This is a genomic window from Nannocystis pusilla, from assembly GCF_020073745.1.
In the GTDB taxonomy this organism is placed as follows: domain Bacteria; phylum Myxococcota_A; class Polyangia; order Nannocystales; family Nannocystaceae; genus Nannocystis; species Nannocystis radixulma.
Map to the genome: position 1 here is coordinate 1 of NZ_JAIRAU010000033.1, position 57,671 is coordinate 57,671.

The following is a 57,671-nucleotide window of genomic DNA, read 5'->3' on the forward strand; positions in this document are numbered from 1 at the left end:
CGACCAGGCGACGAGCTGCGGGCAGCCGCTCGCGTACGCGGCCGTGGGCTTCTTCGAGTACCCGAACGCGCCGACCACGGCGGTGCGCGACCAGGTGCTGGAACTGCGCGGGATCGCCAAGGGCAGCGCGACGTGGGAGGACGAGGGCACGCGCGGCAAGACGTACACCGGCGCTTACTCGGCGCCGGCCGACGATGCCACCGGGGCGCCCGCGGTGCGCGGGTGGTTCGTGCTGCGCGACGCGAACGACAAGTACGGCTACTTCGCGCTGTACGAGACCGACCCGGCCCACTGGGACGCGCTGAAGAGCGTGCTGGTGGCCAGCGGGAAGTCGCTGCTGGTCAAGCCGCGCGCGAGCGCGTCGCCGGTCGAGGGCCAGGTGAGCGCTGCGCCGCCCGCGGGCGGGGCGACCGGAGCGGGCGCGTCCGGCGGGCTCGCGGCCGAGCCGGCGGGGGCGAAGCCGGCGAAGCCCGCGAAGGGCGCGAAGGCCGTGCAGGCCAAGTGAACGCGGCGGGGCTAACGCACGCGCGTCGCTGGCAACGAGGCGCTTGCGGGCTGCGCCGCAGTCGAGTAAAAGCCGCAGGTCCCAGCCGCGCGTGGCGCTCGTGACCCTGTCGTCCAGAGGCCTAGGACGGTGGCCTTTCACGCCACTAACACGGGTTCGAATCCCGTCAGGGTCGTCTCTCTCGCGCGCGGCTGGGTCTTGGGCCCGTAGCTCAGTTGGTAGAGCAACGGACTTTTAATCCGTGGGTCGTCGGTTCGATCCCGACCGGGCTCATTCGCCTCGAGGCCCCTCACCGGGCCCGAGGGCCCTCCGGGCCGAGACCTGCGCGGTGCTCGGGCCGGTGGGTTCTTGCGCGGCGCAGCGAGCCCGGCGCGGCGTGCCCGCCGGGAAACTGGCCGGGTCGGGATCTTCTGTTATCGTGGCGCTGAACTCGCCCGGAGGTCTTCGCCCATGTGGTTCGCCCGAGGCCCGACTCTCGCTGTCAGCTTCGCCGTGGCCATGGGCCTGGGAGCGTCGCTGGCCGCGGCCGCCCCCGCCGACGCGCTGTCGGCCTGCCTCGACCGGTGCGACCGGGCGCGGCTGTCCGAGACCAATCGGGCGACCTGCCGCCTCGACTGCGAGCAGGACGCGGCGACCGATCCCGAGCTGATCCGCTCGCAGATCGCGGCGCAGGCGAAGACGGCCGCGCCGCCGGGCCCTGCGGGGCGACCGGGCGCGGCGACAGCGACGCCGAGCCCGGCGCCGACCGGCCGCGCGGGGTGCAAGGCGGCGTGCGAGGCCGACCGCACGCTCTCGCTGGACGACCGGGCGACCTGCGCGCTCGAGTGCGATCTGGTGGAGGAGCCGGCCGCGGGCGTGGGCGCGCGAGCCGTGGTGAGCGGATCGCCCGCGCCGGTGAGCGGGCCGGTCGCGGTGGCGACCGGGAGCAGGCCGGTGGCCCCGTCGAGCCTCGGCGTGGCGCCGTCTAGCTTTTTAGCCATGTGCCTCGAGACATGTCGTAAAGGACCGACGAAGACGAGCGCGACCGATCAGGCGACCTGCCGCCTGACGTGCGAGAACACGGCCAGCGTGGTCGACGTGGCGCTCGACGCGGTGCCGAGCGGGTGGTTCGCGGCCGCGCCGGCGCCGACGGTGATCGTGGCGCCGCGGCCGACGAGCGTCGCGGCGACGCCGACGAGCGCGCCGCGACCGTCGCCGTCGCCGGCCTCGACGAGCGCGCCGCGACCGTCGCCGCCGCCGGCCCCGACGAGCGCGCCGGTGGGGGGTTCGTGTCAGGCGGCCAGGGCGACCTGCGAGGGCGCGTGCGCGAAGGTGCAGGCGGCGTGCGAGCGCGGCTGCGGCAAGCAGAAGGTCGAGACCGACCGCGAGACGTGCAAGCTCGAGTGCGGCGAGAACCAGGGGCTGTGCGCGGCCGACTGCACCGGGGCGCACGCGAGCTGCGTCAACCGCGGGGGTCGCTGAGGGGGCGCGCGGCGAGGTCGAGGAAGGCGAGGCGGAGGGTCTCGCCGACGGCGCCGAGGCTGCGCGCGTCGAGCTGGTCGCGCGTGTCGGCGTGGGTGTGCCAGGCCGGGTAGTCGTAGTCGATGAGCAGGACCGAGGGCACGCCGGCCTCGCTGAGCGGGACGTGATCGTCGAGCAGCGGGACGGGCAGCGGTTCGCGGTCGAAGGCGACGAAGCCGTGCGCCTGTCCGATCGACCAGATCCGTTCGACGAGCGCGGGCTGCTGGGCGAGGCTGGCGCGGTCGGGCCGGATCCGCAGATCGCGGTCGCCGACCATGTCGAGGACGACGCCGAACTCGGCGCGGGCCGCCAGCGGGAAGCGGCCCTGGGCGATGGCCGCCGCGAGCGCGCGCGAGCCGGCGAGGTAGGGGCCGAGGTCGGGACGGCCGAGCTCCTCGCCGTCGAACAGGATGACGGTGAGGCCGACGTCCGGCGGGAGCTGGCGGACGAGCAAGGGGGCGAGCTCGAGCGCGACGGCGACGCCGCTGGTGCCGTCGTTGGCGCCGACGATCGGCTGCTCGCGGCGCGCCGGATCGGGGTCGGACTCGGCCCACGGCCGGGTGTCGAAGTGGGTGGCGAGGATGAACCGACGCGCGGCCTCGGGCCGCACGTGGCCGAGGAGGGTGGTCATGGCGAAGGCGCGACCGGTGAGCGGATCGGCGCCGTCGTGGTCGAGGCGCTCGACGCTGGTGGCACCCGCGGCGCGCAGGTCGGCGGCGAGGGCCTCGATCGCGCCGCCTCGCGCGGGGTCGCCGAGAGCGCGCGGGTAGCGGTCCAGCAGGACGTCGAGCCTTTGCATCGCAGCGTCGCCGGAGAAGCGCTCGTCGGGCGCGCCGTCGCCGAGGCCCTGGGCCTGGCGGGCCGGCGGGCGGCCGCAGGCGAGGGCGAGGGCGACGAGCGCGAGGGTGCGGCGGACGAGCATGCGCGGTCTCCTGGATGCCTCGCGGCCGCGGGGGGCGCAAGCGGAATCAACCTCGCTGGCGCGGCGATCCTCGACTGCGGTGCCACATGCTGTCGGCGGCGGGGCGGACCGGGGACTGTAGGGGGCGCTGCGGGGCCGTGGAAACTTCGTGGCTCCCAGGACATGTCGTCAAGAACATGCTTTGATGAGCATGGCTTGGAGGGCATGTCCTTGGGGGTATGTCGGGGCGAATGGTTACGGCAGCTTCTCGAGCAGGCCGAGGGTGCGGGTGGCCTCGGCGGCGACCGCGATCCGCGGGTCGACGGTGAAGGCGACGACCGCGGGGATGTCGGGGCGACGGCCGAACTCCGACAGCGTGGCGAGGGCGCCGACGAGGGCGGCCCGGGTGGCCGCGGGCTCGGCGAGGGTGGCGAGCGCGAGGCCGCGGTAGTCAACCGAGTTGAACCGGGCGGCGAGGAGGATCCGGGCGTGGTGGCGGACGAGGCCGTGCGGGTCGAAGGTGGCGCGCAGCAGGGCCTCGCGGTCGCCGGCGGCGGCGTGGCCGCGGACACTGGCGACGCGGATCGCAGGGTTGCGGTCGGCGGCGAGCCGCGGCGCGAGCTCGTGCAGGACCGCGGCCGGGGTGATCGCGGGCTCGACGGCGAGGCGGGCGGCCCAGATCCGCAGCTGCTGATCGCGGCGGCCGAGCGCGGCGGCCAGGACGTCGCGGATCTCGGGCTGGCCGCGGTGGAGCTCGACGAGCACGCGGCCGGCGGACCACACCAGCGCGATGTCGCGGTCGCGGAGGCTGTCCCAGAGGGCAGGTCGCGCGGCGGGCGTGCGGGCCAGGTCCTGCAGGGCGCGGCGCCGCGAGAGGCCGGCGCGGACCCACTCGGACATGCGGTCGACGAGCGGGAGGCAGCGGACGATCAGGTGGGCGTGCCCGGGGGTCAGGCGCGGCTGCAGGCCGGCCCAGGCGAGGTCGCCGATCGGGCCGACGTAGTCGTTGAGGCGGTTGATGAGGAAGGCGGTGGCGAGGCGATCGACGCGGGGGCCGAGGTGACGCACCGCGGCTTCGCGGGCGTGGCCGTCGCGGACGAGGCTGGCGACCCCGAGCGCGCCGCTGGTCGCCCCGCACCGCTCCATGCGCTCGACGTCGGCGGCGCGCAGATCGACGAACTCGAGGCCGAGGTCGGCGTGCAGGCCGGCGTCGCGGAAGGCCCGGTCGAGGGCAGGCACGAGGGTGATCGGCAGGGCCGCGAGGATGGCGTCGATGTCGGCGGCCGCGGCCCGCACGGAGGCAGGGGCGCGCGCCAGCAGGTCGGCGGCGCGGAGCAGGATCCGCGCGACCGGGGTTCGCCGCCGTTGCTCGCGGGTGCTCGCGGCCATGCGAGCCATGCTGCACCGATCGCGGGAGGGCATCCAGCGGGTCGGCGGTGCGGGGGCTCGCCACGACGAGGATGGTGGCCGCCGCCGCGCATGCGTTGTATGCATCGGGCATGAACGAGCGATCGAGGGCGGACCTGAAGGCGAGTTCACCGGTGTACACCCGGCGCGAGGTGCTGGGCCGCGGCGCGGGGGTGGTGAGCCTGGCGGTGATCGGCTGCGCGGGCAAGCTGCCGCCGGCGCACGAGGTCCAGGCCGAGGGCGGCGAGGTCGCGATCGCGCTCGCCGACGCGCCGGAGATGGCTCAGCCCGACGGGGTGATGACGGTCGAGGTGGCAGGGGTGAAGAAGCCGGTGCTGGTCGTGCGCGAAGGCGAGTCGTACGAGGCGCTGCTGCTGAAGTGCACGCACATGGGCTGCACCCCCGGCTGGAACGCGGCCGAGCGCAGCCTCGACTGCCCGTGCCACGGCTCGCGCTTCGACGCCCACGGGGCGGTGCTGAAGGGCCCCGCCAAGGCGCCGCTCGCGAAGTACGCGGTGACGGCGGACGGCTCGACGCTGCGCTTCCGCGTGGGGTGAGGCGTCCGAACGGGCATGTCTCGAGGGGCCTGGCCGCTCGGGCATGTCCGTTCAGACAGGGCGGTCGTGGCCGCGTGCGGCCGGCGCAGGTAGCGAGGTGAGGTGCGGGCCGACGCCGCGGACCGAGCGCGCCCAGCCGGTCGGCTCGAGAGCTGTCTCCGGGGACATGTGAGGGGCGCACTCGAGGAGGCCCTGGCGCGCAGGCGTCCGCGATCGAGTCGTGGTGTCGGTGTGCGCGAGCGAGCAGTGGCCGCGCTCGGCGGTTGCGAGGGTGCTGTGCACGACGCGAGGTCGCCGCCGACTGGCGATTGCGGACCGATCGCCTCGATTTCAGCCGAGCGAAGAGCCGCGGTAGTATGACAGACCGCCGGAGCAGTCATGACGAGCACGTTCGAGGGCGAGGAGACGATCACGATCGACGGCATGGAGCTCGTCGCCAGGATGGTGAACAACTGCAGATCGGGGTGCGGCGATCTGGACGCACAGCTCGCCATCGTCGATCAGGTGCAGGCGATGGCCCACGAGCGAGGCACGTTCTTCCTCGAGGTGCCGCGATCCTGGTGCGACGCCCTCGAAGAGTACGAGCGCGCGCGCTGCCTGTACCCGCCCGCAGAGACCGAGGCGCATCGGGACCCGCATTCGCCCCTGCGGTGGACGTACTTCCCCGTCATTTCAGCCGGCATCCGCGAGCTGCGGCGTCTGTGGTCCGCCGGCGACCGCCCCGCTTTCTTCTCGCTCGCGTATGCGCTGCACTTGCTCCCTGACCTGGCGTGCCAGGGCAGGCCCCTGAATGCCGAGCTCTACCAGTTCGAGCTGCGGATCGCCGCGTTTCGCTGGCACGCGCTGTCGCCCGAGATCCGGGCGATGCTCTGCGACCTCGCGAATGTCGACATCGCGCAGGTCGAGGCGCTGCTCGACGAGCCGGAGTTCGTCATCGACATGTTCGGCTTCGCGAATGCCGAGGCGGCGGACGACGGGGGCGAGACGTAGCCGAACGAACGCGCGCCCGAGGGGGCGCGCGTCGCCGGTTCATCGCGTCGTCAGTCGACGCGGGCTCACCAGACCTCGCAGGCGTCCTTGGCCCGCATGGCCGCGCCGGGCTGGCACTGGAAGGCCTCCGAGAAGCCGGCGAAGTGCGACAGCGGGACGTTGACGCGCTGCTTGGGGGGGCTGTGCGGATCGACGGTGGCGCGCAGGCGCTGGCTCTCGGGCGTCTCGTGGGTGCACCAGCCCTGGGCGAAGCCGATGAAGAACAGCTGCTCGGAGGTGAGGCCCTGGATCAGCGGCTGCTCGGGCTTCTTGCTGGCGTGGAGCTTGTAGCCGGCGTAGGCGGCCTTGATCCCGCCGAAGTCGGCGATGTTCTCGCCGAGGGTGAGCTTGCCGTTGAGCTTGACGGCGGGCAGGACCTCGATGCCGCCGTAGGTGGTCTCGATGCACTTGGCGCGGGTCTCGAACTTGGCGGCGACGCCCGGGTCCCACCACTCGCGCAGGACGCCGTCCTTGTCGAACTTGCGGCCCTGGTCGTCGAAGCCGTGGCTGAGCTCGTGGCCCATGACCATGCCGATGCCGCCGAAGTTCATCGCCATCGGGAACTCGGCGCTGAAGTAGGGCGGCTGCAGGATGCCGGCCGGGAACACCATCTCGTTGGCGCTCGGGTTGTAGTAGGCGTTGACGAGCGCCGGCGGCATGTGCCACTCGCTCTTGTCGACCGGCTGGCTGACGCGGTCGAAGTCGCGGCGCAGCAAGAACTTGCGGATCGCCAGACCATTGCCGGCGTGGCCGGTGCGCTGCAGCTTGAGCTTGCCGTAGTCGCGCCAATTGTCGGGGTAGCCGATCTTGTTGTGCAGCGCCTTGGCCTTGTCGAGCGCGCGCTCGCGGGTGGCGTCGTCCATCCACGCGAGGGCGGGCAGACCGGCGGCGAAGGCCTCCTCGATGGCGGCGATCATCTCGAGGGCGATGTCCTTGCTGGCGCCGGCGAACCGCTCCTTGACGAAGGCCTGGCCGACGAGCTCGCCGAGGCCCATGTTGGCCCAGCCGACGCACCGCTCCCACCGCGGCGACAGCTCCTTGGCGCCGGTCAGCGCGGAGGTGAACTGGAAGTCGGCGTCGACGATCTCCTTGCTCAGGCTGCCCGCGGTGGCGCGGATGATGTGCCAGCGGAGGTAGGCCTGCAGGGTGGCCGGGTCGGTGCCGCGGACCAGCGCGCCGAGCTTCTCGAAGTAGCCGGGGACGGTGACGTTGACGTCGGCGCCGAGCTTGGTGTAGCCGAACGCCTTGAAGAAGCCGGCCCAGTTGAGCTCGGGGTCGAGCTTGGCGAGGCCCTCGACGCCGAGCAAGTTGTAGATCTTGTCGGGGTCGCGCATCTGATCGCGCGGGGTCTGCAGCTCGGCCAGCGCGGTCTCGAAGGCGACGATCTTGGCGGCGAGGTCGGTCGCGACCTCGGGGGCGTCGCCGATGAAGCCGAGCATGCGCGCGACGTGGGCCTGGTAGGCGGCCAGCAGCGCCTTGGTGCGCTCGTCGGTCTTGAGGTAGAAGTCGCGGTCGGGCAGGCCGGTGCCGCCCTGGTCGACGAAGGCGACGTAGACGTCGGGGCGCTTGGGATCGGGCTCGACGAACAGGTCGAACAGCGGGCCGTGACCGCCGAACAGCTCGGCGTCGAGGCCGCCGACGACGGCCATCATGGTGTTGGCGTCCTTGACGCCCTTGACCCTGGCGAGCAGCGGCTTGATCGGGGCGATGCCGGCCTTGTCGATCGCGGGCTCGTCCATGCACGCGGCGTAAAAGGCGCCCAGCTTGCTCTCGACCGGGTCGCTCTTGGCCTTGCTGCCGGCGGCGCGCTCGAGGATCGCGCGCAGGACCTCGTTGTTGCGATCGGTGACCTCGCCGAAGCCGCGGCCGTAGCGGGGCTTGTCGGCCGGGGGCGGGGTCTTGCGCAGCCAGCCGCCGCAGGCGTACTGGTAGAAGTCGGTGCAGGGATCGACGTTGGTGTCGAGCGCCGCGAGCACGCCGGCGCCGATCGGCTCGCGGGCGACGAGGTTGGCCCGCTGCACCGGCGAGGGCGCAGGCGCGGCCACGGGCTCCGGCTGGGCCGCGGGCGGCTGCGTGGGTGCCGGCTTTTCGCAGGCGAGGGCGAGCAGGGCCAGGGCGCAGTGCGCGGGCGTGAGGCGTGTCATCGAGCGGACGATGCCACAGCGCGCTGACGCGCCGCGGGTTTCGCCAAGTTAGACAACTCACCGCGGCGCGAACGCCCAGGCGCAGCCGGTCCCGGTGCAGCGCCCGGCTGCATCGAGCTGACCATCGGGACAGGTGAGGTCGCGGCGCCCCCGGGCCGGCGAGCCGGCGGCGGGGCGGCCACCTCCCGGCCGCCACCGCGTCCCGCACCGCCGCGTCGAAGTAGCCCTCGCCGGTCGCCAGCTCCTCGACGCTGTTGGCCAGCGCCCGCTCGCCGTCGGTCGCGTGCGCGGCCATGGCGGCTTGCGTCGCTGGGTTTGGACAGGGTGACGGTTTCCTGACCCGACGTCCCAGGCGGGACGTCGGGTGTCCCCCGGGACAGCCGCGGAATGGCGTGCGCGGGCGGTCGCCGGGCAAGGAGCTGTCTCTCTGGACATGTGAAAGGCGGCCGTCGCCGGATGGCGGGCCGCCTGCGTGAGAATCTGGCGGAAAGGACAGATCAGCCGGCCCAGCCGTCGGCGACCAGACCGGTGATGATGGCGCGCGCGCGGTGGCCCCAGATCGGGTGCGGCTCGGTGGCGAGGGCGTCGGCGAGGCGGTTGGCGGCGGCGGCGGAGGTGATGTTCTCGCGCTCGGCCAGCTCGAGGGCGCGGCGGGTGACGACGAACACGGCGTTGTCCCACTCGCGCCCGTAGTGGCGCTCGATCGCGGGGTCGTTCGGGACGATGCCGTACTGCTCGTTCGCGCAGTAGACGATGCCCATGCGGTTGCACAGGAAGTCGGGCACGTAGACGATGCCGCGCGCGCGCAGGGCCTCGCCGTCGCGCACGTCGTCGAGGAGCTGGTTGTTGGCGGCGCCGCAGACGATCCGGGCCTGGATGCCGGGGATCGTGTCGGGGTTGAGGACGCCGCCGAGAGCGTTGGGCGCGAGGATGTCACACGGCTCGGCGAGGATCCGGTTGTCGCCCGGCTCGGCGGGGACGACGGTGAGCGGGGCGCCGGCGAACTCGCGCGCCAGCTGCTCGCGGCGGGCCGGCGACAACTCGCTGGCGAGGATCGAGCCGACGCGGCGCTGCACGAGCTCGCCGATCATGGCGGAGCCGACGTTGCCGGTGCCCTGCATGACGATCTTCTTGCCGGCGAGGTCGCCGAGGCCGAGGTGGGCCAGGGCGCCCTCCATCGCGCAGACGACCCCCTTGGCGGTCGCGGGCGAGGGGTTGCCGGCGCCGCCGACGGCCGGCGGGGTGCAGGTGACGAAGCGAGTGCCGCGGTGGACGACGGCCATGTCGGCAGGGCCGGTGCCGGCGTCCTCGGCGGTGATGTAGCAGCCGCGCAGGCCGGCGACGAAGGCGGCGTAGTCGGTGTAGAGGCGCTCGCGGAAGCCGACGTCGTGGTAGGGGTGATCGACGTGGCGGGCGATGAGGCCCTTGCCGCCGCCCCACCACAGGCCGGCGAGGGCGCTCTTGCGGGTCATGCCGTGCGACAGGCGCAGGCCGTCGCTGAGGAAGCTGGCGAGGTCGACGTAGGGCCAGTAACGCAGGCCGCCCTGACCCTGGCCGCGGGTGGTGTTGTGGACGAAGGCGCCGAACAGGGCGCCGGTGGTGGCGCCGACCTCGAGGAACACGCCCTCGTGGCGGTGGTAGTCGCGGTCGTCGCCGAGGAGGTGGGTCGCGATCTCGGCGAGCTCGGGGTGCGAGCTGCGGACGACGCCGCCGTCGTGGACGAAGTAGGCGCGGCGACGGCCGAGCGAGGTGAGGTGCGCTGCGAATGCTTCAGGGCTGAGGTCGACCAGGCGCGTCATGGCTGCGACGACTTTAGCCGCGGCGCCGCGGGCGGCGCGGGCAGGGAGGCCGTGAGGGCTCGCACCGTCGCCGCGTGCGCAGGTGGGTCAGGTGAAGACGCGCCAGTGCACGTGCGCCTCGTACCTGCCGCCGTCGCCGCGGAACTTGAGGCTCTTGAGCGGCGAGGCCCACACGCCGGCGGGCGCGGGCAAGGACTGGCCCAGGCCCTGAATCGCCGACAGCTCGGGGCTGGGCAGCTGGATGTTCCAGTGCTTGGCCTCGATCAGGTCGTCCTCGTTGTTGAACAGGCCGACCAGCCACTCGATGAACTCGCCCAGGACCCACCCGAGCGCGGCGCCGATCGCAGCGCCAATGGCGGTCCCGAGCCCGGGGATGATGCTGCCGAGAGCGCCGCCGAGCGCGGATCCGGCGGCGACGCCGAGAGCGTCGAGCTCGGCCGCGATCTCGTCGCGCAGGGCGGCGTAGACGTCCTGCAAGAGATCGTTGAAGCCGCCCTCGTCCTGCTCGCCCATGATCAGGACGAGGCCGTGGGTCGACGGGAAGGGGATGACCTGCGGATCGAGGCTGGCGCTGACGAGCTTGCGCCCGCGATACGGGTCGTCGGGGCTGCCGTTCGGGCACATGGCCTGCAGGAACGACGGCAGCGAGGAGCGCGGGAGCTTGCCGCACAGCTCGTAGTCGAAGGCGACCTTCTCACCGGCGTCGAAGTCGTCGCTGACCTTGAAGCGGTCGAACTTCTTGACGGCTCCGTTCGGCTCGACGAGCTGGCCGCCGAGCAGGATCTCGTCGGAGTCGCTGGCCTCGCTGGTCTCCTCGATGCAGCGGACGCGGTTGAGGTGGAACTCGATCTTCGAGACGAGCGGGGCCTTCCACTGCGGGGCCTTCACCTTCGGATCGAACTTGAGCTTGCTGACGTCGACGACCTTGCTCAGCGAGGCGCGGAATCCGGCGGCGGACTGCAGCTTGACGCCGGGGCGAGCGAAGGCGCCGAAGGGGCTGACCTTGGCGACCTGCAGCTGCTCGGACCTGGCGCTGAGGCGAGCGGCGCGGGCGGGTGTGAGCTTGGCTGCGAACTTCAGGCCGGCGGCGGCGATCTTGTCGCCCTTGGCGCTGGCAGGCTTGGCGATCGCGGAAGTGACGGCGCCCTTGGCCCGCGCGAGCAGCTGCTCGGCGAGCGGTCGCAGGTGCTCGGGGAGCTGGACGACGTCGCCGGGGACCTGGTCGAGGGCCTTGCGCAGCTTGCTGTCGGGGACCGGCTTGAAGACGGGCTTCGGACCGGCGGCGCGGGCGGTCTGGGCGAGCAACAGCGCAGAGGCGCCTCCGGCGGTGAGCGAGAACAGACGGCGGCGGCTGAGGGACGGGCGAAGATCGGTCATGGATACTCCTCGGCGGTGGAGTCGAGGCGGACCGGTTGTGACAGGCCGAGCGAATTATTTTTTGCGCGCGCGATCGCGGGCAGAGACCGCGTCCAGCCCGGCCTCGGCGCGAGTCCTCAGCTCGGGATCGACCTCGCTGCGCTCGGCGATCTCGAGGGCGCGCGCGTAGGTAGCGGCGGCCTCGTCGCTGCGATCGACGCGGCGCAGGAGGTCGCCGAGGAGGACCAGCGCCTCGGCCTGCTGCGGGTGCTCGCCGTCGCTGCGCGCGTCCCAGCCGGCGAGCGCGCGCGCGAGCCACTGCTCGGCCTCGGGCTCGCGGCCGGCGCCGAGTAACGCCTCGGCGAGCAGGCGCTGCTGGATCAGGACCTCGTCGTGCCGGGCATCATATGTCTTTTCGAGCAGGCCGAGGCCGTCGCGGGCGGCGGTCACGGCCTCGTCGAAGCGGCCGAGGCGCACCAGCGCGCTGGCGCGGGCGGACAGGCACAGGGCGATGTCCGGGTTGTCGCCGCCGAGGCGCGCGGTGGCGAGGGCGAGGGCCTCGTCAATGGCGCCCAGGCCGGCCTCCGGGTGCCCGTCGGCCAGCTCGGCGATGCCGAGGTTGAGCAGGGTCTGCCAGCGATGATCGCGGTCCTGTCCCGGGGCCTGATCGAGGATGGCGAGGGCGGAGCGCTGGAGCTGGGCCGCCTCGGCGAAGCGGCCCTGGCGGACGCGCACGAGGCCGAGGTTGCCGAGCGTGACGGCGACCCAGGAGTGGAGCGGTCCGTAGATCCGCTGCTCCTCGACGAGCACCTGCTCGTACGCGGCGCTGGCCTCGGCGTAGCGGCCGAGGGCGTCGAGCGTCGCGGCGCGGTTGTTGAGCACGGACGTCCAGGCGCCTCCGCTCGGCTCGAGCAGCGCGAGCGCCTGATCCTGGAGGGCCAGCGCCGCGAGGTGATCGCCCTCCTGGGAGCGCAGGCTGGCGGCTGCGTTGAGCGCCTGGACGCGGTCGTGGACGGCGGCGCCCCTCCGCTCGGTCTCGGCGAGGGCATGCCGCGCCCACGCGCCGGCGGCCGCTGCGTCGCCGCGGACGTAGCCGGTGGACCACACCAGATGCGCGGCGGCGCGAGCGGCCACGACGTCGTGGTCGTGGGCCCGGGCGTTGAAGTAGGCGGACTCGAGGTGACGCACGCTGCTCTCGGGGTCGGATTGCCACTGCAGCTCGCCGAGGAGGACGTCGACCTCGGCGCGCAGCGGGGCATAGGCCTGCGTGGCGTCGTCGTCGAGCTGCCTCCGGGTGAGGTCGACGGCGGCGCTCTTGCGGCCGACGCGGCCGAGCGCGGTGGCCTCGGCGAGGCGAGCCCGCACGGCGTCGACGGCCGCGGCCAGGCGAGGGTCGGCGGGCGGGACGAGGCGCGCCATGAGGTGGGCCGGATCGGCGCAGGGCTCCACGGGCGGCAGGGCGGCCACGACCGTCGGCGCCTCCGCGGCGGTCGCGGGGTCGACGGTCATCCACACGTCGACGAGCGCGTCGAGGGCCTGCAGGCGCTCGCCGAGGCAGAGCATGCGGCGATCGAGCAGATCGGGGGACTGCTCGCCGCGGACGTGGGTGGCCTCGCACGCGTCGACGCGGGCCCGCGACCAGGCGGCGGCGTAGGCGTCGAGCTGGGTGGTGGTGCGAGTGACAAGTCCTTCGGGACAGGTTCCTTCGCCGGCACAGGCCGCGGTGAAGGCGGCGACGACGGCGTCTCGGCGCGGCGGGTCCCACACGCCGGCGAGCGCGGCGTCGGTGTCGGCGCAGGCCGGGGCGCGATCGAAGGCGCCGAGGCCGGCGGCCACGCCCGCGCCGAGGCACGCGGCGACGCCCGCGAGGATCATCGGCCTTCGGCGGGCGGCCCGGGCCTCGCTACGGATCGCGGTCAGCAGCGCGCGCATCGAGGCGAAGCGGCGCTCGGGCTGCTCGTCGCTGCCGCGGCGGAGGATCCGTTCGAGCCACGCAGGCGCGTTCGAGCCGAGCGACTCGCGCAGGGCGACGCAGAAGGCGAACTGATCGGCCCGCGCGTCGACGCCATGGCCCGCGCGCTGCTCGGGGGCCATGTACGCGGGGGTGCCGGCGATCGCCCCGTCGACGGTGACCGCGTGGGCGAGGGCGGCCGCGGTGTCGCCGGGGGTGCTCGCGGCGGTGTCTCCGTGCTCGACGCGGGCGAGGCCGAAGTCGCCGACGCAGACGCGGCCGTCGCGGCCGACGAGCACGTTGTCGGGCTTGAAGTCGCGGTGGACGATGCCGACGGCGTGGGCCGCGGCCAGGCCTTCACCTGCCTGAAGGAACAGGTCGATGATCGCGGCGCGATCGGGCCTGCGGGCCAGCCAGGCGCGGGCGTTCCAGCCGTCGATGTGCTCCATGACGATGTAGATCCGCGGGCCGAGCTCGCCGATCTCGTGCACGGTGAGGACGTTCGGATGCGACAGGCGGGCCATCGCCATGGCCTCGCGCAGCGCCCGCGAGAGGCCGCCGGGGTCGGCGGGGCGGCGCTGCAGCTTGATCGCCACGGGACGTCCGAGCTGGCGATCGCGGGCGAGGTAGACGACCGCCATGCCGCCCGCGCCGATGCGCTCGACGATCTCGAACTGCTCGCTGATGACGGTGCCGGGCACGAGCGGCGCGTGATCGACGGCGTCGAGCGGGACGGCAGGCGCTCGCCCGATCTGCGCCAGCAGCGTGGCGTCGGTGCCCGCGAGGTCGCTGAACGAATCCGCGCCGTCGTCGAGCTCGCTATCGCCGATCGAGTTGCGCGAGCTCATGCGCGACGAAGTATCGCACGCGAGGGCGGCCGGTATACTCGCGGCCGCGTGGGCGAGGGGGCGAAATCGGGGCGCGCGGAGCTGGCCGACGCGCTCGCGGCGGAGGTGCGGGCGAGCCTCGAGCGGGGCGACGTCGCGGATGCGACGGCGCGGGTGGTGCGAGGCCTCGGGCCCGAGATCCTGGGTTATCTGGTGGCGATGTCGCGGCGCGAGATCGACGCGCACGACGCGTTCGCGCAGTTCTGCGAGGACGTGTGGCGCGGGCTCGCGGGCTTCCGCTGGCAGGCGAGCCTGCGCACGTGGTGCTACGTGGTGGCGCGCAACGCCCTGCGTCGCCAGTGGGGCGGCGCGCCCGAGCGCCACGGGCCGCACGTGTCGCCGTCGCAGGCGCCCGAGCTGCACGATCTGGTCGCGCAGGCGCGCACGGCCACGGCCGAGTACGCGCGCACGGAGACGAAGGGCCGGTTCGCCGCGCTGCGCGAGCGGCTCGAGCCCGACGATCGCACGCTGCTGATCCTGCGCGTCGATCGACGGATGAGCTGGCGCGACATCGCGGCGGTGCTCGGCGAGCCGCTCGACGCCGCCGGCCTCGAGCGCCGGGCCGCCGCGCTGCGCAAGCGGTTCGAGCGGCTCAAGCTCGAGCTGCGGGCGCAGCTCGGCGCCGACGAGGCGTGACGCCGGCGCAGTGGATGGATGTCTCTTCGGACAGGTGATTGCGCGGCCGGCTCGGCGCCGACGCCGGCTGTCCTTCGGGTCAGGTGATCAGCCGGCGCCGCGGGGGGCGAGGGCGATCAGGCTGAGGCCCTTGACGCCGGTCTCCTTGTTGAGCGTGCCGTCGAGCTCGGCGTAGCGGAGCATCGGGTTGCGCGAGCGGTTCTTGCGGTCGCCGAGGCGCGCGCGGTAGTCGGCGAGCGGCTGGACCTGATAGGCCCACAGCTGATCGGCGTGGACCCAATTCTTGCTGTAGATCGTGCGCAGCACCACCGCGTCCTGGTCGCCGGCGAGGGCCTCGATGTTGGCGACGAACTGCTTATTGTAGTCGAAGTACTCCTCGGCGTTGCTGAAGTAGATGACGCGCACGGGCAGGTCGAGGGCCCGGGCGGCGGCGCCGACCGTCTGCAGCGAGTCGGGGCCGGTGAGGTCGCCGGCCATCATGCGCACGCGATCGGCGAGGAACATGCGGCGGATGTATTGATACATCTCGGGGTTCGACAGCCAGGCAGTCGGCTGGTCGGCCTGGTGGCGCCGGTACACGCGATCGAGGTGGATCCACACGGTCTCGCGCGCGGCCTTGTAGAGCCGGACGATGCGCCTGCGCTCGGCCTCGGGCAGGTCGGCGTAGGCGGTCTCGAGGATCTGCACGCTGGCGTCGACGGCCCCGGCGGACCAGCGGTCGTAGAGCGTCTTCGGATCGGGGGAGGCCTCGATGAGCGCCTCGTAGCAGCGGTGGAGGTCGACCACGCTCTGATCGATGTCGAGCAAGAACATCAGCTCGCTGCCGGCCGCGGCCGCGATGGTGTAGTTCTGATCGGAGCCGACGCCGACGTAGACGCCGCCCTTGCCGGCGACGTACGGGAAGAACACGTCGTGGCGGACCTCGTTGCTCTTCATGTAGTGGATCGGCGTCTTGATCAGGCTGTCCTCGGGACCAGCCAGCATGGTCGCCCGCTGTTCGGCGGTGAGCGGCGCGGTGCCGCCGGCGCCGGCGGGTGCGGCGGGCGGGGGCTCCGCCGCAGGGGCGGCCGGCGCGGGGGCGGGCGTGCGCGCAGGCGCGGCGGCCGTGGGCTCGGGGGCGGGGCTGGTGCCGGCGGACAGCGATTGGTGCGCGCTGACCGAAGGCGCAGGTTCGGTCGGCGGCCGACCGCCGCACGCGGTCGTGAGCGCGACGAGCCCGAGGCCGCACGCGAACGGCAGCCAGGGCCGAAATCCGCGGGGCAGGCGAGGCAAATTGCGGGGGCGCGGCGAGACCGGCATCGGCGAGAGCCTATGCCACAAGCCCGGCATGATTGGGAAATTGGTGCTTGTCAGTTCGGGGCGGAAGGAATACACATGCGGTCGCGCGGGTAGGTCCCGCGCCGCCGCACGTGCCGCGGGTCCGCGGATTGTCCCGGATCCACACGTGGAGCCCCCGCGGAGCCACCGCGGAATTCCGCTCTGCAGACCGGCCGTCGCGTGCGACCCGAGCGGCCGCGCGCGGTCGCCCCCGCGAGAGCAGCACGCATGACCACGCACGAATCGAATTCCAGTCGCAGCGTGACCATCCGCGCCGAGAACCTGTCGAAGATCTACGGCGACTTCGCGGCCCTGCACAGCGTCACCTTCCAGGTGCGCAAGGGCACCGTCGCCGCGTTCCTCGGCCCGAACGGCGCCGGTAAGTCGACGACGATGAAGATCCTGACCGGCTACCTGGCGCCGACCGCCGGCCGCGCCGAGGTCCTCGGCTTCGACCCGACGCACCCGGACCAGCGCATCGAGATGGCGCAGCGGCTCGGGTACCTGCCGGAGAACGGCCCGCTCTACGCCGACATGACGCCGCGCGAGACGCTGGAGTTCGTCGGCCGGATCCGCGGCCTCGGCAGCGGGTTGAGGTCGGCGATCGAGCGGGTGACCCGCCAGTGCTCCATCGCCGAGGTGTTCGACAAGCCGGTCGGCAAGCTGTCGAAGGGCTTCCGCCAGCGCGTCGGCATGGCCCAGGCGCTGCTGCACGACCCCGAGGTGCTGATCCTCGACGAGCCGACCAGCGGCCTCGACCCGCTGCAGATCCGCGACGTCCGCGAGCTCATCCGCGAGCTCGGGCGGACCAAGACGATCCTGCTGTCGACGCACATCCTGCAGGAGGTCGAGGCGGTCGCCAGCGAGGTGATCGTCGTCGGCGAGGGCCGGCTGGTGTTCTCCGGCACCCTCGACGAGCTGCGCGCCGGCGGCACGGTCGAGCAGCGGTTCTACGCCCTGATGGACCAGAAGCGGCGCAAGGAGGCGGCATAGTCATGGCTTCTTCGTCCTCGAAGGACGTGATCCTCGGGATCGCCGGCAAGGAGCTGCGCAGCTTCCTCGGCAACCCGACCGGGTACGTCTTCCTCACGCTGTTCATCGCCCTGTGCGCGGGCGCGGCGTTCTGGCCGCGCGAGTTCTTCGACCGCAACCTGGCCGACCTGGCGACGCTCAACCGGCAGATGCCGCTGATCCTGATGCTGTTCGTGCCGGCGATCACGATGACGCTGTGGGCCGACGAGCGGCGGGCCGGCACCGACGAGCTGCTGCTGACGCTGCCGGTGCGCGACACCGAGGTGGTGCTCGGCAAGTTCCTCGGCGCCGTCGGCGTGCTGTCGATCGGCCTGGCGTTCAGCCTCGCCAACGTCGGCGTGCTGGCCTACCTCGGCGAGCCCGACGTCGGCCTGATGTTCTCGACGTTCCTCGGCTACTGGCTCATGGGCACGCTGTTCGTGGCGGTCGGCATGATCGGCTCGCTGCTGACGACCAACGTGACGGTCGCGTTCGTGCTCGGCGTGCTCGGCTGCGCCGCGTTCGCGCTGGCACAGTCGGTGGCGATCGGCGGCGGCGTCATCGGCGTCGCGCTGCTGGCCGGGCTGGCGGCGCTGGGCTGGCTGGTGGCGTTCGGCTCGGGCATCCACGCCGGCTACGCGGCGCTGTTCGGGGCCGTCCTCGGGGTGGTGCTGTGGATCGGCGACGTCGTCCCCGGCTTCACCGGCCTGTTCCAGGCGTTCGACGCGCCGTCGCACTTCGCCAGCTTCGGCGAGGGCGTCATCCGCCTCGGCGACGTCGTGTTCTTCGCCGGCGGCACCGCCGTCGCGCTCTATCTCTGCGGTCTCTTGCTGTCCCGGAGGCACTGGTGATGCACCCGCGCGTCCATCGCTTCATCCGCTTCGCGTCGATCGCCGTCACGGCGGTCTCGCTGACCTACATGGCCCAGCGCGCCAACGTGCGCGCCGACGTCACTGCCGAGAAGCTCAACCAGGTCACCTCGGCCACCCGCGACCTCATCGACGCCGTCACGCCCGAGCGGCCGGTGGCGATCCACGCGTTCGTGTCGCGCGAGGTCCCGCGCGACTACGTGACGGTGCGCGCGCGCCTGCTGTCGGTGCTGCGCGAGATGGAGGCCCGCGGCAAGGAGGGCCTGACCGTGCGCATCGTCGAGCCGTCGTCGTTCTCCGACGAGGCGGTCGAGGCCGAGGAGAAGTACGGCATCCGCCCGCAGGTGGTCGCCAACCGCGACGGCGACCGCGTGCAGGAGATGCAGGTGTTCCTCGGCGTGGCCGTGACCAGCGGGCCGCACGAGCAGACGATCCCGTTCATCGACCGCGGCATGTCGCCCGAGTACGAGCTGGTCCGGGCGCTGCGCACGGTCACGCAGGAGAAGAAGAAGGTGGTCGGGGTGCTGCGCACCGACGCGACCATCATGGGCAACTTCGACCTGCAGGCGCGCAAGCAGCAGCCGGCCTGGCGCGTCATCGGCGAGCTCAAGAAGCAGTACGAGGTCCGCAGCCTCAACCCGGGCGCGGAGATCCCGAAGGACGTCGACGTGCTGCTGGTGCCGCAGATGAGCAGCATGACCACGGCGCAGCTCGAGCACCTGAAGAAGTACATCGACGAGGGCCGCCCGGCGCTGCTCACCGTCGACCCGATGCCGCTGTTCGACATGCGGCTGTCGCCGAGCGAGCCGATGCTGCCGCCCCCGGGCCAGAACCAGGGGATGATGTTCGGCATGCAGGACCAGGGCGGGGAGCCGAAGGGCGATTACCTCGGGTTCCTCGAGAAGATCGGCGTGAAGTGGGAGTCGGACAAGATCGTGTTCGACACCGACAACCCGCACCCGCGCTTCGCCGGCAGCCCGCCGCAGGTGGTGTTCGTGACCGAGCGGCCCGACGGCACCAAGCCCTTCAACGACCAGGACCCGGTGGTGTCGGGCATCAACGAGGTCGTGGTGCTGTTCGGCGGCGCGATCAAGCCGGCCGCCGGGTTCGAGGCGCAGTTCGTCCCGCTGCTGCAGACCGGCACGCGGGGCGGCTACAACAAGTTCGAGGAGATGACCGAGCGGCACATGCTGTTCGGGCTCCAGGGGCCGATCCTGCCGCGCCAGCGCACGATGACCGGCGCGAGCGAGATCATCGCCGCCCACATCACGGCCGGCGAGACGTCGGGCGAGGCGGCGAGCAAGGGCAAGAACGTGATCGTGGTCGCCGACCTCGACATCTTCGGCGACCAGTTCTTCGTCCTCAACGAGCGCGGCGGCGACCTCGACGGCGACGGCATCGACGACCTGCGCTTCGACAACGTCACCTTCTTGCTCAACGCGATCGACACGCTGACCGGCGACGCCGGGCTGGTCGAGCTGCGCGGGCGCAAGGCGCAGTACCGCCGCATGACGACGATGGACGCGCTGACGAAGGAGGCCGACGACAAGCGCAACGCCGAGATCGAGGCCGCCAACGCCAAGGCCGAGGCCGAGCTCAGGGGCGCCCAGGAGGCCCTCGACGCCGCGGTCAAGAAGATCCAGGACGACGCCACGCTCGACGAGACGACCAAGGCCGTCCTGCTCAAGAGCCGCGAGGAGGCGGAGAACCGCCGCCTCGCCGGCAAGCGCGAGACGATCGAGCGCGACAAGGCGCGCGCGCTCAAGGCCACCGAGAACGAGCGCGACAAGGCGGTCGAGTCGGTGCGCGCGAAGGTCCGCCTGCTGGCCAGCACGACGCCGCTGCTGCTGCCGATCGTGCTGGGCTTCGGCGTGTGGCTGCGCAAGCGCGGCCGCGAGGCCGAGTCGATCCCGAGCTCCCGGAAGCGAGGTGCCGCATGAACCGCACGACCATCCTCACCGTCGTCGTCGCGCTCGCCAGCCTCGGCGGCGCCGTGGCGATGCGCCCCGGACCTGCCCCTCAGGTCACCTACGAAGACACCGGCCAGCTGCTGTTCCCCAACTTCACCGATCCGCAGCAGGCCGCCAGCCTCGAGGTGATCGGCTGGGACGAGACGGCCGCCAAGAACACGTCGTTCAAGGTCGAGCTCAAGGACGGCCGCTGGACCATCCCGAGCCACAACGACTACCCGGCCGACGGCACCGAGCGCATGGGCAAGGCCGCGGCCTCGTTCATCGACGTGAAGAAGGACATCTACCGCGGCGACCGGCCCGAGGATCAGTCGAGCTACGGCCTCGACGACCCGACCGACCCGAACGCCAAGGAGCGCGGCCAGCGGATCACGATCAAGGACGCGTCCGGCACGGTGCTGTCCGACGTGATCATCGGCAAGAAGGTCGAGGACAAGGAGGGCTACCGCTACGTCCGCCTGCCCGACCAGAAGCGCGTCTACGCGGTGAAGATCGACGTCGACATCTCGACCAACTTCACCGACTGGATCGAGAAGGACCTGCTGCTGCTCGAGCAGGACCAGGTCGTGTCGTTCATGAGCGACACGTACAAGGTCGACGAGGCCCAGGGCAAGGTGACGGGGAGCGACCCGTTCCTGGTCAAGAAGGACGCGACCGACGCCGAGGGCTCGTCGTGGCTGCTGGGCGAGGGCTCGACCGGCGTCCCGGGCAAGGAGCTCGACCCGTTCAAGGTCAAGCAGGCGATCGGCGGCCTCGACCGCCTGCAGATCGTCGGCGTGCGCCCGCGGCCGGAGATGCTGACGCTGCAGGCGCTGCAGTCGAAGGGCTTCTTCGTCACCCGCGACGGCTCGCGCCTCTACGGCAACGAGGGCGAGGTCAAGGCCATCTGCGACGACGGCGTGGTCTACAACCTCTACTTCGGCGAGGTGACCTACGACTCGGGCCTGGCGCTGACGGCCGGGCAGGAGGGCGCGGAGCCGGCGGCCAAGCCGGAGGACGAGGCCGCGGCCAAGAAGGACGCCAACCGCTACATGTTCGTCGACGTGTTCTACGACCCGACGCACGACAGCAAGTCGACCGGCGGTAACCCCGAGGACGCGCCGGGCGCCCAGCGGGCCAAGCAGCTGTCGGCGCGCTTCGGCAAGTGGTTCTATGTGATCTCCGACGCGAGCTTCAAGCAGATCCGCAAGGCCAAGTCGGAGTTCTTCAAGGACGCGCCCGCCGGCAGCGGGGCGACCCCCGCGGACGAGAAGAAGGGCGCCAAGAAGGTCGAGCCGAAGAAGACGCCCTGAGCTCGGCGGAACTCGAGTTCGTGGCCGGGGCGGCTCGCCCGCATTCGGCCTCCTACAGCCCGGCGGCGCCCGCTCCGGGCTGTGTGCATTTTCGCCCCGGGCGCTCCGGGCGGGCCGCCGCGTGCCGTGGATCGGTTGTCATCGCCAGCCGGCGCGGGCATAAGTCGCATGGCGACGCATGGGCAGCGAACCAGACGAGGAGCCGTCCAGACCCCGCCTCTCCTGGCGAGAGGGCTTCTATCTCGTCGGGCCGCAGCCGCTCAGCACGCCCTACTTCGTGTCGGGCTTCCTGCTGGCGGCGGGCGTCGGCTACGCGGCGCCGGTGGTGCAGGTCGGCCTGTACCTGCTGCTGCTGCTGATGGCGCCGCTGTACATCGAGGCCGTGCTGCTGACGCTGTCGAACGGCGGCACGTACATGATGACCCGCTACGCGCTCGGCCACCTCGGCAAGCTGGCCGTGGCGGTGTCGGCGTTCGTCGGCGTGATCATCTCGATCTCGTACGCGGTCTCGACGCTGGCGTGCCTGCTGGCCTACGGGGCCCACATCGCGGCGCTGAGCCAGGTGGTCCTCGGGACAGGTACGATCGGCGTGGTCGCGCTGTCGGCCCTGCCGGCGCTCGGCTTCGGGATCTGGGTCACCCCGCACGAGTGGCGCTTCGTGGCGCTGCGCCAGTTCCTCGTCGCCTTCGTGGCGCTGCTGTTCTCGGCGGTGGTGCCCGACATGATCATCGCCACGTTCGCGCCGATCGGGATACTGCTGCGCCTCAACAACATCGGTCTCAAGCCGAGCGTGCGGGTGTCGAAGGCGATCTTCTTCGTCAACCTGCTCATCATGGGCGCGACGATCGTGGGCGGCTACGTGTGCCTGGCGCTGCAGGGCGTCGACTGGCCGACGGTGTGGGCGGGCTACGGCCGCGCGGCGCCGGCGGTGCCGCTCGACCTGACGTTCGACATCGGCATCATCCCCGGGCTGGCGATGATGAGCGCGCCGATCCTGCTGGCCGGCGTCGGCAACGGGGTGCTCAGCGCCACCGGCGTCGAGACGGTGATGAACATCCCGGAGGAGCTCGAGAACCCGCAGCGCGACGTGCCGAAGATCTACTGGGCGATGCTGCTGACGCTGCTGGTGGTCGGCGGCTCGCTGGCGCTCGAGGTGTTCCTGCTGCTGCCGCCCGAGGTGCTGCTGTCGCGCAGCGGCGACCTCGTCGGCGCGCTCGGCTACCACGTCGGCAGCACGCTGACCGGCTCGTCGGGGGTCGGCGGGGCGTGGCAGGCGGCGCTGGTGGCCAGCGCGGCGCTGATGCTGATCGGGGCGGTCAACGCCGGGTTCGCCGGCTCGCGCGGCCTGTGGCTGGCGATGACGCGCGACAACCTGCTGCCGCGGGCCCTGATCACGCCGAACCCGCGCGGGGCGCTGGCGCGGCTGCACTGGCTGCTGCTGGCGGCGGCGCTGTTGCTCGGCTCGCAGTCCGACTGGAACCCGCTGTCGCTCGACCGCTGGCACAAGGCGATGTTCGGGCTGGTGATGTTCTCGGGGATGGCGGCGTTCATCCTGCTGCGCCGCTTCAAGGGCGAGGAGCGGCGGGTCTACACCGCGCCGTGGAACATCAGCCTGCTCGGCACGCGCGTGCCGGTGGCGGCGTTCCTCGGCGTGTCCGCGCTGAGCTACGCGCTGCTGACCCTGTGGTCGGCCAGCTCGTCGCACCTCGAGGAGCTGCGCACGCTGGTCTGGGTGGTGCTGGTGCTCGTCGGCACGGTGGTGCTGGTCTATAACCACCGGCCGCTGATCCGCGCCGGCTACCGCTACGTCCGCCGCGTGCTCGAGACGGTCGAGTCGACGGTGATCGACCCGCAGCAGCGCACGGTGGTGGTCGCCGTCGGCGGCGTGCGCGTCGGCCGGCTGGTGTCCAAGGCGATCGACCTGGCCCACCAGCAGAGCCGCACGACCGGGATCCCGTACCGCCAGGTGGTCGTGTTCCACATGACCAAGGGCGTGCGCAGCGAGTTCGTCTACCGCATCACGCAGGACTCGATCCGCCCCGAGGGCATCGAGGGCACGACGGTCCGGATCTTCACCGAGCTGACCGAGATCGCCCCGAAAGACCTCGACCTCTACCTGGCGCTGGTGCCCCACAAGCAGACGCCGCAGCACAAGAGCCTGCTGCACGCCGCGTTCGACTCGCTGGTCCGCTTCCACGAGGCCCACAGCTTCAAGGGCCACATGATCATGATCGGCACCTACGGGGTGAAGCCGGGCGACATCGAGGAGCTGCAGTCGCGCCTCAAGGACACGACGCTGGTGCCGGTGCCGCTGTTCGACGACTGACCGTCCGGGCATGTCCCCGCGGGCATGTCCACGAGGACATGGTCCCGCGGACATGTCCTCAGAGGATGCTGTCGTCGTAGGCCGGGTCGAGCTCGACGGCCGGGCCGCCGTCGGGCACGGCCATGTGCACCACGGCCTCGCCCTCGTAGCAGAGGACGCCGTGGGGCAGGGCGAGGATCCAGCCGTCGACCTCGGCCCGGATGTCGCCGCCGGCCGGCAGCGGCCGCCCGTGGATGTCGGTGAGCGTGGCGAGCCGGTCGCCGACCCGCACGACGTCGCCGGGCTCGACGAGGTAGTGGACGATGCCGGTGGCGCGCGCCCGCGGGGCGAGGTCGCGCATGACCGGGAAGTCGACGCGCGGCAGCGGGATGCCGACCATCGGCTCGAGCTCGCCGGGCACCATGCCGGCGCCCTTCAGCACGTTGTTGCAGGCGATGATGCCGGCGTGGCGGGCCGCCGGATCGACGGCGCCGGTGAGCCCGAGCTCGACGGTGATCGCGGGGATCCGCGCCTGCAACAGCGCGGTGCCGCTGACGGAGCGGTGCAGCCGCGCCTCGAGGTAGCGATCGCTGGGGACCTCGTTGACGACCGGGAGGCCGGTCCAGGTGCACAGGGTGTTGAGCCGCTCGGCGAGGTCGGTGGCGGCGTCGTGATCGTCGGGGCGGCGGTAGAGGACGCGATCGCGGATGATGAAGCAGCAGGCGCGCAGGCCGTAGCAGTGGAGGTCGACCAGGAAGTCGGCGCGCCGCATCTCGGCGAACAGCCGCGCGTAGCCGGACTCGAGCACCGCGGGGTGATCGATGTTGTGGCCCGGCTCGGCGGGGAAGTCGGGGAACAGCCGGTTGGGGTCGCGGCGGTCGAGGTAGGAGACGCGCTGCCGGGCGTGCAGGCCCGCAGGGTTGAGGCTGGGGATGGCGACGAGGGTGCCGCGCAGGCGCGAGGCGAGGTCGCCGGCGAGGATGGCGTGGACGACCGAGAGGCCGGTGACCTCGTCGCCGTGGATGTTGGCGGTGATCCACAGGACCGGTCCGGGCTCGCGTCCGTGGACGACGATGATCGGGAGCCGCTCGCGGTGCCCGGTCGGCAAGGTGGCGAGCTCGAACCAGCCGTGGACGAGCTCGCCGGGTTTGGCGACGACGTCGCCGAGCGCAAAGGAGGCCGTCATGGCCTCAAAGTGTGCCTCAGCCGGGCTCGAGCACGAAGGGGTAGCGCACAGTGACGAGCCCGCCAGGGTTGCCCGGGAACCTCCAGCGGCGCACAGCCGCGGCGATGCAGCTGCCGACGGTCTTGTCGCCGAGGGTGTCCTCGGCCACATTCGCGCTGTCGACCGCTCCCTTGCCGTCGATGCGGATGTCGAGGGTGATGCGGCCGCGGAGGTTGGGGTCACGCTGGAGGCCCTTCTCGTAGCAGGCGCGCACTTCGGCGACGTGGGCGCGGACGACCCGGCGGATGGTGTCGCGGTCGAGCGAGCCGGTGACCTCGGCCTTGGCCTGGCGCACAGTCGGGGCTCGCGTGCCGCGGCCGCCGAAGCCAGCGCCGGCGCCGCTGCCGTAGCCCGAGCCGTAGCCGCCGCCGCCGCCCTTGCCGATGAGGCCGAGGCCGCCGAGCCCGACCGTGCCGCGATCGCCGGCGTTCATGTCGACGCCGAAAGGCGACTCGACGGGGATCTGCACGGTGCGCAGCGTGCCGTCGGGCTGGGCCTCCTGGCGCTCGTCGACGGCGACGAAGGCGGTGTACTCGGTCATGATGCGGTGCTTCAGCGCGAGCTCGACGATCGGGGCGCGCTCGCTCTCGGTCAGCTCGCCGAAGGCGTGGGCGAACGGGTAGTTGTGGAGGTCGTCGATGCGCTTGCGGGCCCACATGCCGGCGAGGCCGTCGTGCTCGCTGACGCGGGCGCCGGCCAGGCGCACCGGCAGCTCGACGTCGGCGCCTCCGAGCTTGCCGCGGACCTTGACCTCGCCGGCGAGCGCCCCGGCGTAGCGGCCGTGGAGCACCAGCGGCTGGCCCGCGAACAGGTCGGGCAGCCGGCCGGGGGCGATGTCCGCGACGTCGAGGCCGCCCCAGTCGATCGAGATGTCCGTGAGGACAGGTCGATCGATGCTCTCGTAGAACTCGTCGACGACGGCCTCCGGCGACTCGTTCGGGGCGACGATGGTCGCGGCGCCGCGGCCGACCCGGCCGAGGCCTTCGACGAGGAACCGATTGACGCTGCTGCCGACGCCGAGCGCGAACAGCCGGGCGTCGCGGCGCTTGGCCTCGAGCGCGGCAAAGATCTGCGACTCGTTGCCGATGTAGCCGTCGGTCATGAACAGGACCATGCGCAGGCGCTCGGGATCCTTGGGGGCGTCGAGGGCGGCGGCGATGCCGGTGAGCATCTCCGTGCCGCCGCCGCCGGCGTACCTCGCCCGGCCGAGGAACTCGAGCGCGCGCCGGCGGTTGTCCTCGGTGTTGGCGACGCTGGCTGTCTCGAACGACCGGGCGGCGCCGGCGAAGGTGATGACGTTGAAGGTGTCGTCGGCGCGCATGCCGGCGAGGGCGCGCTCGACCGCCGCCCTGGCGGTGTCGAGCGGGGTGCCGCTCATCGAGCCGGACACGTCGACCACGAACACGAGCTCGCGCGGGCGCGACTGGCCGGCGTCGAAGCCCTGCGGCGGCTGGATCGTGAGGGCGAAGAAGCCGCCGTCGCCTGTCTTTTGGGCCATGAGCTCGGCGCGCGGCTGGGCGCCGGCGAGCCGCCAGCTGAGCTCGAAGTCGCGGTCGGCCCGCGCGGGCCCGCGAGCCAGCGCGACCGCGACGCCCTGGGCGTGCGGCGTGACGGTGACGGCGTGCATCTTCGAGGCGACGTCGGCGACCGGGAGGGTGGTGTCGATCGCGACCTCGATGTCGACGGGGACGCAGGAGTCGACGCCGGGGGCGAGGACCGGGGGGCTGATGCGCGCGGCGTCGGCGACGGCCCCGGGCGGGTTGTAGCGCGGGCCGACGACGGTCGGCAGGGCCAGGCTGTAACGGCCGGAGCGCTGGTGCAGCGGCTGCACGAGGTGGATCTCGACCTCGATGGTGGCGCCGGGCTCGATGTTGGTGACGGCCTGGTTGAACACGTTGGGCCGCTCCTGGGTGAGGAGGGCGGCGGTGCGGCCGGCCTCGCGCGCCTCGTCGTAGGTGCGCCGGGCGTCTTCGCGGCGCTTGAGGACGCCGTGGATCGAGCGCGGGCCGATCCGGATCCAGTAGTCGTCGACGGCGGCGTCCTCGGGCAGCGGGAAGGTGTAGAGCGCCTCGAGGCGATCGCTCGTCGGATTGACGAAGGTCTGGGTGACGGTGGTCTCGGCGAGGGTGCCGACGACGACGGTGTCGTAGCGGATCGCCTGGAGCGGGAGGCCGAGCCGGCGATCGCCGTCGCCGGCGATCTTGAGCTGGGCTTGCTCGGGTTCGCGGGCCGGATCGAGGATGACGAGCTCGGTGGGCCGCGGGCCGCTGCAGGTGGAGGACTCAGGGCCGGTACGGATGACCTCGCCGGCCGCCTCGACGTCGTCGGGCGCGGTGAGCTCGGAGTCGTCGCTCTCGGCGACGGGAGCACAGGCGAGAGCGAGCAGCGACCACAAGGACGAGAGCACGAGCGGACGGACCAAGACGCACCTCCACGGCGGGCAGCGGGCGAGGAGACAGGGCCTGGCCGTGAAAGTTCCGCGGCCGCACGACGACGCCGGCTCGCGCGTGTGGGCGGCGTATACTGAAGATCGGTGACGCGAGGTCCGACGACTCCTGGCTCATTCGCGCTCGGCGCGGCGCTCGTCGCCGGCGGGTGCTTCCACGACGAGCGGCCGCAGCTCGGCTGCGCGGCGGCGTCGATGTGCTCGACGAGTTCGACGTCGACGTCGGCGATGGAAGGCGAGACGCCAACGAGTTCGACTTCGACGTCGACGACCGGCGCCCCGCCGCCCGAGCCGCGGACGTTCCGCATCGACTCGCTGCGGCTCGTCGACCCGCACCTGTTCTCCGACATCTGCATCGACGTGACGGGGCTCGTGAACACGATCGGGCTGGCGCAACAGATCGAGGACGGCGAGCTCAACCTGATCCTGCACTTCGAGGAATTCGATCCCGACGCGCTCGCGGCGGTGCTCGGCGAGGCGATGTCGTGCGATCTGACGGCGCAGACGTGCGTGCAGGACGAGGGCGCGAACCTGCAGCTGCCGGTCGAGCGCGTGACCGCGGCGCCGTGCCTCGGCCTCGATTCGGCGGTGCTCGCGGAGGACTCCGTGAAGGCGCTCAACTCGCCCGAGCCGACGTGCTTCCGCACCAGCGCGGCCGAGCTGGCGCTGCCGCTCGGCGCCGACGCGGCGCCGATCAACCTGCTGCACACGCAGGTGGCGTTCAACTTCGACGACATCGACGATCCGCAGGCGATCCAGCGCGGCGTGATCTCCGGCTTCCTGACCCGCGCGTCGGCGGAGTCGACCGATGTCGAGGTGTCGGGCTCGAGCTACAACCTGTGGACGCTGGTGCACGCGACCGACGATTGCGTCATGAAGTTCCCCGAGCTGCTCCCCAGCGTGGATGAGTTCGCCGGCCCGAATGGGCCCGTGGAGGGGGTCTGGCTGGCGTTCAACGCCACGGCGGGCCGGATCGCGCTGGTGCCGCCGTGAGGCGCGCGGGCGGCCGGGAACTTCGCGGGCAGGGCGAGGTCCAAGGCCGCATGACCGAACGCGCCCGTCCGCTCGTGGTCGAGGTCGTGGCCCGCCTGGGCGCGACGATCGTCGATGTCGCAGCGGTGGGCGGTCGGGCCCGCGCGTACCGCATCGGCGAGGGGCCGCAGGCGCAGGCGACGGTGGCGGTGCCGGGCGCCGACGACGAGGGCTGCTGGACGCTGGTGGCGCTGCAGGCGGACGCGCCGCTGCTGCGGGTGCCGACGGGCGCGACGGGCGAGCTGAAGCCGGGCGAGGCGGAGGCGCGGCCGCTGGTCGCCGGCGAGTCGATCGCGTTGGCGAATGGGACATGTGCGATCGTTCAGGTCGGTCCGCTGACGTTCGAGGTCCGCGCGGCGCCGGCCGAGCCGGCGGTGAAGTGGAAGCCCGTCATCGAGTGGCCGCTGTGGCTGGCGCAGGCGGCGTCGCTGGCGCTGTTCCTGACGCTGGCGCTGCTGGTCCGGCTGTACGGGCCGCAGGCGGAGCCGCCGCGCTGGGACGATCCGGCGCTGCAGGAGCGGCTGATCCGCTACGCGGCCGAGCTGCCGCCGGTCGAAGCGCCGCAGCCGCACGCGGTGGCCGAGCGCGGCAGACAGCCGCAGCGCAGCGAGGCGATCGCGCGCGTGCCGAAGCAGACCCAGCCCGAGGCGGCGACGGCGGAGGCGCCGAGCTCGCCGCGGGCGACGGGCTCGCGCGAGCAGGATGTCGAGGACATGTCCCGAGAGGCAGGTTTTCTCGGGCTGGCGGAGTTCGACCGGATCCTGCGCGAGTACACGGCGTCGCTCGAGGTGTCGATCCGCAACTACGCGCCGTCGCCGGAGAGCGACGCGGCGTGGGCGGCGGCGGCGAAGGCGGTGCCGCGGGCGATCGCGGGGCTCGGGCTCGGCGACACGATCCGCGGCGGGGGCGGGGTGGCCGAGGCGGTGGTCGACCTCGACCTCGGCGACCTGATGGCGAAGCTGGCGGCCAAGCGCAAGCGCGGGCTGCCGGGCACGGGCCGCAAGGAGGCCGCGTTCACGCGCGCGGCGGTGCCCGAGGTCCGCGAGACGCCGCGCCAGAGCGTCGAGTGGACGGCGTCGGTGGGCCAGGATCTGATCCGCGGGGTCATCCGCCGCCACGTGCCGGAGGTGCGCAAGTGCTTCCGCGACGGGCCGGCGACCGGGAAGGTCGAGGTGGCGTTCACGATCGGCAGCGGCGGCAAGGTGCGCACCGCGTCGATCGAGACCAGCACGGTCGAGCACCAGGGCGTGCAGACGTGCATCACCGAGACGGTGAAGTCGTGGACGTTCCCGACGATCGTGGCCGCGACGGGGGACGTCGCGGTGCGCTATCCGTTTTCGGTCGGCTGAGCCGACGTCACTTCTTGCCGAACAGGCCGCCGAGACCGGAGCTGATGCTGCCGAGGTCGACGTTGCCGATGGCGCCGCCGGCCGAGCCGAGCGCCGCGTCGACCTGACCGGCGAGCGGGGCGGGGAGCTTGGTCTTGAGGAAGTTGGCGACGGTCTCGATCGCGCTGCGGGCGTTGCTCTCGGAGATGCCGGTCTTGGACACGATCTGCTGGATGAGCTCTTCCATGGGGTTGGCCTCGAGGAGGCAGGATGCGGTACGCCGCGCGGCCGCGTCAACCCGGTCCGACGACGATCGGCGGCTCGATCAGGCGTGGGAGCGTGTCGGGGTGCGGATCGTCGGGGACGACCTTCGGCTCGCCCGGATCGGCGCCGACCATCGTTCGCCAGCGCCGCGGCACGCGCGGCAGGCCGATGGCGTAGATCACGAGGGCGCCGTCGCGGCGGATGTGGAGGCGCAGGAAGTGCTTGAAGTCCTGGATCCGCAGCGACGAGAACGCCTCGTTGCCGTGGCGGCCGAACACGTTGACGGCGACGAGCAGGTAGGCGCCGAAGATCGCGGCGCCGACCAGCCAGCCGGCGCCGAGCAGCGCGGCGAGGCCGAGCGCGGTCTGGGCGGCGCTGCCCCACTCGAGCGCGAGGGCGCGACCCAGCTGTCCCCCGAGCCAGGTGACGGCGAGGGCGGCGAGGAGGTGCGCGCCGGTGTGGACGAGGCCGGCGAGCACGCGCAGCCGGCGACGGCGGGCGTCGGTGAAGGCGACGAAGCCGGCGGCGGTGAGGAGGACCCACGTGGCGGCCCACGGCGAGCGCAGGGTCGCGGACAACATGTCCGAAAGAGCAGGCAGGAAGGCGGCCGCCGGGTAGTCGCCGAGCGCGGCGTGGACGTTCCAGCCGATCATGAGGTAGAGGAGGCCGGTGACCGCGCCGAAGCCGGGGTTCTGCAGCGGGAACGCGAGGTTGCGCCAGGCCAGGCGGCGCGAGGCGCGGCGGTCGGGGAAGGCGCAGCGGAGGCCGTAGCCGCCCGCGAGCGGATCGTCGCGCAAGACGTGGGTGGGGTGGAGGAAGGCGCCGCCGCCTCCGGCGGTGATCTTCTGGATCTGGCCGTCGGCGGTGGCGTGGCGGCGGTAGTGATGGAGGTCGCCGGACAGGAACACGCGGATCCGCCGGCCGAACACGTGGTCCTGCAGGAAGGCGAGGTTGCCGTCGCGGGCGCGACGGGTGCGAGCGCCGCGGTCGCGCAGCTCGTGGGTGCGGACCCAGTGCGGCTCGGCGGTGCAGAGGATGATCTTGGCGCGCGGACCCATGCGCGCGGCGAGGCCGCGGAAGTACTCGACCTGGTTGGCGTCGATGTCGGAGCCGAGCTGCACGTCGACGCCGACCAGCCACCAGTCGTGCGGCAAGCGGGCGGCGAAGTAGCTGGCGCGCTGGTGGACCTGCCAGCCGCAGAACCACTGCTTGTCGAGGAACAGCTTGGTGAAGGTGGCGAGGCTGTCGTACCAGTCGTGGTTGCCCGGCACGGCGAACAGCACCGGGTGCGGCGGCTCGCTGCGATCGAAGGCGCACTCGTACGGGAGCACGAGCCGCTGCTCGTAGGCGGCGCGGCTCGGGGTCGGGTAGACCTGATCGCCGCCGAACACCAAGACGCCGGCGCGCGGCAGCTCGTAGGCGCGGCCGTGCACGCCGTGGACGCGGAGGATCGGCCGCGTGGCCCAGTAGGCGACCGCGTAGGTCGGGTTCCAGCCGTCGCCGGAGTCGGACACGAAGTCGAGCACGAGCTGTTCGCGGTGCGAGAAGTCGGTCGGCTCGTGGCTCGGCGCGGGCCGCAAGATCCGGCGGTCGAGCTGATCGCCGAGGAGCGTCGACACGGCGACGCGCCCGGCGGTCTGCAGCAGCTGCACCGGGGCGTACCAGCGCACCATGTCCGCCGGGGCGTGGAGGTCGCGGGCGCTGGGAGCGTCGGTCATGGCCGACCTGGCAGTATTTGGCGGGTCGCGGAGCGGTGCCAGGCGCGAGGCCGCGAGGTGTCCGTCAGGACAGGCGCGCGAGCAGCCGCCGCAGCCGCGCCGGATCGACGAACACCAGGTAGAGGCTGATCATCTGCAAGCTGAAATAGACGAGCTGGTACATCGTGACGGCGACCACAACGTGCAGGCCGACGCCGAGCAGGAACCCGAGCGGCCGCAGACGGCGTGGGACCAGCAGGAGCGGCGCGAACAGCTCGAAGCCGAGAGCGGCGTGTTGCAGGAGCGTCCACACGCCGGCGGGGAGGACGCGCAGCAGCCACGCGGCCGCCTCGGTGCAGTAGACGCCCTGGACCTGCACCCAGAGGACGTCGTCGTACGCGAGCCAGTCGCCCCGCAGCGCCTTGCACAGGCCGGAGGCGACGTAGTGGATCAGCAGCGAGACCTGCAGCACGCGGATCGGCCAGGCGGGGATCGTGGCGCTCGCTTCCTGTCCCGAAGGACCTGGCGCAAGAGCCAGGACGAGGAAGCCGAACACGTAGAGGCGGTTGATCGTGAACGCGGAGATCGGGTCGGCGAGCGAGACGTAGACGAGGCCGGCCAGCACGACCCAGGTGGCGGCCCGGCGCGCCCAGCCGAAGATGACGGCCAGCATGGCGCCGAAGTAGACGGCGAAGAACGGCCACAGCCCGGCGCGCGAGAGCAGCGGGACGTGCGGGGCGTAGTAGGCGTCGACGGCGGGCGAGGGGTGATAGCCGACCGGCGTGAGCCACTCGGCGCCGTGCTGGGCCCACGCGAGGGTGTAGAAGACGAGGGTGTAGGTGAAGGCCTGGCGGAACGCGTCGAGGCGGACGGGGTCGACCGGCGCGTACCAGAAGCGCTGCCAGCCGGCGCGCGCGCGCGCGACGAGGCTCATCGGCCGGACTCCGGGTACTCGTAGGTGGCGAGGATCCGCCGCTGGTGGCGGGGCACGTCGGCCAGCGGCGGCCGCCGCCAGGCGCCGCGCGCGATGTCGTCGGGGCGCGGCACGAAGCCGGTCCAGACGAAGCGCAGGCCGACGATCGGCGCGAGCTCGGGGTGACGCCCGCGATCGCTGGCGACGAGGTAGTCGGCGACCTCGCGCCGGGCGGCGTCACGCTCGCCCCAATTGACGAGGAAGCGGTGCAGGCGGGTGCGGTGACCGAACGGCTCCATGCCGAAGTCGAGGGTCTCGTCGTGCTGCTCCCAGTCGCGGCGGCCGGACCGCCGGACCTCGACGAAATAGATGTTCCACACCGTCGGCCGGTTGGGGAACAGACAGGCGACGTCGTGCCAGTCGTGCAGCAGCGCCGGCTCGCCGGGGAGGCGAGCGCGCCACAGGCCGTGGTACGCGGTGGGGGCGATCCACAGCAGGATGAAGGCGGCGACGCACAGCCGATCGCGGAGGCGGGGGCGGAGAGCGGTCATGCGCGCCAGGCCTGGATGGCCCCTCTTGCCACGAAGGCCGCGGTCTTGTCGAGCCCCGCAGGGCCGCGGCATCATCACGAGGCATGGCGAGGGCGACGGAGGGCATCGTCGACGAGGCGCTCGCGGGGCTCGTCCACCAATTCGCCGATCCGATGGCGTGCTTCCGCGAGCTGGTACAGAACGCGATCGACGCCAACTCGAACGAGATCGACATCCGCTTCACGCACGAGGGCGGCCGCCTCGTGATCGACGTCGACGACTTCGGCGACGGCATGGACCGCCGGATCATCGACTCGCGGCTGACGCGGCTGTTCTCGTCGACGAAGGACGACGACCGCACGAAGATCGGCCGCTTCGGCATCGGCTTCGTGTCGGTGTTCGCGCTCGAGCCCGACGTGATCCGCGTCGACACGTCCCGCGCGGGCGAGCACTGGCGGGTGGTGTTCCGCCCCGATCGCACGTTCACCCGCGTGGCGCTGCCGGGGCCGGTCGACGGGACGAAGATCCGGATCTACAAGGCGGCGACGCGCGAGCAGGCGCAGGAATTCGCGGCGCGGGCGGCGGCCGCGATCGCGTTCTGGTGCCGCCACGCGAGCGTCGAGATCCGCGTCGACGGGCGCGCGATCAACGAGCCGTTCGACGTGCCGGCGCGCTGCAAGGTCGACGCGGAGGTCGGCGAGGCGCGGATCGTCGCCGGCTACGCGAGCGACGGCGTGAGCCGCGTCGGTTACTACAACCGCGGCCTCACGCTGCTCGAGGAGGCGAGCCTCGAGTTCCCCGGCGTGCACCTGAAGCTGTGGTCGCCGGTGCTCGAGCACACGATGACGCGCGACAACGTGCTCCGCGACGACAACTACGCGCGGGTGATGGAGCACGCGCGCAAGCTGATCCGCGGGCCGCTGCGCGAGCGGTTGCTGGCCGCGCTGGCGACCGACGTGCCGGCGTGCCACCGGCCGGGCGATCCGCACGAGCACCTGTACGCGGCGCTGACCGGGCTGCTGGCCCGTGACGACGCGCCGGCGGCGGCGAGACAGCGGCCGTTCGTGCGCACCGTCGACGGCGGGCTCGTCGACCTGGCGACGCTGGCGCGGGCGAAGCAGAAGGAGCGCCTGTGGTCGGCCGCGGCGGCGACGCCGGTGACGAAGCTGCTGCGCGAGCGCGGGGACGTGGTGATCGCGGCGGCCGGCGAGTCGGCCCTGCTGGCGCTGCTGCGCGCGAGCGGGGCGGCGCCGACGCCGGCGGAGGAGGCGTGGTTCGCGGCGACGCTGGTGCCGGTCTCGGCGCGACCGCCGGGGTGGCCGCCGCTGGCGACGGCGTTGCGGGCGCTGGCCGGGGTCGCCGGGGTCGAGCTCGGCGACCTCGACTACGTCGGCTCGCCGGTGGCCCGGCGCGTCGCGGTGGTGCAGCCGTCGCCCGGCGCGCTGACGCCATTGCGCGAGGCCGACGCGCTGACGCCCGCGGGCTGGCTGGTGCTGCACGACGGGCACCCGCTGGCCCGCGAGGCGCTGGCGCTGGCGGAGCGCGAGCCGGAGTTCGCGGCGATCAAGCTGCTCAAGGTGTTCTGCCTCGATCGACCTGACCTTTCGACCAGCCGCGCGATCGCCCTGACGGTCGCGGCCGTGGAGGCGCGATGTCGGCGGACGACTTGATCGCGTCGCTGTGCGCAGAGGGCCGCGTCGACTCGCACGGCGGGTTCACGCTCGACCGGGCCAAGGCGCGCGAGAAGCTGCGGACGTTCCAGGTGGCCGAGCCGCACCGCTACGTGCTCCACCTGGTAGCGCTGGCGGCCCTGCGCGGGGCCACGGCGATCGAGTTCGAGATCGACAGCGACGACCTGTGGGCCCGCTTCGACGGCGCGCCGCTGACGGAGCAGGACTTCGAGGACCTGTACAGCTCGAGCTTCGCGGCCGCGACCACCGACGCCGAGCGCGCGCGCCAGCAGCTGGCCGTCGGGCTCAACGCGGCGCTGGCCCTGAACCCGCGCCACGTGCGAGTGACGAGCGGACCGGCGGGCCAGCGGGTCCGGCTCGAGGCGACGCACGGGGCCGAGGACGTGATCGCGCGCGTGCCCGGCGACCGCGGCGCCGGCACGGTGATCCACGTCAAGCAGCGGTTCCGCCCCGGGCTGGTCGTTCGCTTCTTCAAACATGTCCTCGGAGACATGCCCGAAGCGACAGTCCTGCGCGAGCGCGCGCCGTTCGCCCGCATCCCGGTGCGGGTCCAGGGCTCGACCCTCGGCGGAAGCGAGGCGCTGACGGGCGAGGTGCAGCACCGCCGCGAGCTGGGCGACGGCGCCGGCCGGGTGTGTGTGGCCGGGCTGCGGCCCGAGCCGCACGTAGAGGCCGAAGTGCGGCTGGTCCGTCACGGTGTGTGGATCTCGACGCTGCACCCGAAGCACCTGCCCGGAGGGACAGTCGCGCTGGTCCACGACGACTCGCTGCAGACCGACCTGTCGGGCCAGGAGGTGGTGCACAACGAGGCGCGCGAGCGCTGTCTGCGGCTGGTCGAGCTGGCGATGGAGGCGTCGCTGCTCGACTACCTGGCCGACCGCGGCCGCAGCGATCCGTGGCTGCGCGCGCGGCTGGTGCGGTCGTGGCTGGGGTGGCCGCGCGTGCGCGACCGGGCGACGCCGCTCGGCGTGGCGATGGCGGCGCTGCCGTGGTGGAGCGACATCTTCGGCGCGCCGGTCTCGCTGGCGATGCTGCGCACCTGCCTCGAGCGACAGTCGGCCGTGTACTACACGACGGCCGAATTCGCCGATCGCCTCGAGGCGCTGCCCGAGACGGTGGTCGCGGTGCCGGCGAAGTCGTCGGGGGGTCCGAGCGACGACCTGCTGATCCTGAAGGAGCTGTTCGGCGAGCGCCTGCGCGATCGCACCCGCGAGCTCGAGCGCGAGGTGAGGCGCAGCGCGCGGCGCCGGCTGTGGCGCCTGCGGCCGGCCGCGCCCCAGCTCGAGCCCGCCGGTTACTCGGCGCTGGCGCCGATATCGATCGAGACGCCGGCGCGCGCGCTGGTCGGGCAGGTCGGGCTCCGGCGCGAGCGCGGCGGGCCCTCGACCGTGCGCGTGATCGTCGACGGTCACCTGCTGTGCGAGCTGAACGTCGAGCTGCCGCTGCCGGTCGACGCCGTCGTCGCCGGGGTCGAGGCCGACGACGACTACGAGGCGCCGCTGCGCGACGATCGGTTCGCGCTGGCCCTGCTGGCCGTGCTCGACGCGGCGCTGGGGCTGGTCGAGACGGACATGTCCCAACGGACAGTTCACGAGATCGACGCCGAGGCGCGGGCGCTGGCGCGGCGGTACCTGCAGCTGCGTCACGATCCGGAGGGTCCGCGGCGGTGGCTGCAGGGCTTCGGCTTCCGCAGCGCGGACGCGGAGCGCGGGCTGCGGCAGCCGACGGTGGCCGCGCTGGCGCGGGTGTGTCGGGCCCGCACGGAGGTGCCGACGGCGAGCCTGCTCGAGCCGTGGCTGGCGGAGTGCGAGCGGCTGCCCACCGCGTGCGGGCGCTCGCTGAGCCTCGGGGCGCTGGCGCTGGCGCTGGCGCGCGGCGAGCGGGTGGTGTGGATCGGCGCGCTCGGTCCGGGGCTGGCGCGGCTCGATCGCATCGTGCTCAAGCTCGACGCCGCGGGGCAGGATCTGATCGCGCAGGTGTTCGGCGAGAGGATCGCGCAGCTGACCAGCGCGGAGCTGCAGGGGCTGATCGCCGAGCAGCGCTTCATGAGCCAGGCGGAGGAGGATACCGCGCAGGCGCTCGGGCCGTGCGGGGCGACGCTGCGGGTCGAGGACGGGCCGCTGCAGGCTGTCCTCGGGGTCAGGTTCATCCGCGACGGCGAGCCGCTGCGCGCGTCGGTGCGGGTGCTGGTGCGCGGGCGCAATCTGGCCGAGCGCGCGCTGTGGGCCCCCTTCAAGGGGGTGGTCGCGGTGGTGCGCGACGATCGGCTGACGCCGACGGTCGACTGGGACGCGGTGGTCGTCAACGCGGCGTGGCGCGCGGCCGAGCGGGCGCTGCTGCAGGCGCTGCCGCGGCTGGCCGTCGAGGCGGCGCGCGTGCCGGAGCTCGCGGTGGTCGGTGATGTCCTCGCGGCCAGCTTCCCGTCGCAGACGCTGCGCCGCGCGTGGGAGCGGCTGGTGGAGTGCGAGGGCCCGGAGGCGGGCGAGGCGTCCTACGAATTGTTGCTCGGGCTGGCCTCGCAGGTGCGGATCGAGCGGCTCGACGAGGTGCTCGACAGGGCGCTGCGACAGCCGGCCCGGATGGTCGGCGAGCGCCGCGTGCACCCGATCGCCAACATCGCCAAGATCGCCGACGACGCCGACTGGCGCATCGATCCGGCGCGCACGCGCGAGGTCGCGGGCGTGCTGAAGGAGCTGCGGATCCTGTGCGGACAGCACCGTCCGGGGTTGCCGCTCGCGGAGCAGGTGCTGGCGATCGACGGCCGGCTGGTCCACGAGTGGACGTTCCGGCGGGTCGACGGGGCGACGGTGACGCTCGCCGCGCTGATCGCCGCGAGGGCCCGCGGCGGGGCGATCGAGGTCGTGGCGGAGGGGCTCGACCTCGGCGGGGTGATGCGGCCGCACGCGCTGGTGGTCGACGACGCCGAGGCGGATCGGCTGGCGCGGCTGTTCGGTCCGCACGCGGTGCGTCGCGTCTACCCGACCGCGAAGCTCGCCCAGCTGCGCGCGCCGACCTTGCCGGCCGCGCCCGACGACGCGCTGGCGCGTGTGTTCGTGCGCGGCAGCGACGTCGCCGGCGAGTTGTGGATGCCGGTCGGAGCAGAGGAGGAAGACTGTCGGGTCGGGCTTCACCGCGAGGACGGGACGCTGATCCGACGGGTGTCGTTGTTGCCGCCGTTGCCGCTGGCGGGGGCGCTGACGGGCGAGGGCGTGCGCATCGAGGGCTTCAGGATCGCGCTGTCGTTGTCGGCGCTGGCGGCGGTCCGCGACGCGGCGCTGCGGCTCTACGACGACATCCTCGGCGCCGGCGATTCTGCGGCGCTGCTGGCGATGCGCCGGATCTCCGGCCGGATCGGCGAGGCCCGGCTGCCGCCCCCGCTCGAGCCGCTGCGCGGGCGCTTGCGCGCGGCGGTCCGCGCCGGCGACTCCGACGCGCCGCCCTCGGGGGCGGTGCAAGATGTCCTCGCGGACATGTTCGTCGAGCTCGAGGCGGCGGCGCGCGAGCAGGGTCAGGCGGCGGCGCGCGAGGAGCCGTCGTTCAGGCCGCTGCCGTCGGGGTTCGGAGACGATGTCCTTTCGGACACGTTCGGCGAAGCCTCGGGCTCGCCGCCGGGGTTCGTGCAAGATGTCCTGGCGGACATCCTGGCCGAGCACGCGGGGCGGCGCGAACCGCCGCGCTCGGCGGCGTCACCGGATGATCGTGCGGCGGGCGGGACGGCATCGTCGAGCCCGCCGCCGGCGCCGCCCGAGATGCGGCTGCTGTCGGCAATTCGCGCCGAACTGCGGGCGTTACGGGAGCAACACGAGCGGCTCTTGTCGAACTTCAACCTCGAGCACCTGCGGCTCGCAGCGCTCGGGCCGCCGGCCGAGCCGGTCACGATCGGGACCGAGGCGGTCGTGTTGAACAAGAGTCATGCGTTGATTCGCCGCGCCGCCGCCGAGTTCGAGCGGGATCCCTGGTGGATCGATGTCCTCGCGTCGTTGGTGTTCACGGCCTTCAACGTGTGGCGCGAGGAGATCACGGACGCCGACGAGCAGACGTTTCATCGCTTGCACCTGGAGCGAGTGGCCAGACGATCCTCGACTCGCAGGTGAGGTTCGAAAACCTGTCCTTTCGGACATCTCAATGCTGCTGCAGCAAAGTCATGAAGACAAGAATCATGACGGCGCGACGTGTGGAAACGCGCTAGCCCTCGCCTGCGGGTCTTTGATAGAAGCGAGAGCGACCTCCAACCTGACTTCTCTCTCGCGAAGGATCTGACGATGACGATGAACAGTGATTGGCGTGTGACCGGACTGAGCGTCCTGGTGCTGATCGGGGCGGGCTGTGGCGACGACGCGAACACCAGCGCCAGCGCGACGATCGGCGGGACCGCGCTGACCGGGAACACGGACGGCCCGACGGACACGACCGAGCAGGGCTCGATTTCCGACAGCGACGCGAACCCCACGACGACGGCCGGTTCCGACTCGGACAGCCAGACCGGGCCGGGGACCACGACCGAACCCGCGACCACGACCGAGCCCGACACCACCACCACCGCGGATCCGGGCACGTCCACCGATCCCGGCACCACCACCGACGACACCTCGACCACCGGGGCCGTCGATACCACCACCACGACCGATCCGGGCACCAGCACCACCAGCACCACCGGTGAGACCGGCGACAAGGAGTGTCCGCTGGCCCAGATGCACCTGCCGTGCGACGCCGACTCGGACGACGCCTTGCACGCGCTCGGTCTCAACTGCACGTCGCTCGGCGGGCAGTGGGTCGACAACCAGAACGCGGTGGCGGTCGCCAACCTCGACTTCCAGGCCGCGCCGCCGACCCAGGGCAAGCGCGCCTGGCAGGTCGCCAAGGTCTACGGCAGCTACATCGACCCGAACACCAACCAGCCGTTCTGGAACTCACGCGAGGGCGACAAGGTGCTGCTCATCAGCTCCGGCCTGCTGCCCCCGCCGAACCCGCAGGGCGCGGTGATCGTGAACGACGGGGATGTCTACAACGACGTCGCGTTCGGCGGCGTGTGGGACTCCGACGTGATGCCGCCGCCGATGAGCCCGAACCACGGCAGCCCCGACCCGATGGGCTTCACCAACTGTGACGGCACCAACGACTGCTCGAACACGATCGCCGAGCAGTGGAACCTCGGCACCGGCGATCCCGAGGACAAGATGTGGTTCAGCTTCGACGTGACGGCCCCGGCGATCAGCAACGGCCAGATCGCCGACGCCAAGGGCTACACCTTCGACTTCGCCTACTTCTCGGCGGAGTTCCCGGAGTGGGTCGGCGACGAGTTCAACGACATCTTCGTCGTCTGGCAGTCGTCGGAGGACTACACCGGCAACGTCACCTTCATCAACGGCCAGCCGCTCACCGTCACCGCGCTGTGGCCGATCGACTACCAGTCGTTCGACCCGCACCTGCAGGGCACGGGTCACATCAACGACGGCGGCGCGACCGGCTGGTACAAGGCGACCAGCGGCGTCAAGCCGGGCGAGACGTTCACCCTGGCGTTCGCCATCTTCGACATGGGCGACTCGACCTACGACACCACCGCGATCATCGACAACTGGTCGTGGGACTGCGAAGGTTGCGTGCCGAACGAGGTCGACGACTGCGGGATCGAGCCGCAGTGATCCGCTCGCATCGCCGCCGCCGCGCCTGAACCCTGCGGCGGCCGCTCGCGCGCTGGCTCCGGGGCCGTCCCCGGGGCCTTTCGCGTTTCGTGGCCGCGGCGACGGTCGGCTCGCCCGCGCGCGCGAGAGGCGCTTTACGGCCTGCGGCCGGTGACTGTACCTTGCGGCCGCATGCGTCGCGTCGCCGTCGTCTTTCTCCTGTCGTGTACCACCCTCGCGGCCTGCGCCCAGCTCGGGGCGCTGTTCGGGGCCAAGCCGCAGCCGCAGGCGGAGACGCAGGAGCAGTCGGCCGCGCGTCAGCAGGCCGCAGCGGCCGAGCAACAGCAGGAGGAGAAGCGGCGCGCCGAGGCGGCGGCCGAGGTCGAGCGGCGCGAGCAGGCGCTGCTGGCCGAGCTCGAGGCGGCCCGCGCGGAGCTGTCCGCAGGGACAGGCGATCGCCAGGCCGCCGCGATCGCGTTCGCCGACAAGGTGCACGCGCTCGAGGGCTCGCAGGCGGCCGCCAGCGGCAAGGTCGACCTGGCGGTGGTGTCGCGTGAGGCGGCCGGCTACCTCGACGCGGCGCTGCAGCAGGCGCCGAGCTTCGACCTGCTGCGCGCGCTCGATCAGCTGCGCGGCCCCGACGCCGACGTCGCGTTCGTGCGTGCGTGCCCCAAGCTGCGGCCGAAGGTCCCGGCCGACGCCGTCATCGGGTTCGTCGGCGACTGTCTCAAGCGCGCCGGCGGCGACGCCGCCAGGTTGAAGTGGCCGAGCGTGCAAAAGGATCTGGTGGCGTACCGCCGCCATGAAGAGGAGGAGCTCCGGCGCGCGCGCGAAGCGGAGGCCCGACGGGCCCAGGAGGAGGCGGCACGGGCCAAGGAGGAGGCGGCCGTGGCGGCGCGCGGGGCGAGCTACGTCGCCGCGTCGGTGTTCGCGGCCGGGCGCTGCAACTTCGGCGATTGTGCCAAGGACGGCTGGACCGTCGACACGCCGGACGGGCAGGTGCGGGTCCGCTGCAACTTCGGCAATTGTCTCAAGGAAGGTTGGGTCGCCGAGTTCCCCGGTGGCAAGAGCGCTCGCACGAGCTGCAGCTTCGGCGACTGCTTCAAGGACGGCTGGCGCACCGAGCTGCCCGACGGTCAGAGCGCCAGCACCCGCTGCAGCTTCAACAATTGCCCCAAGGACGGCTGGAGCACCGATATCCCCGGGCTCGGGACCGCGACGACGCGCTGCAACTTCCAGGACTGTCTCAAGGACGGCTGGAGCACCGACCTGCCGCAGGGCGGGCAGGTCCGCTGTCGCTGCAACTTCCAGGACTGTCTGACCAATGGCGCGACTTGTGATTAGGAAGGCCGCGGGGCCTTGCGTCGGTGTCACGCGGCGCGAGGTGCGCTGCGCGAATCTGGAGACGTCCGCCGATCGGAACTGTGACGCGACAGCCGTGGGCCGCGGGGATATAGTGAGCCGTGATAGCTGCGGCGCCGCTGCGCCGGGCACTTCATGACAAGCGCTTTATGACGACCCGGCGACAGCCCCGCGCCACCCGTGAACCCGCGCCGGTCGATCCTCTCATCGGGGCGACCATCGCCGGCAAGTACCACATCGTCAAGCTGATCGCGCGCGGCGGCATCGGGCTCGTTTACCTCGCGCGGCAGATGTCGCTCGAGGGCAGCGAGCGCGAGGTCGTGGTCAAGGTGCTCGCGCCCAACTGGATCGACAACGCCGAGGCGATCGGCCGCTTCGAGCGCGAGGGCCAGCGCCTGGGCGAGCTGCAGCACGCCAACATCGTCGCGCTGCACGACTGCGGCCACGAGAACGGCGTCGCGTACCTCGTGATGGAGTACCTCGCCGGCGAGCTGCTCAGCGACTACCTCGCGCGCAAGGGTCGGCTCACCGTCGAGGAGTTCGTGCCGATCGCCGCCCAGATCCTGAAGGGCATCGGCTACGCCCACTCGCGCGGGCTGATGCACCGCGACCTCAAGCCGAGCAACATCATGCTGATGGTCCGCAAGGGTCGGGCCAACTACGTCAAGATCCTCGACTTCGGCATGGCGAAGCTGGTCGAGGGCGAGCGCGAAGTGACGGCCGAGCAGATCGTCGGCACCGCCAATTACATCGCGCCCGAGCAGATCCGCGGCGAGACGCTCGACGTGCGGGTCGACGTCTACGCGCTCGGGATCCTGTTCTATTCGATGCTGTCGGGGCGCCTGCCGTTCGAGGGCGAGGGCAACGCGGCGCTGCTGTACAAGCACGTGCACGAGGCCCCGCCGCCGCTCGGCGACGTCCTCCCGGCCAACCATGGCGTGCCCGACGATCTGATCGCGCTGGTCCATCGCTGCCTGGCCAAGCAGGTCGACGAGCGCCCGGCCGACGCCAACGAGATGGTCGAGGCGATCATCGACTCGTGCCCGGCGTCGATGTTCCACCTGCCGGTCGCCGAGGGCGTGGCCGCGGTGTCGCAGTCGACGGGCAGCATGGTCGCCACGCCGACCTCCGATCTGCTGCGCACCGCGCCGTACCGGACGCGCGGGACGGGGCGCTTGCGGCCGGTCGTGACGCCGACGATCCCGCCGTCGCAGGCGAGCGGCGGGTTCGGCAGCACGATCATCGCCGTCGAGCCGGCCACGAGCACGCGCAGCTGGGGCCTGATCGTCGGCGCGGCGGCGGCGGTGCTGATCGGCGGGGTGGTGGCGGCGGTCGTGTGGGGCGGCGGCGGCGCGACGACGCCGGTGGTCGGCACCGGCGTGACCGAGGAGAAGCGCATGGCCGCCCAGCTCGATCAGATCGAGCGCGAGATCCTCGGCGGCGAGTTCGACAAGGCCCGACGTCACCTCGACGGCATGGCCCGCGACCTCGAGGCCTATCCGTCGCTCAAGCGGCGCGCGGAGGCGAGCCTCACCCGCATCGCCGTCGCCAGCACGCTCGGGCTCGCCCAGCGGCTCGAGAAAGAGGGCAACCTGCCGGCGGCGCTCAGCGCCTATCGCGACATCCTCGCCATCGACGCCGGCCACGCCGAGGCGAAGGCGTCGATCGCCCGCCTCGAGGCCGAGAGCAAGCCGCCGGAGCCGGCCAGCACGCCGGAGCCGGCGGGGCAGGGCAAGCCGGCCGCCGGCAAGCCGCGGCCCGGCGCGGGCAAGCCGGGCCCGGGTCGCGGCGAACCAGCGTCCACGCCCACGCCCACGCCCGCGCCGCAGCCGGACGCGGGGGCGAAACAGCCCGCGCCGGAGCAGGCCAAGGACCCGTTCTTGCCGGTCGCGAAGAAGGACGACGGCGGTATCTTTCTACCTGTCGGAGGCAACAAGTGATGCGAGGTCGCACGCGAGACCGTGGAGGTTCGCCCGCTCAACGTGGAGTCGCCGCGGCGCTGGCGGCGTCGCTGGTCCTCGGGGTCGCGCCGGGGAGCGAGAGACAGGTTCTCGCGGCCATGTCCTCTGCGACAGGAACGATCGACCAGGCGCCTGAGGCCCAGCCGGGTGCCGCCGACCTGAGCGCGCAGGCGATCGAGCGCTTCCAGGCCAAGGACTACGACGCGGCGGTGCGCCTGTTCGAGGAGGCGTACGCGCTCGACAAGGTGCCGAACTACCTGTTCAACATCGGCCGCGTGTACGAGGAGAAGGGCGACATCCGGGCCGCGGTCGACTACTACCAGCGGTTCGTCAAGGAGCCGGGGGTCGAGATCGAGGCGCGCGACCTGGCGCTGCAGCGGCTGCGCGTGCTCAAGGGCATCCTTCAGGAGACCGACCCGGCCGACAAGCCGGCGCCGACCGAGCCGACGCCGGCGCCGGTGGCCGAGGGGCCGAAGCCGGAGCCCGCGCCGAAGCCGGCGGCGCCCGACCCGAAGTGGCGGACGATGAAGATCGCCGGCGCGAGCCTGCTCGGCGTCGGCGGCGGGGCGGTGATCGTCGGCGGGATCCTCGGCGGCCTGGCGCTGTCGAAGCAGAACCAGCTCGACGCGACCCACGACTTCGACGCCCGCCAGACGCTCAAGCAGAGCGGCGAGCGCCTGGCCCTGGCCACCGACGTGCTCATCATCGGCGGCGCCGTGGTGGCCCTCACCGGCGTGGTCCTGCTGGCCGTCGGCGTCAGCAAGGGCAAGTCCAGGGCCGTGGCCGCGCGCCGCGTCTTCCCGACCGGCACCGGCCTGGTCGCCCGCTTCTGATCCCTCGCCGGGCTCCGCGCCGGAGCCGGTGGTTCGCTTCGCTGACTCAGGAGGTCGCTCGTGTTCACCTCGTATCCGCTCCGTCCGCTGTCCCTCGGCCTCGCCGGGCTCGCGACTGGCCTGGCCTTTGGGGCATGTACGGCGATCACCAACTTCGCCGACTGCAAGGTCGACGAGGACTGCGCCGGCGCCGGCTCCGGCTACGTGTGCGGCGCGGGCGGCAAGTGCGTCGCGGGCGGCGACGACACGACGACCACCGGCGGGCCGGGCGCCACGACCGATCCGGGCACCGAGCCGACGACGTCGACCACGACGCCGACGACCACGCTCTCGACCGAGACCGACCCGGCGACCACCGAGACGAGCACCACCGAGGCGATCACGTCGACCTCCGAAGACACCGAGACGACGACGACGACCGGCGAGCCGGTAGCCTGCACGGCCCACAGCGAATGCGTGGCGGCGCTCGGCGACGATCACGTGTGCGGCAAGGCCGGGCAGTGCGTGTCGGCGCTGACGACCGAGTGTCAGACGTTCCACTGGCCCGCCGACAAGCCGAACGACAAGGTCGTGTTCGTCGGCTCGATCATGGCGACCTCGCCGCCGTTCGACGCGCTGGTGCTGCCGCTGCAGAACGCGGTCCAACTGGCGGTCGAGGACTTCAACGCCAACACCGACCTGCCCGGCGGGATCAAGATCGCGTGGATCGGCTGCGACGACCAGGGCAGCGCGGCCAAGGCGACGGCGGCGCTCACCCACCTCAGCGAGACGATCGGCGCGCCCGCGGTGGTCGGCCCGATCTTCAGCGAGCTGGTGCTGGCGCTGGCCGACCAGGCCAAGTCCAGCGGGACGCTGCTGATCTCGCCGACGGCCTCGGCGAAGGACATCACCGACCTCGAGGACGACGGCCTGGTGTGGCGCACGATCCCGAGCGACGTCTACCAGGCCAACGCGTTCGCCGACCGGATCCCGCAGCTTCAGCCGGCGCCGACGAAGGTCGCGCTGCTCTACAAGGACGACGCCTACGGCAACTCGCTCCACATGGACGCCTACGCGCGCCTGGTGGCCGAGAACCCGGGCATCGAGACGATCACGAACCACAAGTACCCGAACCCGGTCGGGCTCACCCAGGCCGAGCTGCTGCAGATGTTCGGCACCGTGATCGCCAGCGCCTGGGGCGGTCCCGGCGAGCACCCCGACACGATCGGCATCATCGGCACGACCGAGGTCACCGACATCATCCTCGGCTTCATGAACGCGTGGTCGGCCGAGAACCCCGACCCGCCGCTGCCGCGCTTCGTGGTCTCGCACGGGGTGGTGGCCGCGCTGCCGGACCTCATCGCCAAGGCCCCGGCGCCGCTCAAGCCGGCGCTGATGCAGATCACCGAGGGCGTCGCGCCGATCATCTTCGATGAGGCCAACTTCAACAACTTCAACATCCGCTACAAGATCCGCTTCAACGACCAGGACCCGATCACGGCCGCGTCGCTGAGCTACGACGGGGCGATGGTGGTGATGCTGGCGATGGCCGGCGTGCCCGAGGGCGAGCCGATCGACGGCAAGAGCATCGCCGCGGCGATCGCCAAGCTGGTCGACAAGCAGGGCACCGTCGTCAGCTTCGGCGAGGTCATGGGCATCACGCTCACGTTCATCAAGAAGGCCCGCAACGCGCTGGCCACGGGGGGGACGGTCGACCTCAAGGGCGTCAGCGGTGCGCTCGACTTCGACCTGACCTCCGGCGAGGTCCGGGTCAACCTGCTCGGCTGGGGGATCGATCCGGACATGGGCATGCCCGAAGTAGGGGTTCTGGACCCCAAACGCATGTACGTCCTCGGCCCGGCGCCGAGCGACGAAGGCATGTGGGTGGATCTACCGTAGGCGGATCGCCGCCGCTCGCGCCCTCGGGGTATAACGGAGGCTGAGGCTTCCGTGGTCGAACCGAACCGCACCCGCAAGACGCTCGATCCGGCCCCTGGCGCGCTGATCGGCGGCAAATATGAGATCGATCGCCTGATCGCTCGCGGCGGCGTCGGCGTGGTCTATCTGGCCCGCGATCGCGAGCAGCAACGCGAGGTCGTGATCAAGTTCCTCGCCGGACATTTGACCGGCGAGTCGGAGGCGAGCGCGCGCTTCGCTCGCGAGGTCGAACGACTCAGCGGAATTCAGCACCCGAACATCGTCGAGGTCCTGGGGCACGGGCAGGAGAACGGCGCGCCGTACCTCGTCATGGAGTACCTGTCGGGCGAGCCCTTGCTGGCGTTCCTGAACCGCAAGGGCCGCCTGTCGCTGGCGGAGTTCGTGCCGATCGCGGCGCAGATCCTGAAGGCCCTCGGCTACGCGCACGGCTGCGGCTTGATGCACCGCGACATCAAGCCGGCGAACATCATGCTGACCACGCGCAAGGGCCGGGCCAACTTCGTCAAGCTGCTCGACTTCGGCATGGCGAAGCTGGTCGAGGGCGAGCGCGACATCACCTCGGAGCAGGTGCTCGGCACGGCCAACTACATGGCGCCGGAGCAGGTGCGCGGCGAGCCGCTCGACGAGCGCGTCGACGTGTACGCCTGCGGGCTGCTGTTCTATCGCATGCTGGCGGGCACGCCGCCGTTCGTGGCCGACAACAACTCGGCGCTGCTGTACAAGCAGGTCCACGAGCTGCCGGCGCCGCTGGCGGTCAAGCTGCCGCCGGGCAACGAGGTGCCGCCCGAGCTGGCGCAGCTCATCGATCGTTGCATCGCCAAGGACCCGCGCGAGCGGCCGGCCGACGCCAACGCACTCACCGAGGCGCTGGTCGCCTGCGTGCCGTCGCACCTGTTCCGCCTACCGCTCGCCGAGGGCGCCGACGCCAGCGCGACGGCGTCGACGCTGGCGATGGTGAGCGACCTGTCGCCGGCGGTGAGCATGGTGGGGCGCGAGAGCCCGTCGGACTCGATGCGGCCGCGCAAGCGCAAGAGCTCGGCGGTCTATTCGCGCAGCGTCGCGGCCGCCGAGCTGGGCGACATCGAGGTCGAGGCGGCCGAGGGACCGTCGATCACGGCGGCGATGACGACGGAGCCGCGCGGCAGCTCGACGCGCTGGCTGGTGCTCGGCGCGGCGGCGGTGGCGGCGGTGGTGCTGGCGGTGGTGCTGCTCGGCGGGGGCGGCGAGGCGCCCGCGACCGGCACGACCGCGGTCGACGCGGCGCGGGTGGCGGCGCGCCTCGACCAGGTCGACGCGCTGATCCTCGCCGGCGACTTCGGCAAGGCCCGCGAGGAGCTCGAGGCCATCCGCTATCAGCTGCACGAGGTGCCGCACGGGGAGAGCCGGGCGTCGGCGCAGGAGCGCAAGATCGCGGTGCTCATCGGGCTCGAGGTGGCGCGACAGTTCGAGCAGTCGGGCGACAGGGGCGCGGCCGAGAAGGCGTACCGCGACGTGCTGGCGCTCGACGCCGGCAACGCCGAGGCCCGCACCGGGCTGAGCCGGCTCGGCACCGGGCCGAGGCCGGCCGAGACGGCGGTCGAGGAGGAGACCCGGCCGAAGTCGAAGCCGCGCGCGAAGACCGGCAGCGAGGGCAAGCCGATGACGACGCCGCCGCCGCCGAGCAAGACGGCCGAGCCGAAGCGCGACGAGACGTTCAAGCTGCCGCCCAAGAAGAACGCGGACTCGATCTTCCTGCCGACCGGCAAGAAGTGACAGCGCGCTGTCGGTAAGGACATGTCCGGAGGGACATGCCCCCCGGGACAGTGACTCGCTCAGCCGTGCAGGCTGAGGACGTAGACGTCGTAGAGGGCGTGCGTCCAGGCGGCCACGGCGAAGCCGCGCAGCTGATAGACGAGGGCGAAGAACACGCCGGCGAGGGTGCGGTAGACGAACGCGGCGTAGGTGAAGGGCTCGCCGGCGGGCCCGACGTGGTGCGCGAGGCTGAAGATCAGCGACGACAGCACCAGGGCGCCCAGCCACGCGCGCCGCCGGCCGGTGAGGCCCGACAGCAGGAAGCCGATGCCGCCCATGCCGAGGACGCGGAAGATGAGCTCCTCGTGCAGGCCGGCGCCGGCGGAGATGACGGCGATGTCGGCGACGCTGGTGCGGGCCTGGATCGCCAGACCCGGGGCGAGCTCGGCGAGGCGGTGAATGACCAGCAGGATCAACGTGCCCATGGTCGAGGCGTAGAAGCCCGACTCGACCAGCATCGGCACGAAGCGCTGGGGACTGAAGCGCCCGTAGCTGCGCAGGATGACGAGGATCGCGCCGTAGCCGAGCAGCATGGCCCCGAGCGCGGCCATGTAGTTGCCGAGGTCGCGGGCGCACAGCTCGATCAGCGACTTGGTGATGAAGTCGACGCCGTTGAGGCCGAGGCCGCCGCTGCCGAGGATCCCGAGCTGGTAGACGAGCAGCAGCGGGAACACCAGGACGGCGCTGGTGAACGGATCGATCCGGGCCGAGAAATGGTCCCAGAAGGCGCTCCGTGCGCGCGGCGGCGGCGACCGGGTGGGGACAGCACGGGCCATGCGGCGCCAAGCCTGCGCGAGCGAGCGTCAGGCGCCAAGCAATCGGCCAAAACGACCCCGCCGGAGGCCGAGCCCGGGGCGATCGCCGGAGACGCCGGGGACGCCCTGGCGCAGCCAGGCGAGCCTGCGCGCTTTCATCGCCGCGCGCGCGATACGCCCGGGTGCGCGTGCGAGGACCCAACGAAACGAGCTCCGGTGGGAGGCCGGAGCTCGTGCGAGGCCCTGCGCGCCGGCGGCTACTTGCGCTTGCCGGGCTTCTTCACCGGCTTCTTGGCGGCGGGCTTCTTCACCGGCTTCTTGGCGGCGGGCTTCTTCGCCGCGGCCTTCTTGGCCACCGGCTTCTTGGCGGCGGGCTTCTTCGCCGCGGCCTTGGCGGGCTTCTTGGCGACGGGCTTCTTGGCGGCGGGCTTCTTCGCCGCGGCCTTGGCGGGTTTCTTGGCGACGGGCTTCTTGGCGGCGGGCTTCTTCGCCGCGGCCTTGGCGGGCTTCTTGGCGACGGGCTTCTTGGCGGCGGGCTTCTTCACGGCCTTCGCCTTCTTGGCCTTCTCGGCGTCCTTCGCCTTCTTGGCCTTCTCGGCGTCCTTCGCCTTCTTGGCCTTCTCGGCGTCCTTCGCCTTCTTGGCCTTCTCCTTGGCCTTTTCGGCCTCCTTCGCCTTCTTGCCGGCTTCCTTCTCGGCGAGCTTCTTGGCCTTGTCGGCCTCCTGGGCCTTCTTGCGCTCCTCCGCCTCGCGCTTGGCGGTCTCCTTGGCGGTGATGGCGTCTTGCTTCTTCTGCTCGGCGTCGAGGCGCTTCTGCTCGGCGGCGCGGACGCGCTCCTCTTCCTTGCGGCGCTTCTCGTCTTCCTTGGCCTGCTTGGCGGCGTTGCGGGCTTGCTCCTTTTCGAGCTTGACCCGCTCGCGCTCCTCTTCCTTGCGGCGCTTCTCGTCTTCCTTTTCCTTGCGCTTGCGGTCGCGTTCCGACTCGCGGCGGAGGCGTTCTTCTTCGCGGCGCTGGGCCTCGAGGACCTTGCGCTGCTCGGCTGCGGCGCGCTTCTCGGCGTCTTCTTCGGCCTGGCGGCGCTCGCGCTCGGCGGCGATCTCCTCGGGTGAGGGGCCCATCTCCAGGCCGAGCAGCTGACGGACCTCGTCGGCGGAGACGCGCTCGCCCCGGCGCTCGTCGGGGGTCTCGCCGCGGCCGTGGACGAGGAGGCGCGCGAGATCGCTGCGGAACATCAGCTCCGCCTTGTTATCGCCCATCAGCTCGCTGACGTAACCGACGCCGAAGGTCGGATGGACGATGATCTGGTGGAGCTGGAGAAGCGCCTTGGGGCTGTAGCGAACGGCGTTATTCACGTCGTACGTGTGGACCCCGTCGAGCCAGGACAATTTCTTCATACTCTTGCGCCGGGACACGCTCAGCGGCTCCGGGCTCTCGTCGTCCCGGCCCCGCGGAGGCTTGAAGGAGTGGATATCGCCGCAGACGCCGCACTGGACGCGGCGGATCTCGTCGCCGTAGCTCTCGAGGATGACGTGCGTGGTATCGGCGCGACACTTGGGGCAGTAAGCCTCAGTTTCGCCGCCGTTCGAGCTCTGGTTGCCACCAAAGTGGCTCTCGAAGATCTGGTCCATGGCTTATCTCCGGACCGAAGCCGCTGGGCCAGTGCAGTAGCATGCCCGGATTTGGAAGTACAAGCCCAAATTGGAGGATTTTGCCGGCGATGGCCACATCGAGCCCGACCCGGGTCGCAGCCGCTGATGGCAAGGCCGTCCGCTCGGAATGATCGCTGAATGCATCATAAATGGGGTGTATTCGCGGTCATGGACCGGGAGTCCCTTGGGGCCAAACCCATGGGACAGGTCGTCCGGGTCACACGGAAAGCGGCGGATCGCCCTCGCTGGTGCCCGCAGCGCCGCTCCGTGCTCGCCCGAACTCCTCGCCGTGGGCCTCGCCCGCCTCGAGACCCATCGTCTGCATCAGCTTGCGAACGTCGGTGACGGTGCCCTTGGCCCGATCGGCGAGTGTGCCGAGCTCGCGGCAGACGACGCGGAACGCGCGGCCGTACTCGCCCGCCTGCGCGGCGATGATGTTGCCGTTGAGCGCCAGCAGCTGCAGTCGGCGCGCGACGTCGTCGAGGAAATGGATCACGCCCTCCATGCCGTCGGCGGCCTCCTCCTGGGCCGCCGTGCGCTGCTCGACGCCGATCCTCGCCGCCGCGACGAGCGACTCGTAGAAGGTCTGTTCCGACTGGAAGGCCTCGATCATGCCGATCGGCGCCTGCTCGTCCGGCGAGGTCGTGGGGTAGAGCGGGCGGGCGGTGACGAGGTAGACGAGGCCGTTGCGCTTCAGCGAGCCCTTGAAGATCTCGCGCTTGCGCAGCACCACGTCGACCAACTCGGCGTCGGCGTAGCCCCCGATCTCGCCCGGTTTGCCGACGCCCAGCGCCGACGTCGAGGCGATCCGGCGGTTGCCGTGGTAGAGGCTGATACCGAGGCTCGTGGCCCGCGCCAGCAGCGGCAGGAGCGTGTTGTCCTGGTCGAGAACGGTGTCTCCCGCGCGCAGGCGGCCCTCGGCGCGATGCAGGCGACCGAGCCGGCGAATCACGTTCTCGCACAGCTCGGTAGCGGAGACCCCCCGGTCGAGGATTCGGCGCCGGATCACCGACCACACCGCGTTGAAGATCTGGGTCTCGGTCGTCATTTCGCTCACGTGCCCGCAGTGTACTGGGCCGCGCGCCCCCGTGGTAGGAGCCCGACATGACTGGACAAGACGGCGCGCGGCCGCCTGGTCGCCTGCCTCCGCGCGTGCGGATCGCCCCCAGCCCGACCGGCGACCCCCACGTCGGCACGGCTTACATCGCCCTGTTCAACTACGTGTTCGCCCGCAAGCACGGCGGGGCCTTCATCCTCCGGATCGAGGACACCGATCAGGAGCGCTACACCGCCGGCAGCGAGGCCGCGATCTTCGAGGCGCTGCGCTGGCTCGGCCTCAGCTGGGACGAGGGCCCCGACGTCGGCGGCCCGCACGGCCCGTACCGCCAGTCGGAGCGCCTGCCGCTGTACCGCCGGGAGATCCAGAAGCTGGTCGAGAAGGGCGAGGCGTACCCGTGCTTCTGCACCAAGGAGCGGCTCGACGCGCTGCGCCGCGACCAGATCGCGGCCAAGCAGTCGACCCTCGGTTACGACGGCCGCTGCCGCTCGCTTTCGCCCGCAGAGGCCGCGGCGCGGACGGCGGCGGGCGAGCCGCACGTCATCCGCCTGCGCGTGCCCGAGGACGGCGAGACCGTGTTCGTCGACCACCTGCGCGGCGAGCTGCGCTTCGAGAACCGCCTGATCGACGACCAGGTGCTGTTCAAGTCGGACGGCTTCCCGACCTACCACCTCGCCAACGTGGTCGACGACCACGACATGGGCATCACCCACGTGATCCGCGGCGAGGAGTGGATCACGTCGACGCCGAAGCACGTGCTGCTCTACAGGGCCTTCGGCTGGGAGCCGCCCGAGTTCTTCCACCTCGGCCTCCTGCGCAACGCCGACAAGTCGAAGCTGTCGAAGCGCAAGAACCCGGTCTCGGTGTTCTACTACCGCGACCTCGGCTACCTGCCCGAGACCATGCTGAACTTCATGGCCTGCCTCGGCTACAGCATGGGCGACGACCGCGAGCGCTTCACCGTCGGCGAGATGATCGCCCACTTCGAGTGGTCGCGCGTCAGCGCCGGCGGGCCGGTGTTCGACCAGGCCAAGCTCGAGGCGTTCAACGGCGCCGACATCCGCGCCCTCGGCGTCGAGGCGCTGTACGAGCGCCTGGTCGAGCGCTCGCTGTCCCGCGAGCGCCTGCTGCCGCTGCTGGCCCAGGCCCAGGAGCGCGTCAACCGCCTCGACGACTTCATCCCGTACCTGTCGTTCTTCTTCGGCGGCAGCCTCGACTACGCGCCGGTCCTCGACAAGCTCAAGGTCAAGGACCGCTCGCCGAAGGAGGTGGCGGACACGCTCGACGCGTTCGCCCAGGACATCGAGCGCGACGCCGAGGCCCGCGCCTTCACGCCGGCCGCCATCGACGCGTTCGCCCGCGGGTTCTGCCAGCGCAACGGCTGGAAGACCAAGGAGCTGTTCATGCTGCTGCGCGTGGCCGTCACCGGCCGCACCGCCGCGCCGTCGCTGTTCGAGACGATGGCGCTGTGCGGCAAGGACCGCTGCCGCTTGCGGATCCGCGACGTCGTCGCGCTGCTGCTCGATCAGGCCGAGAAGGACAAGGCGTACGAGAAGAAGTAGCGGAGGGGCATGCCCGAAAGGGCATGCTCCTGGGGTCATGTCCGGAGCGACCTGTCCGTGGAGGCATGTCCCTCCGGCTAGATCGACGAGCCGTCAGGTGGCGACGGCCGCGACGGACAGCGGCAGCGACTCCAGGCCGCGGAGCCCCATGCTGGCGCGCCAGCGGATCTTCTCGGCCGGGACCGCGAGACGCAGGCCGGGGAAGCGCTGCAGCAGCGCGGGGATGGCGATCCGCGCCTCCACGCGGGCCAGCGGCGCGCCGAGGCAGTAGTGGGCGCCGAAGCCGAACGCGACGTGGCGGTTGGGGTTGCGGGTGATGTCGAGCCGGTCCGCGGCGGGGAAGGCCGTCTCGTCGAGGTTCGCCGAGGCCAGCAGCAGGGTGAGGGTGCTGCCCCGGGGGATCCGGAAGCCGGCGATCTCGAGGTCCTCGCGGGCGAAGCGCGGCGAGACGGTGCCCACCGGGTTGGTGAACCGCAGCAGCTCCTCGATGGCGCTGTCGATCAGCTCAGGGCGCTCGCGCAGCAGCTGCAGCTGGTCGGGGTGCTGCAGCAGCGCCAGCACGCCGTTGCCGATCAGGTTCACCGTCGTCTCGTGGCCGGCGAAGAGCAGCAAGAAGACCATCGAGATCAGCTCGTCCTCGCTGAGCCGGTCGCCGCCCTCGTCGGCCTGGACCAGCGCCGTCACGAGGTCGTCGCCCGGCTGCTCGCGTCGCAGCTGCACCAGGCGCCGGAGGAAGCGGTTGAGCCGCACCATGTTGGCGTAGTTGAGGACGAACCCCGCGAGGTTCATGGCCCCCGGATCGAGGACCTGGCCGAGCAGCTTGCGGAACTGCATCCGGTCGGGCTCGGGGACGCCGAGCATCTCCGAGATGACGGTCAGCGGCAGCGGCAGCGCGAGGTCGGCGATCAGATCGAGGACCGGCCTGTTCGCCGCCGCGTCCAGCAGCTCGGCCGTGATCTGCTCGACGCGCCCGTTGAGGCGCTCGACCATGGCCGGCGTGAACGCCTTCTGCACGAGGTTGCGCAGGCGCCGATGATCCGGCGGGTCCTTCATGACCATGCTGCCGAGGAACAGCTTCATGATGCTCGGCATCCACCAGCGCTCCAGCGGGCCCTTGCCGCCGTCGGCGATGTTGCGGCGGTCGTTGGCGATCCGCGGGTCTCGCAGCACGTTCACCACGTCCTCGTAGCGGGTGATGACCAGGCTCTCGGTGAACCAGGAGCGCCAGTGGAGCACCGGCCCCAACCTCCGCAGGCGCGCGTAGGCGGCGAACGGATCGGCCCGCGCCTCCGGCCGCTCGAGTTCGCGTTGAACGTCGAGACGCACGGGCTTCGGCGTCGACGACTCGACTGGAGTCCTCATGAACAATCATCCTCCGAGGCCGCGTCGGCGCCTCGTATCTGCGACACCTCGTTTATGGCATAAGGTGCCAAAATGCAAACGGCGTCGAAGCGAGGTCGTCCCCAGGAAGCGGATCCGCGCCGGATCGCTCGTATCGCGCTGCGCCTGTTCGTGCGCAAGGGGTTCGATCGGGTGACCGTGGGCGAGATCGCCGAGGCGGCGTCGGTGAGCCGCCGGACCCTGTTCCGGCTGTTTCCGTCGAAGTCGGAGCTCGTGTGGGACGGCCTCGACGAGGTGCGCGACGTCGTGCGCCAGCGCGCGGCCTCGCTGGCGGGCGTGGGCCTGGGCGTCGGCGAGGTGCTCCGCGAATTCGCCGAGCCGTTCCTGCGCCGGCTGGACGCCCCTGCGGCGGCCGAGACGGCGCGGCAGCGCCTGCGGTTGCTGGCGGCCGCTCCGGCGCTGTTCAACCATCCGCCGCTGCGCGAGATCGAGGCGGTGATCGCGACGACGCTGGCGGGGAGCGCCTCGCCGGGTGACACGCCGCCTCCGCTGGTCGCGCGCTCGCTGGTCGCGGCCACGTTCGCCGCGCTGATCTGGTGGGCGGAGCACGGCGAGGGGATGACCGCGCTCGAGGCGACACGCGCCGCGTTCCGGGCCCTCGCGGGCGCCGATCAGGGCGCGAGCTCGACGGCGGCGACGTCGCCGAAGCCCTTGGCGTAGACCAGGCGGTGGGTGCAAGATGACCCGAGAGACATGTTCTGCAGGTAGCTCGGCTGGGTGAGCAGGCGGCCCGGGGTGGCGGCGGCCTCGAGGCGCGCGGCGAGGTTGACGGTCTCGCCGATGACGGTGTGCTCGAGGCGGGCGGGCGAGCCCATGTTGCCGTGGATCAGCGGGCCGGCGGCGACGCCGATCCGCAGCTCGAGCGGGCGACCGCCGTCCTCGACGATGCGGGCGTTGCAGGCGGGCAGCTCGGCGAGCATCGCCAGGCCGCAGCGCACGGCCGCGACGGCGAGCTCGGCGACCGGGCGCAGGCCGCGAGGATCGATGAAGACGACCATGATGCCGTCGCCGAGCCGCTTGTCGATGATGCCGCCGTGGGCGAGGATCACCGGGTCCATGTGCTCGAAGTAGTGGTTGAGCTGGCGGACCACGGCGGCGCCGCCCAGCTCGCTGCAGCGGCGCGTGAAGTCCTTGAGGTCGGCGAACAGCACCGCGCCCTCGGTGGTGCGCCCGCCGACCCGCACCTCCTCCTCGGGGTTGATCCGGATCGCCTCGATCACGTGCGCCGGCAAGTAGTTGGCGAGCTTGCGCTGGGTCAGCTCGGCGTCGCGACGCTCGAGCGCGGAGGCGTCGAGGCGGCGCAGCAGATCGGGCAGGGTGGCGCGCACGTAGGACCGCAGGCGCTGCAGCTCGACGACCGGGTCGTCGATGACGCGCTCGTCGTAGTAGACGTCGTAGCAGCAGTGGCGCACGGCCGGGTCGAGGTGGATGCACTCGCGGTGCTCGACCCGCGCCGGCGGGAGGCTCCAGATGGTCGGGATGGCCTCGAAGAAGCCGCGGCGGCTCCAGCACGCGCCGGGCCGATCGGCGACCTCGTGCTCCATCACGGCGCGCACGCGGGCGGCGCCGAACCGGCGGTCGACGAGCTGCATGCGCGTGATCCGGTTGCCGCGGGTGTACATGCGCTCGATGTCGCCGAAGAACTCGCCGGGGCCCTGCAGCGCCCACAGGAGCAGCCACATCGGGCCCATGTCCTGGCGCTGCATCATGGTCGAGGAGGCGTCGCGCCAGTGGTGCCACAGCGGGTGGTCGTAGCCCGGGGAGGTGTCGAGGCCGCACAGGTGACGGGCCGCCGCGTCGCAGAAGCGGCGGTCGAACTCGACGGAGATCCACCGCTCGGGGTCCTGCAGGTACTCGAGGCTGAGCCCGGCGGTCTCGACGATCCGGTCGGCGACGTCGTCGCCGAAGCGCTCGCGGAAGTAATGAATGAGGCCGAGCGCGAAGCGGTTGCTGAGGTGCGCCTTCGTCAACGCGGGGTCGTAGACGCGCTCGGGCACGCGCCCCAGAGTACCCCGCCGACGCGGGCCTGGCGAGGCGGTGAGCCTGCGGGGCGCGCCCGTGTGCGCTCAGGGGTTCTGAGCGGTCACCCAGGCGCCGACGAAGCCCTCCGGTGGGACGCCGCAATTGGTGCCGGCGTAATCGGGGCCGTTCAAGCCGACCTTGAAGGTGACCCCGGACGGGTTGACGAGCTTGACGCGGTAGGAGCGGCCGGCGATGTAGGTCTTCTCCTTGGCGAAGGCGAGGGTGACGATGAAGCGCTTCGAGGCGCCGCTGTTGATCTGCGAGGCCGCGCTGCCCTGGGCCGGGCCGAGCACACCGTTGGCAGGGAACGAGAACGGGTTGGCGGTGAGGTGGATGTACAGGTCGCCGACGCTGAACTCGGCGCCGCCGCTGTCCTGGTAGATCTTGGCCGAGGAGACGTCGAAGGCGCTGCCGCCCCCCATGGTCTCGAGCGTGAGCGGCAGCTTGTCGAGCCGCAGGGCGCTGCCGGAGTTGTTGTAGACGGTGAACGCGAGGGTGGCGACCTCGCGGAAGTCCACGTTGTCGGGCGGGAGGAACTTCTTGTCGACCGGCGGGTCGTCGGTCTGCGTGAACACGATGCTGGCGTTGCAGCTGCCGCCGATGGTGGTGCCGCAGTTGCTGAGGGCGTTGAGCTCGCAGGTCTTGGACGGGTTGCAGAACCACTGCTGGCAGCCCTGGAAGACGCCGCACTCGCTGTTCTGGGTGCACGGCATGAAGATCGGGCAGCGCTGGCCGGTCGCCGGGTCGGGCGCGGCCGAGGCGCAGGCGGGGGCAGGTGCGACGCACTGACCGCCCTGGCACGAGCCGGTGGCGCAGTCGGCGTTGAGCTCGCAGAGGTCGCCTTCCTGACACTTGGGACAGGTGGGGCCGCCGCAGTCGACGTCGGTCTCCTGGCCGTTCGTGAGGCCGTCGTCGCACGCGGGGGCCTGGCAGACCTGGTCGATGCAGGCGCCGCCGTCGCAGTCGGCGTCGCTCAGGCAGCCGTCGCCCGGCTGGCACTCGGGACAGGTGCCTCCGCCGCAGTCGATGTCGGTCTCCGCGCCGTTCTCGACGTCGTCGTCGCACGACGGCGCCTGGCAGACCCCGTCGGTGCAGACGCCGCTCTGGCAGTCGGCGCCGGTCTCGCAGGCCTCGTTCGGGCCGCAGGCGGGGCAGGAGCCGCCGCAGTCGACGTCGGT

At 71.9% G+C, this 57,671-nt stretch carries 40 protein-coding genes, 2 tRNA genes and 1 pseudogene (1 of these 43 running past the window's edge); 24 read left to right on the forward strand and 19 right to left on the reverse strand.

All coding sequences use genetic code 11. The features are described from left to right. The 4 genes and pseudogenes from K7C98_RS25500 to K7C98_RS25515 form a co-directional block, all read left to right on the forward strand. Window positions 1-505 (forward strand): annotated as a pseudogene (locus K7C98_RS25500) (hypothetical protein); the annotation flags it as partial. A gap of 102 nt (window positions 506-607) precedes the next feature. Beyond that, window positions 608-680 (forward strand) — tRNA-Glu (locus tag K7C98_RS25505). Between the two features lie 25 nt (window positions 681-705). Continuing rightward, window positions 706-778 (forward strand) — tRNA-Lys (locus K7C98_RS25510). A gap of 219 nt (window positions 779-997) precedes the next feature. Further along, window positions 998-1,966, forward strand: coding sequence for a hypothetical protein (locus K7C98_RS25515; RefSeq protein WP_224194372.1), 969 nt, complete (start codon window positions 998-1,000; stop codon window positions 1,964-1,966). On the opposite strand, the gene K7C98_RS25520 is transcribed toward K7C98_RS25515, so the two are convergent. Beyond that, a complete protein-coding gene (locus K7C98_RS25520) occupies window positions 1,947-2,927 on the reverse strand; it encodes a M28 family peptidase (RefSeq protein WP_224194373.1) in 981 nt (326 codons plus the stop codon). The two genes, K7C98_RS25515 and K7C98_RS25520, sit on opposite strands and share 20 nt — an antisense overlap. Window positions 2,928-3,161: 234 nt before the next feature. Then, window positions 3,162-4,295 (reverse strand): hypothetical protein, encoded by a 1,134-nt coding sequence (locus K7C98_RS25525; RefSeq protein WP_224194374.1) that lies wholly within the window; start codon window positions 4,293-4,295, stop codon window positions 3,162-3,164. A gap of 110 nt (window positions 4,296-4,405) precedes the next feature. On the opposite strand from K7C98_RS25525, the gene K7C98_RS25530 reads away from it, so the two are divergent. Both K7C98_RS25530 and K7C98_RS25535 read left to right on the forward strand, forming a co-directional pair. Then, window positions 4,406-4,870: a ubiquinol-cytochrome c reductase iron-sulfur subunit gene (locus tag K7C98_RS25530; RefSeq protein WP_224194375.1), complete on the forward strand. Its 465-nt coding sequence runs from the start codon at window positions 4,406-4,408 to the stop codon at window positions 4,868-4,870. Window positions 4,871-5,293: 423 nt separating this feature from the next. Further along, the gene (locus tag K7C98_RS25535) at window positions 5,294-5,860 is read left to right on the forward strand and encodes a hypothetical protein (RefSeq protein WP_224194376.1); all 567 of its coding nucleotides are present in this window, start codon (window positions 5,294-5,296) and stop codon (window positions 5,858-5,860) included. Between the two features lie 65 nt (window positions 5,861-5,925). On the opposite strand, the gene K7C98_RS25540 is transcribed toward K7C98_RS25535, so the two are convergent. The 4 genes from K7C98_RS25540 to K7C98_RS25555 form a co-directional block, all read right to left on the reverse strand. Next, a complete protein-coding gene (locus K7C98_RS25540) occupies window positions 5,926-8,043 on the reverse strand; it encodes a M13 family metallopeptidase (RefSeq protein WP_224194377.1) in 2,118 nt (705 codons plus the stop codon). A gap of 497 nt (window positions 8,044-8,540) precedes the next feature. Next, on the reverse strand, window positions 8,541-9,842 hold the full coding sequence (locus K7C98_RS25545; protein ID WP_224194378.1) for a Glu/Leu/Phe/Val dehydrogenase dimerization domain-containing protein: 1,302 nt from the start codon (window positions 9,840-9,842) through the stop codon (window positions 8,541-8,543). Between the two features lie 87 nt (window positions 9,843-9,929). Then, the gene (locus K7C98_RS25550) at window positions 9,930-11,219 is read right to left on the reverse strand and encodes a glycine zipper domain-containing protein (RefSeq protein WP_224194379.1); all 1,290 of its coding nucleotides are present in this window, start codon (window positions 11,217-11,219) and stop codon (window positions 9,930-9,932) included. A gap of 54 nt (window positions 11,220-11,273) precedes the next feature. After that, on the reverse strand, window positions 11,274-13,997 hold the full coding sequence (locus K7C98_RS25555) for a serine/threonine-protein kinase (RefSeq protein WP_224194380.1): 2,724 nt from the start codon (window positions 13,995-13,997) through the stop codon (window positions 11,274-11,276). Window positions 13,998-14,045: 48 nt separating this feature from the next. Here K7C98_RS25555 and K7C98_RS25560 point away from each other — a divergent pair, with 48 nt between their 5' ends. Continuing rightward, the gene (locus K7C98_RS25560) at window positions 14,046-14,672 is read left to right on the forward strand and encodes an RNA polymerase sigma factor (RefSeq protein ID WP_224194381.1); all 627 of its coding nucleotides are present in this window, start codon (window positions 14,046-14,048) and stop codon (window positions 14,670-14,672) included. 87 nt (window positions 14,673-14,759) lie between these two features. Here the strand turns inward: K7C98_RS25560 and K7C98_RS25565 are convergent, their stop codons facing one another. After that, on the reverse strand, window positions 14,760-15,971 hold the full coding sequence (locus K7C98_RS25565; RefSeq protein WP_224194382.1) for a hypothetical protein: 1,212 nt from the start codon (window positions 15,969-15,971) through the stop codon (window positions 14,760-14,762). Window positions 15,972-16,217: 246 nt separating this feature from the next. On the opposite strand from K7C98_RS25565, the gene K7C98_RS25570 reads away from it, so the two are divergent. From K7C98_RS25570 to K7C98_RS25590, 5 genes are all read left to right on the forward strand, one after another. Further along, window positions 16,218-16,982 (forward strand): ABC transporter ATP-binding protein, encoded by a 765-nt coding sequence (locus tag K7C98_RS25570; protein WP_224194383.1) that lies wholly within the window; start codon window positions 16,218-16,220, stop codon window positions 16,980-16,982. Between the two features lie 2 nt (window positions 16,983-16,984). After that, window positions 16,985-17,851 carry an ABC transporter permease gene (locus K7C98_RS25575; RefSeq protein ID WP_224194384.1) on the forward strand — a complete coding sequence of 289 codons (867 nt, stop codon included), beginning with the start codon at window positions 16,985-16,987 and terminating at the stop codon, window positions 17,849-17,851. Further along, window positions 17,851-19,809 carry a GldG family protein gene (locus K7C98_RS25580; RefSeq protein ID WP_224194385.1) on the forward strand — a complete coding sequence of 653 codons (1,959 nt, stop codon included), beginning with the start codon at window positions 17,851-17,853 and terminating at the stop codon, window positions 19,807-19,809. Before K7C98_RS25575 ends, K7C98_RS25580 begins: the two co-directional genes overlap by 1 nt. Next, on the forward strand, window positions 19,806-21,131 hold the full coding sequence (locus K7C98_RS25585; protein ID WP_224194386.1) for a DUF4340 domain-containing protein: 1,326 nt from the start codon (window positions 19,806-19,808) through the stop codon (window positions 21,129-21,131). The genes K7C98_RS25580 and K7C98_RS25585 overlap by 4 nt, the downstream gene beginning before the upstream one ends. Before the next feature lie 178 nt (window positions 21,132-21,309). Then, on the forward strand, window positions 21,310-23,457 hold the full coding sequence (locus tag K7C98_RS25590) for an APC family permease (RefSeq protein ID WP_224194387.1): 2,148 nt from the start codon (window positions 21,310-21,312) through the stop codon (window positions 23,455-23,457). Between the two features lie 58 nt (window positions 23,458-23,515). Here the strand turns inward: K7C98_RS25590 and K7C98_RS25595 are convergent, their stop codons facing one another. After that, window positions 23,516-24,622: a succinylglutamate desuccinylase/aspartoacylase family protein gene (locus tag K7C98_RS25595; RefSeq protein ID WP_224194388.1), complete on the reverse strand. Its 1,107-nt coding sequence runs from the start codon at window positions 24,620-24,622 to the stop codon at window positions 23,516-23,518. Window positions 24,623-24,638: 16 nt separating this feature from the next. After that, window positions 24,639-27,083 carry a VIT domain-containing protein gene (locus K7C98_RS25600; protein WP_224194389.1) on the reverse strand — a complete coding sequence of 815 codons (2,445 nt, stop codon included), beginning with the start codon at window positions 27,081-27,083 and terminating at the stop codon, window positions 24,639-24,641. Window positions 27,084-27,194: 111 nt separating this feature from the next. Between K7C98_RS25600 and K7C98_RS25605 the strand changes: the two genes are divergently transcribed. Next, the gene (locus K7C98_RS25605; protein WP_224194390.1) at window positions 27,195-28,100 is read left to right on the forward strand and encodes a hypothetical protein; all 906 of its coding nucleotides are present in this window, start codon (window positions 27,195-27,197) and stop codon (window positions 28,098-28,100) included. 50 nt (window positions 28,101-28,150) lie between these two features. Then, the gene (locus tag K7C98_RS25610; protein ID WP_224194391.1) at window positions 28,151-29,488 is read left to right on the forward strand and encodes an AgmX/PglI C-terminal domain-containing protein; all 1,338 of its coding nucleotides are present in this window, start codon (window positions 28,151-28,153) and stop codon (window positions 29,486-29,488) included. Between the two features lie 7 nt (window positions 29,489-29,495). Here the strand turns inward: K7C98_RS25610 and K7C98_RS25615 are convergent, their stop codons facing one another. The 4 genes from K7C98_RS25615 to K7C98_RS25630 all read right to left on the reverse strand — a co-directional run bounded on the left by K7C98_RS25615 (window position 29,496) and on the right by K7C98_RS25630 (window position 32,892). Then, window positions 29,496-29,714, reverse strand: coding sequence for a hypothetical protein (locus K7C98_RS25615; protein ID WP_224194392.1), 219 nt, complete (start codon window positions 29,712-29,714; stop codon window positions 29,496-29,498). 46 nt (window positions 29,715-29,760) lie between these two features. Continuing rightward, window positions 29,761-31,449: a hypothetical protein gene (locus K7C98_RS25620; RefSeq protein WP_224194393.1), complete on the reverse strand. Its 1,689-nt coding sequence runs from the start codon at window positions 31,447-31,449 to the stop codon at window positions 29,761-29,763. A gap of 64 nt (window positions 31,450-31,513) precedes the next feature. Beyond that, window positions 31,514-32,362, reverse strand: a complete 849-nt coding sequence (locus tag K7C98_RS25625) for an HTTM domain-containing protein (protein ID WP_224194394.1) — start codon at window positions 32,360-32,362, stop codon at window positions 31,514-31,516. Beyond that, window positions 32,359-32,892 carry a hypothetical protein gene (locus K7C98_RS25630; protein ID WP_224194395.1) on the reverse strand — a complete coding sequence of 178 codons (534 nt, stop codon included), beginning with the start codon at window positions 32,890-32,892 and terminating at the stop codon, window positions 32,359-32,361. Before K7C98_RS25630 ends, K7C98_RS25625 begins: the two co-directional genes overlap by 4 nt. Window positions 32,893-32,975: 83 nt before the next feature. On the opposite strand from K7C98_RS25630, the gene K7C98_RS25635 reads away from it, so the two are divergent. From K7C98_RS25635 to K7C98_RS25670, 8 genes are all read left to right on the forward strand, one after another. Beyond that, on the forward strand, window positions 32,976-34,541 hold the full coding sequence (locus K7C98_RS25635) for an ATP-binding protein (protein ID WP_224194396.1): 1,566 nt from the start codon (window positions 32,976-32,978) through the stop codon (window positions 34,539-34,541). Continuing rightward, window positions 34,523-38,656, forward strand: coding sequence for a hypothetical protein (locus tag K7C98_RS25640; protein ID WP_224194397.1), 4,134 nt, complete (start codon window positions 34,523-34,525; stop codon window positions 38,654-38,656). The genes K7C98_RS25635 and K7C98_RS25640 overlap by 19 nt, the downstream gene beginning before the upstream one ends. 192 nt (window positions 38,657-38,848) lie before the next feature. Next, window positions 38,849-40,204 carry a choice-of-anchor L domain-containing protein gene (locus K7C98_RS25645; RefSeq protein WP_224194398.1) on the forward strand — a complete coding sequence of 452 codons (1,356 nt, stop codon included), beginning with the start codon at window positions 38,849-38,851 and terminating at the stop codon, window positions 40,202-40,204. Window positions 40,205-40,375: 171 nt separating this feature from the next. Further along, on the forward strand, window positions 40,376-41,527 hold the full coding sequence (locus K7C98_RS25650; RefSeq protein ID WP_224194399.1) for a hypothetical protein: 1,152 nt from the start codon (window positions 40,376-40,378) through the stop codon (window positions 41,525-41,527). A 167-nt stretch (window positions 41,528-41,694) separates the two neighbouring features. Beyond that, window positions 41,695-43,485 (forward strand): serine/threonine protein kinase, encoded by a 1,791-nt coding sequence (locus tag K7C98_RS25655; protein ID WP_224194400.1) that lies wholly within the window; start codon window positions 41,695-41,697, stop codon window positions 43,483-43,485. A gap of 119 nt (window positions 43,486-43,604) precedes the next feature. Beyond that, window positions 43,605-44,339, forward strand: a complete 735-nt coding sequence (locus tag K7C98_RS25660; protein ID WP_224194401.1) for a tetratricopeptide repeat protein — start codon at window positions 43,605-43,607, stop codon at window positions 44,337-44,339. 60 nt (window positions 44,340-44,399) lie between these two features. Further along, the gene (locus K7C98_RS25665; protein WP_224194402.1) at window positions 44,400-46,217 is read left to right on the forward strand and encodes an ABC transporter substrate-binding protein; all 1,818 of its coding nucleotides are present in this window, start codon (window positions 44,400-44,402) and stop codon (window positions 46,215-46,217) included. A 51-nt stretch (window positions 46,218-46,268) separates the two neighbouring features. Continuing rightward, complete coding sequence (locus tag K7C98_RS25670) at window positions 46,269-48,008, forward strand: serine/threonine protein kinase (RefSeq protein WP_224194403.1); 1,740 nt, start codon at window positions 46,269-46,271, stop codon at window positions 48,006-48,008. Window positions 48,009-48,067: 59 nt separating this feature from the next. Here the strand turns inward: K7C98_RS25670 and K7C98_RS25675 are convergent, their stop codons facing one another. The 3 genes from K7C98_RS25675 to K7C98_RS25685 all read right to left on the reverse strand — a co-directional run bounded on the left by K7C98_RS25675 (window position 48,068) and on the right by K7C98_RS25685 (window position 51,499). Continuing rightward, window positions 48,068-48,823, reverse strand: coding sequence for a CPBP family intramembrane glutamic endopeptidase (locus K7C98_RS25675; RefSeq protein ID WP_224194404.1), 756 nt, complete (start codon window positions 48,821-48,823; stop codon window positions 48,068-48,070). Between the two features lie 236 nt (window positions 48,824-49,059). Further along, the gene (locus K7C98_RS25680) at window positions 49,060-50,430 is read right to left on the reverse strand and encodes a hypothetical protein (protein ID WP_224194405.1); all 1,371 of its coding nucleotides are present in this window, start codon (window positions 50,428-50,430) and stop codon (window positions 49,060-49,062) included. 238 nt (window positions 50,431-50,668) lie between these two features. Then, the gene (locus K7C98_RS25685) at window positions 50,669-51,499 is read right to left on the reverse strand and encodes a methyl-accepting chemotaxis protein (RefSeq protein ID WP_224194417.1); all 831 of its coding nucleotides are present in this window, start codon (window positions 51,497-51,499) and stop codon (window positions 50,669-50,671) included. Between the two features lie 56 nt (window positions 51,500-51,555). On the opposite strand from K7C98_RS25685, the gene gltX reads away from it, so the two are divergent. Continuing rightward, on the forward strand, window positions 51,556-53,070 hold the full coding sequence (gltX, locus tag K7C98_RS25690) for a glutamate--tRNA ligase (RefSeq protein WP_224194406.1): 1,515 nt from the start codon (window positions 51,556-51,558) through the stop codon (window positions 53,068-53,070). A gap of 93 nt (window positions 53,071-53,163) precedes the next feature. Here the strand turns inward: gltX and K7C98_RS25695 are convergent, their stop codons facing one another. Further along, on the reverse strand, window positions 53,164-54,432 hold the full coding sequence (locus tag K7C98_RS25695) for a cytochrome P450 family protein (RefSeq protein WP_224194407.1): 1,269 nt from the start codon (window positions 54,430-54,432) through the stop codon (window positions 53,164-53,166). Window positions 54,433-54,504: 72 nt separating this feature from the next. On the opposite strand from K7C98_RS25695, the gene K7C98_RS25700 reads away from it, so the two are divergent. Next, window positions 54,505-55,131 carry a TetR family transcriptional regulator gene (locus K7C98_RS25700; protein WP_224194408.1) on the forward strand — a complete coding sequence of 209 codons (627 nt, stop codon included), beginning with the start codon at window positions 54,505-54,507 and terminating at the stop codon, window positions 55,129-55,131. Here the strand turns inward: K7C98_RS25700 and K7C98_RS25705 are convergent. Both K7C98_RS25705 and K7C98_RS25710 read right to left on the reverse strand, forming a co-directional pair. Then, entirely contained in the window at window positions 55,083-56,468 is a 1,386-nt protein-coding gene (locus K7C98_RS25705) for an adenylate/guanylate cyclase domain-containing protein (protein ID WP_224194409.1), read from the reverse strand. The genes K7C98_RS25700 and K7C98_RS25705 overlap by 49 nt on opposite strands. A gap of 69 nt (window positions 56,469-56,537) precedes the next feature. Further along, window positions 56,538-57,671 carry the 3' portion of a hypothetical protein gene (locus K7C98_RS25710; protein WP_224194410.1) on the reverse strand. Its footprint extends 777 nt past the window's final position, so 1,134 of the gene's 1,911 nt are visible here — the last part of the coding sequence; its start codon lies off the right edge, out of view — the gene reads right to left on this strand; it ends in the stop codon at window positions 56,538-56,540.

What these genes read in the sequence shown, in the direction of transcription:
- K7C98_RS25520 (WP_224194373.1), bottom strand. Translation starts at nt 2,927, where the DNA reads ATGCTCGTCCGCCGCACCCTCGCGCTCGTCGCCCTCGCCCTCGCCTGC.
- K7C98_RS25525 (WP_224194374.1), bottom strand. Translation starts at nt 4,295, where the DNA reads ATGGCCGCGAGCACCCGCGAGCAACGGCGGCGAACCCCGGTCGCGCGG.
- K7C98_RS25530 (WP_224194375.1), top strand. Translation starts at nt 4,406, where the DNA reads ATGAACGAGCGATCGAGGGCGGACCTGAAGGCGAGTTCACCGGTGTAC.
- K7C98_RS25535 (WP_224194376.1), top strand. Translation starts at nt 5,294, where the DNA reads ATGGAGCTCGTCGCCAGGATGGTGAACAACTGCAGATCGGGGTGCGGC.
- K7C98_RS25540 (WP_224194377.1), bottom strand. Translation starts at nt 8,043, where the DNA reads ATGACACGCCTCACGCCCGCGCACTGCGCCCTGGCCCTGCTCGCCCTC.
- K7C98_RS25545 (WP_224194378.1), bottom strand. Translation starts at nt 9,842, where the DNA reads ATGACGCGCCTGGTCGACCTCAGCCCTGAAGCATTCGCAGCGCACCTC.
- K7C98_RS25550 (WP_224194379.1), bottom strand. Translation starts at nt 11,219, where the DNA reads ATGACCGATCTTCGCCCGTCCCTCAGCCGCCGCCGTCTGTTCTCGCTC.
- K7C98_RS25555 (WP_224194380.1), bottom strand. Translation starts at nt 13,997, where the DNA reads ATGAGCTCGCGCAACTCGATCGGCGATAGCGAGCTCGACGACGGCGCG.
- K7C98_RS25565 (WP_224194382.1), bottom strand. Translation starts at nt 15,971, where the DNA reads ATGCCGGTCTCGCCGCGCCCCCGCAATTTGCCTCGCCTGCCCCGCGGA.
- K7C98_RS25570 (WP_224194383.1), top strand. Translation starts at nt 16,218, where the DNA reads ATGACCACGCACGAATCGAATTCCAGTCGCAGCGTGACCATCCGCGCC.
- K7C98_RS25575 (WP_224194384.1), top strand. Translation starts at nt 16,985, where the DNA reads ATGGCTTCTTCGTCCTCGAAGGACGTGATCCTCGGGATCGCCGGCAAG.
- K7C98_RS25580 (WP_224194385.1), top strand. Translation starts at nt 17,851, where the DNA reads ATGCACCCGCGCGTCCATCGCTTCATCCGCTTCGCGTCGATCGCCGTC.
- K7C98_RS25585 (WP_224194386.1), top strand. Translation starts at nt 19,806, where the DNA reads ATGAACCGCACGACCATCCTCACCGTCGTCGTCGCGCTCGCCAGCCTC.
- K7C98_RS25590 (WP_224194387.1), top strand. Translation starts at nt 21,310, where the DNA reads ATGGGCAGCGAACCAGACGAGGAGCCGTCCAGACCCCGCCTCTCCTGG.
- K7C98_RS25595 (WP_224194388.1), bottom strand. Translation starts at nt 24,622, where the DNA reads ATGACGGCCTCCTTTGCGCTCGGCGACGTCGTCGCCAAACCCGGCGAG.
- K7C98_RS25610 (WP_224194391.1), top strand. Translation starts at nt 28,151, where the DNA reads ATGACCGAACGCGCCCGTCCGCTCGTGGTCGAGGTCGTGGCCCGCCTG.
- K7C98_RS25615 (WP_224194392.1), bottom strand. Translation starts at nt 29,714, where the DNA reads ATGGAAGAGCTCATCCAGCAGATCGTGTCCAAGACCGGCATCTCCGAG.
- K7C98_RS25620 (WP_224194393.1), bottom strand. Translation starts at nt 31,449, where the DNA reads ATGACCGACGCTCCCAGCGCCCGCGACCTCCACGCCCCGGCGGACATG.
- K7C98_RS25625 (WP_224194394.1), bottom strand. Translation starts at nt 32,362, where the DNA reads ATGAGCCTCGTCGCGCGCGCGCGCGCCGGCTGGCAGCGCTTCTGGTAC.
- K7C98_RS25630 (WP_224194395.1), bottom strand. Translation starts at nt 32,892, where the DNA reads ATGACCGCTCTCCGCCCCCGCCTCCGCGATCGGCTGTGCGTCGCCGCC.
- K7C98_RS25635 (WP_224194396.1), top strand. Translation starts at nt 32,976, where the DNA reads ATGGCGAGGGCGACGGAGGGCATCGTCGACGAGGCGCTCGCGGGGCTC.
- K7C98_RS25640 (WP_224194397.1), top strand. Translation starts at nt 34,523, where the DNA reads ATGTCGGCGGACGACTTGATCGCGTCGCTGTGCGCAGAGGGCCGCGTC.
- K7C98_RS25650 (WP_224194399.1), top strand. Translation starts at nt 40,376, where the DNA reads ATGCGTCGCGTCGCCGTCGTCTTTCTCCTGTCGTGTACCACCCTCGCG.
- K7C98_RS25655 (WP_224194400.1), top strand. Translation starts at nt 41,695, where the DNA reads ATGACGACCCGGCGACAGCCCCGCGCCACCCGTGAACCCGCGCCGGTC.
- K7C98_RS25660 (WP_224194401.1), top strand. Translation starts at nt 43,605, where the DNA reads ATGTCCTCTGCGACAGGAACGATCGACCAGGCGCCTGAGGCCCAGCCG.
- K7C98_RS25675 (WP_224194404.1), bottom strand. Translation starts at nt 48,823, where the DNA reads ATGGCCCGTGCTGTCCCCACCCGGTCGCCGCCGCCGCGCGCACGGAGC.
- K7C98_RS25680 (WP_224194405.1), bottom strand. Translation starts at nt 50,430, where the DNA reads ATGGACCAGATCTTCGAGAGCCACTTTGGTGGCAACCAGAGCTCGAAC.
- K7C98_RS25685 (WP_224194417.1), bottom strand. Translation starts at nt 51,499, where the DNA reads ATGACGACCGAGACCCAGATCTTCAACGCGGTGTGGTCGGTGATCCGG.
- gltX (WP_224194406.1), top strand. Translation starts at nt 51,556, where the DNA reads ATGACTGGACAAGACGGCGCGCGGCCGCCTGGTCGCCTGCCTCCGCGC.
- K7C98_RS25695 (WP_224194407.1), bottom strand. Translation starts at nt 54,432, where the DNA reads ATGAGGACTCCAGTCGAGTCGTCGACGCCGAAGCCCGTGCGTCTCGAC.
- K7C98_RS25700 (WP_224194408.1), top strand. Translation starts at nt 54,505, where the DNA reads ATGCAAACGGCGTCGAAGCGAGGTCGTCCCCAGGAAGCGGATCCGCGC.